Origin of the sequence: Corynebacterium sp. CCM 9204, assembly GCF_041357695.1 — a bacterium.
Taxonomy (GTDB): Bacteria; Actinomycetota; Actinomycetes; order Mycobacteriales; family Mycobacteriaceae; genus Corynebacterium.
Genome location: NZ_JAUERX010000003.1, coordinates 115,343 through 173,013, shown reverse-complemented (window position 1 = coordinate 173,013; position 57,671 = coordinate 115,343). Strand labels below are relative to the sequence as shown.

Here is a 57,671-nt window from a genome sequence, read left to right as displayed (position 1 = left end):
CTCCACTTCCCGGCCGCTGTGCGACCAAGAGTGCGGAGACACCGAGATCCCTTTGATGACCCGATAAATCCGGGAAACCAGAGGCACCAGGTGCCATGTTTGCCTCACCAGCGATTTACCCTTGGTTGACTCAATAACCGACAGTAGCCAGTCAAGTCGTCGCAAGCGTAAAAATCGTGTTGAAGCAACCCAAGCATTGAAACACAGCACCGGCCTGCTGGCAAGCCAACCCCCGGAAAGTGACAAACATGTAACGTATTGCACACAGGGCGGCGAGACTGCCAAACCCTCACCTAGTATCGACCTAGTGCACCGCCAACATGGTGCATCCCCAATCACCTGACTACATGAGGAGCATCTCAATGAGCGAGACCAAGTCCGACAGCAAGACCCCCGCCACCGTCGAAGACAACAGCCCCGAGTACAACTCCGCACTCGAGACCGAGCACGGCCGCACCCACATCGACGATGTTGTCGTCGCCAAGATCGCAGGCATGGCAGCCCGTGAGGTTTCCGGTGTCCACGCACTCGGGGGCGGTGCAGCCCGCGCCCTCGGCGCTCTGCGCGACATGGCCGGTTCCCGTGTTGACGTCCGCCAGGGTGTTTCCGTAGAGGTCGGTGAAACCCAGGCCGCCGCCGATGTCGCGATCGTCGCCGAGTACGGTGTTGCGATCCACGAGCTCGCCGACGCCATCCGTCGTAACATCATCAATGCCATCGAGCGTATGACCGGGCTTGAGGTCACCGAGGTCAACGTGACCGTACACGACGTCCACCTGGATCTCGATGACGACAAGAGCGATGACGACGAAGAGACCAAGGAGCTCGAAGCTCCCGAGGCCCAGACCGATCACGCTCCCCGCGTCAAGTAGGAATTCCGTGCAACCTGATCCCCTATCCCACGAGCAGGCCGAAGCACTTCGGGATGAGATTCTCTCGGTCCCCGGAGTCTCCGGCATGCACGGCGGGCAGTTCGGAGAGGTTGCGATGCTCTATCCGGGAGCACGGGTACGTGGGCTTCACCTGCTCACGCCCCGTGGCTGCCCGGATGAGGCACGGATGGAAATCCATCTCATCGTAGATCTGTCACAACTCCCGGACCTCGGCACACTCGCCGGGGAAGTTCGCACCATCGCAGAAAAGTACATCACCCAGCCGGTTGACGTCTTCTTCAGCGACGCTGAATGACCGGAAGCCCGCCTTCACTCCGTTCTCCACGCCTTCTTCCCACAACACTTCAACTCTGAAAGAGTGTCATGAAATCTCTTACCGTGACCGGACTAATCCTCGGCTTCGCTTTTGCTTTTGCCGTGATCTTCGGTGGCTTGGTCGGCTTCCTCTGGGCACTGCTGTTCGTTACCGTTGGTGGCATCATCGGCGCCCACTTTGAAGGAAAAATAGATCTCCGCGCAGTCATCAACGGCTCCGGCAACAGGGGGTAATCTCGTTGACGAAACGTTCTGGAAGGTCCCGCCCCTCCAAGCGCCGTTCACCCGGCTCCGAAGCTTCGGCCAACGAGGAAAAAACTTCTATCACGCCGGAGCCGACTGACGCTGAGACTGTAGAAGCCCGTCTCCGTGCCGAAGCCGAACGCCGGGCAGACGAAGCCCTCATCGAAATAGCCCGCGAAGACGCCAAGGTCGACGAAGACCGCCGCATTCTCCGGGAGAATGGAATCCTCGTCGACGGTGACAAGTCCGCTACGGGTTCCGGCGACGCCGCAGCACGCGAGGATACGACGTCGACATCTCCGGAAACGTTTTCGTCCGAAACACCGGCACCGAAGGAATCACCAGAGAACCCGGAGCTATCAGGTGATCAAGTAAGCCCTAACCCCTCCGCGCTCTCGACCCATCAGGAGCTCACCTCCGAACCCCGGGTGTCAAAGACCGAAGACCGTTCGATGACAGCGCGATCAGTCACCACGGATGACAGCCACACGGATCACCCGGAGAATCACGCTGGATCCAGTGAATCCAACACTTTTGATGACGAATCCGGAGACAACGACCTCTCCATCGCTCCTGATATCGAGGGCGGGGATGGCGACTCCGAAGATGCCGGCTCTTCTCCGGCAGGAGAATCCCCGGATTCCGAGGCCGAAACGTCTTCCCAGTCTTCCGACGATAATCACGGTTCCGAGACCAAGCGCGTCGCAGTCCCCGAACGCCTGGCCCCTCCCGATGAGCCTGAAGACGACAATCCGAGCCGCGGTTGGGTAAAGATCTCCGAGAAGACCGTCACCAAAATTGTGCGGCAGGCTGCGGCAAGCGTCCCCGGGACAACCGAGCATTCCGGAGGCCTCGACGTATTGGGGCGCGGATACCCTCGTTTCGATGTCGAGCTGGATAGTAACTCGGACGCTGTCTCCATTGATGCCTATGTCGCAGTCATCTGGCCGTCGCCCGTGACCCGCGTGGCCGAGACCGTACGGACAGCTATTTTTGACTGGATCCGTGATATGACCGATATCCCGGTCGTTCGAGTCAACGTCACCGTCGGTCCGATCGTCCCTGGTGGAGAGCGTGTCACCGAGGCCGAACTCATGTCTTTCGACACCACCCCTCCGCTCCGACCCGTTGTCGTGACCGCCAGGAACGCATCTCTCGATGAAGTTCGATGCAGCGGGGAGTACGAGAATCTCCGAGAAATCGTCGTTCAGACCGGGAATGGGGAGCTTGCTCCTATTCGGGTCTCAGAGTCTGATCACTGCGAACTTCGAGAGATTGAGGTTGCCCCCGGTGGTGACCTAGCACCGATCTCTGCGGCTGAACCAAAGGATCTGCGGACGATCTCTGTGACCGGTGAAGCCGCAACTTCGGTATTCTCTCCAACCGTCTCATCCGACACCGAGCTACGCCCCATAACAGTTCCCAAAGCTCAACCCCTGAAAGAAATCTCGTTACCCGCGCCCACTCCGCTACGGGAGATCTCCTCAACCGAACTCCCGACGTACACCGTTGCGGTTCCTCCTGCTCGACAGGTAATTTCCGTGCGCGTGCCCGATGCTCCAGAGCCTCGGTCAGTCGAATTGCCGCACCCCGCACCGTTACGGAAGGTCGAGACCCCGAAGGCGCGTCGGCTCCGACGCGTCCATGCTCCGGATACCCATCGTCTCGCCCAGATTCATGCCGAGGCACCCCGAGTAAGCCCCGTTAAACAACCGACACCGGCCCGGGTACGTCCAGTCAAGCGAAACCCACTTCAGGTGGACAAGAAACCACGTGTGGATAAAAGAGTGGATCGCGTTCGTAGCTCGGCTTCGGGAACTCCGCCAACCCCGAAACTCAAGGAACTTCGGCCGATCACAGTCAAACGCACCACCATCATCCCGGTGCATGTCGACCCTGCCAACGCAAAGGCGGTTTTGAGAGATGAGTGAAATCCAGACGGTTCGGGGACACCGGCCCGCAGCCAGTCCGGTCGCGCGGTATCTGGCGATCGTCCTCGGTGTACTGCTAATCGCAGCGGCTGCTGTCGCAGGTCGCGATCTCTACATTCGTTACACCGACATCGATTGGCAGCCATGGATCTCAACTGCCACTGACTGGATCGGTCATCTGACCTATCGGAACTGGATGCTTCCTGCTGGTATCGCAACCTTGATTCTCGGGTTGCTCCTGCTCTGGGCATCTCTGCGTCCGCGGACCAAGACCCACCGCGAACTGGATTCGGCCGTAGCGGTCTGGATGCGCCCCGTGGATGTGGCACGGATGTGTACAGCCAGCGCTCAGCGAATCCCCGGGGTCATGGCCGCTCACACTGTGGCCAAGAAGCGAAGCATCAACGTGACCGTTATCGGTAATCCACAGGACTCCGAACTCCGCGACAATCTGCAGCGTTCTCTCGAACCCTTGGTCAGTCTCGTCGGCGGTTCCCCCTCACTAAACGTGAGTGTCCAGAAGAAGGAGACCAACAAATGAGCCATGGACTGGCTTTCGTCGATCGACTGCTCGTGTTCATCATCGGCCTCCTTCTCACGCTCCTTGGGGCCTGGTCGATCGCACTGTTCTTCGATGTTGAACAAGCTGAACGCATCACCGCCTACGCCGACCAAGAAATGTGGCGTAATGCCGCAGACCAAGCATGGTATCTCTGGGCGCTCATCGTTACGGTGGCTGCCGGTATCATCATCGGCCTGTGGCTAATCATCGTGAATGTGCGGCGCCGGTCAGTATCGGTGGTGACGAGTGTTGCCTCGACCGACATGGGAGACATCAGCTTCCATCTCGGTAACCTCGCCGACGCGGTAGCGTTTTCAATCGACGCGGCTCCCGGGGTTTCCAGGGTACGACGACGGGTTGCAGTCGATCGTGGTCTCACCACCATGGAGTTCACCATCGACGCTGACCCCGATTGCAGCGTTCCGGGAATCTACAAAGCGGTTGAACAAGCGGAACGCGATCTTCGGGATGCGGTAAGGGATCGCGAGATCGCAACTTCTTACCGGATACACATCGAGCGCGTACCTCAGAACCACGACATCTGAACACCAGTATCCGGGCAAGAAATTCAATAATGGTGCCCCTTCTGCTCTCATCCTCTTCCCATCAACCGGTTCGGGAAAACAGAGCAGCAAGGGGTTTTTCCATGTCTAAAGTGCACCCGTCCTCCAAGAGCAACATCAAATAGGGTCTCGGAGCATCGGAATTCAGAACCGACAACGATCCATCCAATTTTTACTGAATACCATGCGAACACTGTATTTTAGACGAACCCTGTTCTTACCGATCCAACAATACTATCTTCGCCGTTGTGGGTTCTGGAGAAGGGAGCCTGTGCAGGCAGGCTCCGTTCTCACGAAGAATGGACGGAGCAACACCGGGAATACAGGACGGAAACAACATGCTCCAAACTCTATTTTAATGTCTGCTCCGAATGAGACCGTTTCAAGCACAGCTTCCTCCCTCACTGAACCATGTTTCTTCGCCGCCGACAAACTTTGGTTCAACAGCTTTTATTTGGGCCCGCATACGCGGTCCCACCGGGTCCAGGTATGATCACGGACCGACATTCCGTCCGCCGAGACGAGCCGACATAGGCTGTCCGGCATATTCCGACTTTTTGGTCCAAGGTTCCGGAAATGGACATCACGGGCTACGAAAGACTTCCTTCCGGACATCAACAAGCGCGCCTTCTTCCACCATCCCTGTGACGGCGGCCTCCTCGACAAGCTGTACGACCAAAACCCGCTACCCCCGGATACTGCTACTAAGCCACTGAGAGCCGTTCCGCCCCGAAAAACCGCCTAGCCAGTTTTCCTGAGACAAGCCCTGCACGGGACTCGACTCACAGCAAAGTGCACCCCACCCCACAATCAAGCCCACCGACTAAAATATATTTTCTCTCCCCTCTCCAACGCGAACGAAAAATCCTATAGAAGCACGCCTCTCCCCCGGGGAGAGTAGTTAACAAGCTTCCAAGCGTGCCTTTCCTCACGAGCCATCCCAAGGTAAAACCGGGGAAGAAACCGTACAGAAACGCGTTCCCGGGACCTGTACACAGCGAAACACCCCGTCCCAACACAAAAATGGAAACGGGGTGTTTCATGATCCGGGAACAGCGGGGAATTTACTCCCACGCACTCCCAAGATGGTTCAGATCATCAAATTACTTGGTGATCTTGGTGACGCGCCCTGCACCGACCGTACGGCCACCCTCGCGAATAGCGAAACGCAGGCCTTCGTCCATGGCGACCGGCTGAATCAGCGTGACAGACATGTCAACGTTGTCGCCGGGCATGACCATGTCCGTACCCTCCGGCAGCTTCACGACGCCGGTGACGTCGGTGGTCCGGAAGTAGAACTGCGGACGGTAGTTGTCGAAGAACGGGGTGTGGCGGCCGCCCTCATCCTTGGACAGGATGTAGACGGAACCCTCGAACTCGGTGTGCGGGGTGTAGGCGCCCGGCTTAGCCACAATCTGGCCGCGCTCGACGTCTTCACGCTTGATACCACGGAGAAGCAGAGCAGCGTTGTCGCCGGCCTCAGCGGAGTCCAGGAACTTATTGAACATCTCGATGGAGGTGACGGTCGTCTTGATGGACTTCTCGCGAATACCGAGAATCTCGGCCTCCTCGTTGACCTTCAACTGGCCACGCTCAACACGGCCGGTGACGACGGTGCCGCGACCGGTGATGGTGAAGATGTCCTCGATCGGCATCAGGAAGGGCTTGTCCGTCTCGCGCTCCGGATCCGGAACAGCGTCGTCGCAGGCCTGCATGAGCTCAACGATCTTCGCGGTCCACTCGGGGTCGCCCTCGAGGGCCTTCAGAGCGGAGATGTGGATGATCGGGGCATCCTCATCGAATTCCTGCTCAGCGAGAAGCTCACGAACTTCCATCTCAACGAGCTCGAGGATTTCCTCGTCGTCGACCATGTCACACTTGTTCAGTGCAACGAGGATGTAGGGAACGCCAACCTGGCGCGCGAGCAGAACGTGCTCACGGGTCTGGGGCATGGGGCCATCGGTGGCGGCGACAACGAGGATGGCACCGTCCATCTGAGCCGCACCGGTGATCATGTTCTTGATGTAGTCGGCGTGACCGGGGGCGTCAACGTGCGCGTAGTGGCGCTTCTCGGTCTGGTACTCGACGTGGGAGATGTTGATCGTGATGCCACGCTCCTTCTCCTCCGGCGCCTTATCGATGGCATCGAAGGCGAAGGCCTTGTTCAGATCCGGGTATGCCTCAGCCAGGACCTTGGTGATGGCTGCGGTGGTGGTGGTTTTACCGTGGTCGACGTGACCAATGGTACCGATGTTGACGTGCGGCTTTGTACGCTCGAATTTCGCCTTTGCCACTGTATGTCCTCCTGGACTTCGCGGTGGCTACGACTCTCGCAGCCACATAGGTGGTAGTGCCATACTGTCGGCAGCCCCACGTTTTTGAAAGGGGGCATACGAGTATGACTGGTTCATTTTTGTGCCAGTTACCTGATACTAGGTGCTCAACGCGCAGTTTTCAAACCACGGGTGAGGCCCGTACCTCGGGTAACGGCCGGCTCAACATCCGGTGCCCGGAAATTCAGCGGACCGTTACCCGCGACTGGAAGGTTATAGCGGATTCATCCCAGCGGAACAACTTTGTGTCGCTGGCTATCCGTACCCGGAAAGCTCCGGGCTGGGTGACCCTGTTTCTTCGCCAACGACGGCGTGGAAGAAACAGGGTCACACGGGCGTCGACTGGGGGACACCCGGGCGAACGGCACCTAGTTGGAGGTGCCGTTACGCTGCGCGATGATCTCCGTCGACACGCTGGCCGGAACCTCGGCGTAAGAGTCGAAGATCATCGAGTAGTTGGCGCGGCCCTGTGTCTTTGAGCGCAGATCGCCGACGTAACCGAACATCTCGGAGAGCGGTACCTTCGCCTTGACGACCTTCGCGCCGGCACGATCTTCCATGGCCTGAATCTGACCACGGCGGGAGTTGACGTCACCGATGACCTCACCCATGTACTCCTCGGGGGTGGTGACCTCGACGGCCATGACCGGCTCCAGGAGTACAGGCTTGGCCTTCGCGACCGCTTCCTTCAGCGCCTGCGAACCAGCAACCTTGAAGGCCATTTCAGAGGAGTCGACCTCATGGTACTGGCCGTCAAGTAGCGAGGCCTTGATGTTGACCAAGGGGAAACCTGCGAGGTAGCCATACTGCATGGCATCGCGGATACCGGCGTCGACAGAGGGAATGTACTCGCGCGGGACGCGACCACCGGTGACGGCATTCTCGAACTTGTAGGTGGCGGACTCGCCCTCTTCAAGATCCTCGGGATTCGGTGAGTACGGTTCAAGAGCGATAACGACCTTGGCGAACTGACCCGAACCACCGGTCTGCTTCTTGTGGGTGTACTCGAGCTTCTCGACGGGCTTGCGGATCGTCTCACGGTACGCGACCTGCGGAGCTCCGACGTTGGCCTCGACCTTGAATTCGCGGCGCATACGGTCGACGAGGACGTCGAGGTGGAGCTCGCCCATGCCGCCGATGACGGTCTGACCGGTCTCATCGTCGAGCTTGACGGTGAAGGTGGGATCCTCTTCCGCGAGCTTCTGGATGGCGGTACCGAGCTTCTCCTGGTCAGCCTTCGACTTCGGCTCGATGGCAACCTGCAGAACCGGATCCGGGAAGTCCATGGACTCCAGGATGATCTGATCATTGAGGTCACAGAGGGTGTCACCGGTGGTGGTGTCCTTCAGGCCGATGAACGCGTAGATATTACCTGCGCGGGCCTCATCAACCGGATTCTCCTTGTTGGCGTGCATCTGGAAGAGCTTGCCGATGCGCTCCTTGTTGCCCTTGGTCGAGTTCATGACCTGGGCACCCGGATCGACACGGCCAGAGTAAACGCGAACGAAGGTGAGCTTACCGAAGAAGGGGTGTGCGGCGATCTTGAAAGCCAGAGCGGAGAAGGGTTCGTCCACACTGGGCTTACGGGACATTTCGACGGCTTCGTCGCCAACCTTGTGCCCGTGAACCTCACCGATGTCCAGTGGAGTCGGGAGGTAATCGATGACGGCATCGAGTAGGGGCTGGATCCCCTTGTTCTTGTACGCGGAACCACACAGAACCGGGAAAACCTCGGAGTTGACGGTCATCTTACGGATGGCGGCCTTGATCTCGTCGATCGACAGACCCTCGCCCCCGAAGTACTTCTCCATGAGTTCTTCGTCAGACTCGGCGACAGCCTCAAGCAGCTTCTCGCGGTATTCCTCGGCGATCTCCTTGAGATCCTCCGGAATGTCCTCGTAGGTCGGTTCGGTTCCGATGTCGACCTTGCCGCGCCACGTGATGGCGCGCATGTTCAGGAGATCAACGACGCCGTCAAAATCGTCCTCAGCACCGATGGGTAGCTGAAGAACCAACGGCTTGGCACCGAGGCGCTCGATGATGGTCTTCACGGTGAAGTAGAAGTCGGCGCCCAGCTTGTCCATCTTGTTGACGAAGCAGATACGCGGAACTTCGTACTTGGCGGCCTGACGCCACACCTGCTCTGACTGCGGCTCAACGCCTTCTTTACCATCAAAAACAGCGACCGCGCCGTCGAGAACACGAAGAGAACGCTCGACCTCAACGGTGAAGTCGACGTGACCGGGTGTGTCAATGATGTTGATCTGGTTATTGTTCCAGAAACAGGTAACGGCGGCGGAGGTGATGGTGATGCCGCGTTCCTTCTCCTGCTCCATCCAGTCGGTGGTCGAGGCGCCGTCGTGGGTCTCGCCAACCTTCCGGTTGATGCCGGTGTAGAAGAGAATTCGCTCGGTAGCGGTGGTCTTGCCGGCATCGATGTGGGCCATGATGCCGATGTTGCGGACCTTATTCAGGTCGGTAAGCACTTCTTGTGCCACAGTGTTCCCCAAACTCGTTGGTTCTTGGTGATTACCCGGGCGTCTGCTCGGGCGATGTTGTCACCGGTGGATATGAATTCTTTGCCGTACCGCGCCACGGCCCGAAACCCGGGCCAGCCGCTCGTGGAGAGCTTAGGCACCTCAGATGAACCGAAGGTGAACGGCGCCGACCGTCTCGCGACCCGCGACTCATGTCCGAGAGCGGGCCGATAACGGACGACCGTGGATTAGCGCAATGACCCCGACACCGGACCAGGTCTGAATACACACTCCGGATACGCTGGGTATCCAATGAAACGTGCGTGACACGGTGTGTTCGGCGAGGGGGCCATGAGCTGATCTACTGCTGTTACCAGCGGTAATGGGCGAAGGCGCGGTTGGCCTCTGCCATCTTGTGGGTGTCCTCGCGACGCTTCACCGAGGCACCGAGGCCGTTGGCGGCATCCAGAATCTCGTTGGCGAGACGCTCGGTCATCGTCTTCTCACGGCGCTGGCGGGTGAAATTCACGAGCCACCGCAGCGCGAGGGTGTTGGCGCGGCCGGGGCGAACCTCGACGGGCACCTGGTACGTGGCGCCACCGACGCGCCGGGAGCGTACCTCAAGGTCAGGCTTTACGTTGCCGAGAGCCTTCTCCAGGGTGCCGACCGGGTCGGTGCCCGTCTTCTCGCGACAGGCCTCAAGCGCACCGTAGACGATTCGCTGTGCGGTGGACTTTTTACCGTCCAGGAGCACCTTGTTGACGAGCTGGGTGACGACCTCGGAGTTGTAGACCGGATCCTTGACTACTTCGCGCTTCGGCGCTGCAGACTTACGCATGTCTTACTTCTCCTTCTTCGCACCGTAGCGGGAACGGGCCTGCTTGCGGTCCTTGACGCCCTGGGTGTCCAGGGAACCACGTACGATCTTGTAACGGACACCGGGAAGGTCCTTCACACGGCCGCCGCGCACGAGCACCATGGAGTGCTCCTGCAGGTTGTGGCCCTCACCGGGGATGTAGGCGGAAACCTCGATGCCGGAGGTCAGTCGAACACGCGCGACCTTACGGAGCGCCGAGTTCGGCTTCTTCGGGGTGGTGGTGTACACACGGGTGCACACACCACGACGCTGGGGTGAACCCTTGAGCGCCGCAGTCTTCACCTTGGTGGTCTTGTCATGGCGGCCCTTTCGGACCAACTGCTGAATAGTGGGCATGAACCGTCTTTCTTGTCTGATCGGCTTCCTCGGTTCGATGACGCCGACCGAGTACTGTACGTTCCTTGCTTGTCGCCTGATCGCGCAAAACGTAATGAAAACACGCGAAACCCAGTCAGCCGCTCTCGCTGGCCTACCGGGGAAATTCAGGCTCCCACCATGGAGACGTGGGACTAACTAACTACCATACCTCACCAGCCACAGGAATCCAACCTCACCTCCAATACCACGGTATCGGCGGAATAGAGACACCGTTAAATCCAAGGCCCCCGGAAGGTGCGAAGCACCACCGGGGGCCTTGCCCACGGGGGAGAGCTGCTCTCCCCCGAAGGAAACGGTTTAGCTGTAGTCGTCCAACGGGACGGAAGCCCCGGTGAACTCACCGTAACCGTCGTCACCGTAGATCGAGTCGCCGTAGGTCGGGATCGCGTACGCCGCATTCCGCGCCGCCTCGGTCGGCTTGACCGAGATGTTGCGGTAGCGGGAGATGCCGGTACCGGCAGGGATCAGCTTACCGATGATCACGTTCTCCTTGAGCCCGATGAGCTTGTCAGAGCGCTTGTTGATCGCGGCGTCCGTGAGCACGCGGGTGGTCTCCTGGAAGGAGGCCGCCGACAACCACGATTCGGTTGCGAGCGAGGCCTTCGTGATACCCATGATCTCACTGCGTAGTGCGGCGACGTCGCCGCCCGCCGCCCGAGCCTCGGCGTTCGCGATCTTCGCTTCAGCAAGGTCAACGAGCGTACCGGGAAGGAACTCGGTGGAGCCGGATTCGATGACGGTGCCACGCCGCAGCATCTGGCGGATGATGATCTCGATGTGCTTGTCGTGGATTGCCACACCTTGAGCACGGTAGACAGCCTGCACCTCGTCGATGAGGTGCTGCTCAACGCCACGGCGTCCGAGGACCTCGAGGACGTCGTGCGGGTCCGCCGGACCACGAAGCAGTCGGTCGCCCACATCAACATGGTCGCCCTCCTGTAGGGTGCGGTCGATGTGCGAACCTGGCGAGAACTCCATCGGGGCGTTGATCATCGCGAGCCCCTGTCGTTTAGACAGTTTCTCGTAAATGACCTCGTCCGAGCCGTCATCCGGGGTGATCGTCAACGTCCAGAAGTTACCTTCGTCCTCGAGATGAACGGTTCCGGCGACGGACGCGATCGGCGCCTTATTCTTCGGAACGCGGGCCTCGAAAAGCTCCTGGACACGCGGCAGACCACCGGTAATGTCACCACCGACACCACCCTGGTGGAACGTACGCATGGTGAGCTGGGTACCGGGCTCGCCGATCGACTGCGCGGCGACGATGCCGACGGCTTCTCCGATGTCGACCTGCTTGCCGGACGCCATCGAACGGCCGTAGCACTTAGCACAGACGCCGGTGGGGGTCTGGCAGGTCAGAACGCTGCGGAGTTTAACCTCGGCGACACCTGCCTCGACGAGTGCGTCGATCTCCAATTCACCGAGGTCTGAACCTGCGGCGAGAATGACCTCTCCAGAGGAGTTCGTGGCATCCGCTGCGAGAACCCGGCCGGTGACCGAGGTTTCGACGAGCTGGTGACGCCGATGTCCGCTCACGTTGCCCTGTGCATCGGTGACCTCGACGGACACCGGAGCCTTGATGCCCTGTCGGGTCGCGCAGTCCTCCTCGCGGACGATAACGTCCTGTGCGACGTCGACGAGACGACGGGTGAGGTAACCGGAGTCGGCGGTACGCAGCGCGGTGTCGGCCAGGCCCTTACGGGAACCGTGGGAGTTGTTGAAGTACTCCAGAACGGACAGGCCCTCACGGAAGGAGGTCTTGATCGGACGGGTGATGTAGTCACCCTTCGAGTTCACGACCATGCCCTTCATACCCGCCAGGGTCCAGATCTGACGCATGTTACCGGCGGCACCGGACTTCACGATCATGGGGATCGGGTTGTCGTCGGGGTACATGTCCTCGACGGCCTTACCGACCGTGTCCGTGGCATCCTTCCAGAGTTCGACCAGACGGTCGTAGCGCTCACGTTCGGTGAGTGCGCCCTGGACCCAATACTTGCGCTCGACCTCTCGTGCCTCAGCTTCGTAACGGTCGAGGATCTCCGCCTTGTTCGGAAGGACGAGCACGTCGGACATGGTGATCGTGACGCCGGACCGGGTGGCCCAGTAGAAACCGGCGTCTTTCATCTTGTCCATCGTCTGCGCGACGGTGATCATCGGGTAACGGGAGGCGAGGTCGTTGATGACGTCACCGAGCATGATCTTGTCGGTGCCGCCGCCCTTACGGACCATGACGCCTTCCAGATACGGGTAGTTCCACGGCAGCAGATCGTTGAACATGATCCGGCCGAGAGTGGTGTGCGCCATCCAGACGTCACCGCGGTTCCAACCGTCGGGGAACTGCTCCGCTTCGATGTCCGCCGGCGGGCGAAGGTGGGAGATCCGAACCTTGATCGGGGCCTGTAGACCGAGGACGCCCCGGTCGTAGGCCATGATCGCCTCAGCGAAGGAGCTGTAGACACCACGTTCCGGGCCATTCCCGGTCGCGGCTTCGTAGGCACCCTGACCACCCAGTTCATCGATGTTCTTCTGCAGGGTGAGGAAGTACAGACCGGTAACCATGTCCAGTCGGGGCATGGCCAACGGCTTACCGGACGCCGGGGAGAGGATGTTGTTCGAGGCAAGCATGAGAATACGAGCTTCGGCCTGTGCCTCTGCGGACAGTGGCAGGTGGACGGCCATCTGGTCACCATCGAAGTCGGCGTTAAATGCCTCACACGCGAGCGGGTGGAGCTGAATGGCTTTACCCTCGACGAGCACGGGCTCGAAGGCCTGGATACCCAGGCGGTGCAGGGTGGGAGCACGGTTCAACATCACGGGATGCTCAGAGATGGCTTCCTCGAGCACATCCCAGACCTCGGGACGCTGACGCTCGACCATGCGCTTCGCGGACTTGATGTTTTGCGCGAACTCACGCTCAACGAGCCGCTTCATGACGAAAGGCTTGAACAGCTCCAGCGCCATCAGCTTCGGCAGGCCGCACTCGTGCAGACGGAGCTGCGGACCGACGATGATCACGGAACGACCGGAGTAGTCGACGCGCTTACCAAGCAGGTTCTGACGGAAACGACCCTGCTTGCCCTTGAGGAGATCGGACAACGACTTCAGCGGGCGGTTGCCCGGCCCGGTAACGGGTCGTCCGCGGCGACCGTTGTCGAACAGTGCGTCGACGGACTCCTGCAGCATCCGCTTCTCGTTGTTGACGATAATCTCGGGTGCACCGAGATCGATCATGCGCTTGAGGCGGTTGTTGCGGTTGATCACGCGACGGTAGAGGTCGTTCAGGTCGGACGTGGCGAACCGACCACCGTCGAGCTGGACCATCGGGCGCAGCTCCGGCGGGATGACCGGGATGCTGTCCAGGACCATGCCCGCCGGGTCGTTACCGGAGCGTTGGAACGCAGCGACGACCTTGAGTCGCTTGAGCGCCCGGGCCTTCTTCTGGCCCTTACCCTCGTTGATGATGGTGCGCAGTTCCTCGGCCTCAGCGTCGAGGTCAAAGTTTCGGATCAAGGTCTGGATAGCTTCCGCACCCATACCACCCGTGAAGTAGTCCTCGTAACGGTCGACGAGCTCCGAGTAGATCGTCTCGTCGACGATCATCTGCTTAGGTGCGAGCTTGACGAAGGTGTTCCAGATCTCATCCAGTCGGGCGATCTCGCGCTCTGCACGCTCCCGGATGTGCTGCATCTCCTTGTCCGCGGCATTCTGTACCTTGCGGCGTGCATCAGCCTTCGCTCCGGCGGCCTCGAGCTCCGCGAGATCCTCTTCAAGCTTCTGGGCGCGGTCTGCGATATCGGACTCGGCGTCAGCCTCGACGTCCTTCTTCTCCAGGAGCATCTCCGCTTCCAGAGTGGACAGGTCGTTGTGGCGAGCCTCGTCGTCGACGGAGGTGATGATGTTGGCGGCGAAGTAGATGATGCGCTCAAGGTTCTTGGGCGCGAGATCCAGCAGATAGCCGAGACGCGACGGGACACCCTTGAAGTACCAGATGTGGGTGACCGGGGCCGCCAGCTCAATATGGCCCATGCGCTCACGACGTACCTTGGACTTGGTGACCTCGACGCCACAGCGCTCGCAGATGATGCCCTTGTAACGGACACGCTTGTACTTGCCGCAGGCGCACTCCCAGTCGCGGGTGGGTCCGAAGATCCGCTCGCAGAACAGGCCGTCCTTCTCGGGCTTCAGGGTTCGGTAGTTGATGGTCTCCGGCTTTTTGACCTCGCCCTTGGACCAGCGGCGAATGTCATCGGCCGTCGCAAGGCCGATGCGGAGTTCGTCGAAGAAGTTGACGTCAAGCACGTAACTCCCTTTCCCCCCGTCTTTCCGGGGGTGTTGTGTGAAGAAAAGAATATCGGTGATTAGCTGCCCGTCCGCAGGCCACCGTTCCCTCGCGGGTTCGGTGGCCTGCGGTCAGACCGTCGTGCGGTGTCCGTTCGCTGTCAGGCCACGTCGTCGGTTCGCTCGTCGCGGGACAGGTTGATGCCCAGTGAGGCACCTGCCTGGTCGAACTCGTCATCGTCCGTGGTACCCAGCTCCATCGGGGTGCCGTCAGCCGAGAGGACCTCGACGTTAAGGCACAACGACTGGAGCTCCTTGAGGAGAACCTTGAACGACTCCGGGATACCCGGATCGGGGATGTTCTCGCCCTTGACGATCGCCTCGTAGACCTTGACGCGGCCCACGACATCATCGGACTTGATGGTCAGGAGTTCCTGAAGAGTGTAGGCGGCACCGTATGCCTGCATCGCCCACACCTCCATCTCACCGAAACGCTGTCCACCGAACTGGGCCTTACCACCGAGCGGCTGCTGGGTGATCATGGAGTACGGGCCGGTGGAACGGGCGTGAATCTTCTCGTCGACGAGGTGGTGCAGCTTCAGCATGTACATGTAGCCGACCGACACGGGGTACGGGAAGGGCTCACCTGAACGACCGTCGAAGAGCTGAGCCTTGCCGTTGCCGTCGACCAGGGTCTGACCGTCACGGTTCGGACGGGAGTTCGCGAGCAGGCCCGCGAGTTCCTCGTTGGAGGCACCGTCGAACACCGGTGTGGCGGTAAGGGACTCCGGCGGGACATCGTAGAGCGAATCCGGCAGCGTCTTGATGAGTTCGGCGTTCTTGGCGTCCTCCGGATCGACGTGCCAACCGGCGGCCGCGAGCCAGCCGAGGTGAACCTCGAGAACCTGGCCGATGTTCATACGACGCGGAACACCATGGGTGTTCAGAATGATGTCGACCGGCGTGCCGTCAGGCAGGAAGGGCATGTCCTCGGCGGGAAGGATCTTACCGACAACACCCTTGTTTCCGTGGCGTCCCGCGAGCTTGTCGCCGTCCTGGATCTTGCGCTTCTGTGCGACGTAGACACGGATCATCTCGTTGACTCCGGGCGGGAGGTCATCGTCGTCCTCGCGAGCGAAGCGGCGCACGCCGATGACCTTGCCGGTCTCACCGTGCGGAACCTTCATCGAGGTATCGCGGACTTCACGGGCCTTCTCCCCGAAGATCGCACGCAGCAAACGCTCTTCCGGGGTCAGCTCAGTCTCACCCTTCGGGGTGACCTTACCGACGAGGATGTCTCCGTCGCGGACGTCGGCGCCGATGCGCACGATGCCACGATCGTCGAGATCCTTGAGGACATCCTCGGAAACGTTCGGGATCTCACGCGTGATCTCCTCGGCACCGAGCTTGGTGTCGCGGGCGTCGATCTCGTGTTCCTCGATGTGGATGGAGGTGAGAACGTCCTCCTCCACCAGACGCTGGTTGAGGATGATCGCATCCTCGTAATTGTGACCTTCCCAGGGCATGAACGCGACGAGCAGGTTCCGCCCCAGGGCCATCTCGCCCTTGTGGGTACCGGGACCGTCGGCGAGAACCTGTCCGGCTTCGACCCGGTCCCCCATGTCCACCAGAGGCTTCTGGTTGTAGCAGGTGCCCTGGTTCGTTCGCTGGAACTTACGCAGCATGTAGGTGTCACGGATACCGTCGTCGCCCATGATGGTGATGAAGTCTGCGGCGATGTTCTCCACGACACCGGACTTCGCGGAGATGATGAGGTCACCGGCATCGTAGGCTGCGCGCAGTTCCATACCGGTGCCGACGTACGGCGACTCGGCGCGGACCAGCGGCACGGCCTGCTTCTGCATGTTCGCACCCATCAGGGCGCGGTTGGCGTCGTCATGCTCGAGGAACGGAATCATCGCGGTACCGACGGAGACCATCTGACGCGGGGAAACGTCCATGTAATCGATGCGTTCGCGCTCGACAACCTCGTTGTCCCCGCCCTTCATACGCACGACCACCTGTTCTTCGGTGATCAGTCCGTCCTCGTCGTACGGGGTGTTCGCCTGGGCGACGATGTGTCGGTCCTCCTCATCCGCTGTGAGGTAGTCGATGTCATCGGTCAGACGTCCGTCGACAACCTTGCGGTAGGGGGTCTCGATGAAGCCGAAGGGGTTGACCCGAGCATACGAGGAGAGTGAGCCAATCAGGCCGATGTTTGGGCCCTCAGGGGTCTCAATCGGGCACATGCGCCCGTAGTGCGACGGGTGCACGTCGCGAACCTCGATGCCGGCGCGTTCACGCGACAGGCCACCGGGACCGAGCGCCGAGAGGCGACGCTTGTGGGTCAGCCCGGACAGAGAGTTGTTCTGGTCCATGAACTGTGAGAGCTGCGAGGTTCCGAAGAACTCGCGGATCGAGGCGGAGACCGGCCGCACGTTGATCAGTGAGGTCGGGGTGATCGACTCGGCATCCTGGGTGGTCATCCGCTCACGGACGACACGCTCCATCCGTGACAGACCGACACGGACCTGGTTCTGGATGAGTTCACCGACGGTACGTAGACGACGGTTACCGAAATGGTCGATGTCATCGGTCTCCACCGGGATCATCTGACCGTCCGGGGCTTTCATCGAGGTCTCGCCCGCGTGCAGCCGGACGAGATACTCGATGGTGGTGGCAATATCCTCTTCGGTCAGCGTGAGGTTGCCCTCATTGTCGCCACCGAGCCCCAGTTTGCGGTTGACCTTGTACCGGCCGACCTTCGCCAGGTCATAACGCTTCGCCTTGAAGAACGAATTGTCCAGGAGGGACTGCGCGAGGTCACGCGTGGGCTGCTCACCCGGACGCTGCTTGCGGTAGATCTCCAGGAGTGCCTCGTCGGTGTTCGAGACACCATCAGCCTCCAGGGTCGACATCATGATCTCCGAGAAGCCGAAGCGCTCCACAATCTGCTCGGTCGTCCAACCGAGTGCCTTCAGCAGTACGGTGACCGGCTGACGACGCTTCCGGTCGATGCGGACACCAACGGTATCGCGCTTGTCGACGTCGAACTCAAGCCAGGCACCACGGGAAGGAATGACCTTCACGGCATGCAACGGCCGCTCGGTCGACTTGTCGATGGTCTGGTCGAAGTAGACACCGGGAGAACGCACCAACTGACTGACGACGACACGCTCGGTGCCGTTGACGATGAAGGTGCCCCTGTCGGTCATCATCGGGAAATCACCGATGAAGACCGTCTGGGACTTGATCTCTCCGGTTTCGTTGTTGACGAACTCCGCTGTGACATACAGCGGAGCCGAATAGTTGATGTCCTTGTCCTTGCATTCGTCAATCGAGTTCTTGAACTCGTCGAAACGGGGCTTCGACAGCGACAGGGACATATTTCCGGAGTAATCCTGAATCGGGGACAGTTCCTCGAGGATGTCCTCCAGTCCACTGCTCACTCGGGTACCCTCGGGCATTGCGGCCTGGGTACGTTCACGCCACTCGGGCGTTCCGATGAGCCACGCGAAAGATTCAAGCTGCAGATCGAGAAGTCCAGGCACCTCGATCGGCTCGGTGATCTTCGCGAACGAATAACGCTGCGGAGCTCCGGGGATTTCGGTCACTGACTTGGTCTGGCGGGAGACTGCCAAGATGCGTCCTTCCAGCACCTCACGCGGTGGGCACACCCACGACGATGGTGGGCCCGTTCCGCTAGAATTTTTAGCATTTGGTCTGCTGTGGAACCATTCATCCCCGGATAGCACTGAATGACCTTGTCAAACCGGGTTTTTGAACCCGATTGGTCAAGGTCGGACAGCATAACCGGAGAGATATTCCAGCGCAACGACCTAGCCTATACCAATACCCACAGCTTGTAAAGCGCCAGTTTCCGGTGATAAGCGGACGGGACCCCGGAGAAAGGGTTTCCGACGAACTCGCCGAGCCGGGCGAAGAGGGAGGTGCAGGCGCCACCCTAACAGATACGGCCCCGCTTCGATGCACAGCGTCCCCGGAAATTAGCTCCGTTACCCGGAAACACCCTCACGGTGTTCCACCGGCCCCCTCGGCCGACGCCAACCGAAGAACGCGCCGAGTAGCCCGACGAGCATCAGGAAGCCTCCGAGAACGAGGAGAATCCTGGTGAACGTGCGCTGGCCCGAGCCGTCGGGAATTCTCGCCGCCTCCGCGAGAAGACCGTCGACTGACTCCTGAGTGCCGGCACCATCGAACCGGAGAACCGGTTTCCGGACCTCCCCATCGCGAGTTCCGTAATAGCTGTCAAGTTTCTCCCGAATATCGACGATCAGGCCCGTCTCCGTATCGACGTACCAGTCGCGCTCCGCGGAATAGAAGAGGTAGCCGGGTTCCGTACCACCGTCTTCCGTATCAAAGGTAGTGGTGTTGAAGAAGTCCGCATAGCGAGTGGCCAAATTCGTGGGTTCAATCGTTTGCCGATAGATGTTGACCATGCGGTCGCCCAATACAACAGAATCGATGTACACCGCCGGTGCACTGCCCCGCAGCGAGCCATCGAAAACCTCATAGGTCGTTTTTCCCGGATTGACAGGGAACTTCGCCCATAGACCCGTCACCGGGACTTCCGATGGAGGCAAGCCGAGCTGCGAGGTCATCGTCGCAGGACCGACGGCTTCACCTGTCCTGCGGTCCATGACGAAACTCCACACCGATGCCTCGACCAGACGCTCGATATCATCCACGTCCGCCTCGCGCATCATCGTCGACCCGATCCGGACGGTCACAGTTTCCGCATCGGCGGGATCGACGAGTTCGACGTGATGCTGCCGGATCACCGGCCCGGGCACGATCTCACCGGGACCGGGATTCACCGTTGTTTCCGCGGTGTCGTCCCGAACTGTCAGGGTCGTATCTTCCAGCGACAGGGGAAGCCTGCCGTCGTCGTGAAAGAAATGCGGTGACACAAGTCCCCAGGTGAGGAGAGCTGATCCAAACCCGAGGAGCAACACCGAGAAAATACGCGACTTCGCAAGCATGCCCCCGATGCTACCTCCGATGCGGGCCGCGCTACGCACCCGGTCCATCTGCTCGCCGCTCTCCGGTGGGACTGGAAAAGGCGAACGGTCCCTACCCTACTCCTTGACGGGAGTGGTAGGGACCGTTCAAGTTGTCACCGCCAGAGGACGGGAACAGAAGTGGAACCCAGAGGATTACTTCAGGGAGACCTTTGCACCAGCGCCTTCGAGCTTCGCCTTGGCGGCCTCGGCATCGTCCTTGGACGCGCCTTCGATGATGGCCTTCGGAGCGGACTCAACGAGCTCCTTGGCCTCCTTCAGACCCAGGCCGGAAACGATCTCGCGGACAGCCTTGATGACGCCGATCTTCTTGGCACCGGCGTCCTCGAGCACGACGTCGAACTCGTCCTTCTCTTCTTCAGCGGCGGCCGGAGCGGCCCCACCGGCGGCAACAGCAGCGACCGGAGCGGCGGCGGTGACGTCGAAGGTGTCCTCGAAGAGCTTCACGAACTCGGAGAGCTCGATGAGGGTCATTTCCTTGAAAGCCTCGATGAGCTCGTCATTGGTGAACTTAGCCATGGTGGCAGTCCTTTCAGTTGGTGGCCCGGACGAACCGGACCGAAAAGTTTGTGCGGTGGTATAACTCTGTGCGTTTCATGCCGTGTGGCGGAAACGACTTATTCTTCGCCCTGCTTCTTTTCCTGGAGCGCAGCACTGAGGCGTGCGATCTGGGAAGCCGGTGCGTTGAACAGGCCTGCGGCCTTTGCCAAGCTGCCCTGCATGGCGCCAGCCAGCTTCGCGAGGGTGGTCTCGCGATTGTCCAGCTCGGCGATGGCTTCAACCTGAGCTGCGCTCAGGAATTCGCCGTCCATGTAGCCACCCTTGACCACGAACGCCTTGTTGTCCTTGCCGAAGTCCTTCATCGCCTTGGCTGCGTCAACAGCCTCGCCTTCGATGAAGGCGATTGCGGTGGGACCGGTCAGGACATCATCAAGACCTTCAACGCCGGCTTCTTTCGCAGCCAGCTTGATCATGGTGTTCTTGGCGACGGAGTACGTGACGTCCGAGCCGAGAGCCTTACGCAGTTGCGTGGTCTGAGCCACGGACAGTCCGCGGTACTCGGTGAGCACGACGGCATTGGTGGACTCAAAACGCTGCTTGAGTTCAGCCACTGCGGCGACGTTCTTTGCGTTAGCCATTACTTCGCCTCCTTCCTCATGTGTGTATGTCATCTGATCCGCCGGGGCCTTCTCCGCTGCACCGTCCACAATGCGGCCGGAACACGACAAAGCCCCGTGCAAGAGCACGGGGCACATACCTGGTAGGAGGTAAGTGGCTCCAAGTGTCTCCTGCGTGGGCCGATCCGCAACATGGCGGACTCCTTCGATCCTCTGAGGGATGACCGACGGTCTTCGGTGAAACTTGAGCTCGGCGCAACACGATACGCGCCGTTCAAACTTCAACTGGTTATTGTAATCTTTGCTATCGCTACCGTCAAATCCCGTACCGAATCCAAGCGAGAGTCCCTCCCCACAGCCGGTTCCGGGGCACCACGAGGTGCGTCGCGCCCCTCTCCATAAGACGAACCCCCTCGCCCTCACATATTGGAGGGCCAGGGGGTTCATCCGGAAGGAACCGGGAAAACCGTTCCCGTTTTAAACCTGCGGCTCGTCGAGATAATTCTTGACGACGGTGTTATCCACCGGGATTCCGGGTCCGTTGGTCGAGGAGATCGTGACCTTCTTCAGATACGTTCCCTTCGAGGATGCGGGCTTGAGACGCAGCAGCTCATCGATGAGCGCACCGTAGTTCTCAGCCAGTTTTTCAGCGTCAAAGGAAGCCTTGCCCAGCACAGCATGCAGGTTCGAGGCCTTATCAACGCGGAAGGAGATCTTTCCGCCCTTGATCTCGGTGACAGCCTTCGCGACATCCATCGTCACGGTTCCGGTCTTCGGGTTCGGCATGAGACCACGGGGGCCGAGGACGCGGGCAACGCGGCCAACCTTCGCCATCTGATCCGGGGTGGCGATCGCGGCGTCGAAGTCAGTCCACCCGCCCTGGATCTTCTCGATCAGCTCATCAGTCCCAACCATGTCGGCACCGGCCTCTTCAGCCTGGGTTGCCTTCTCGCCTGCAGCGAAGACGACGACACGGACGGTCTTACCAGTTCCGTTCGGCAGGGAGACGGTACCGCGCACCAACTGGTCGGCCTTGCGGGGATCAACACCGAGACGTACCGCGACATCGATGGTGGCGTCGAAGTTGTCGGAGGAGGTCTCCTTGACCAGACGAGTAGCCTCAATCGGTGCGTAGATACGGCCCTTGTCGATCTTTTCGGCCTTGGCGCGGTACGCCTTGGACTGCTTGCTCATTGTGATTCCTTAGTTTTCTGGTGGTGAAAAGTGGTTGGAAACTGTGGTCCGGGCCGAAGCGGGCCCTTCCACCGGCTCCACGCACCGCAGCGGGTACACGGAGCGCAGATTGAGGGATCAGCCCTCAACCTCGATGCCCATGGAGCGGGCAGTGCCGGCGATGATCTTCGCTGCAGCGTCGATGTCGTTGGCGTTGAGATCTTCCTTCTTGGTCTCGGCGATCTCCTTGATCTGAGCCATGGTGACCTTGCCGACCTTCTGGGTGTGCGGAACACCGGAGCCCTTCTGCAGACCAGCCGCCTTCAGGAGCAGCTTCGCTGCCGGAGGCGTCTTCAGCTTGAACTCGAAGGAGCGGTCCTCGAAGACTGTGATCTCGACGGGGATGACGTTTCCGCGCTGCTGCTCGGTCGCGGCATTGTAGGCCTTGCAGAATTCCATGATGTTGACACCATGGGCACCCAGGGCGGGACCAACCGGAGGAGCAGGGTTGGCCTGGCCCGCCTGGATCTGCAGTTTGATCAGGCCGGTGACTTTTTTCTTCTTCTTCGGGGGCATCGTAATACCTCTTCCTTGTTACCGACGGCGGTGGCCGATGTCCATGGGTGGGCGATCCCGGAGTTATTCATCCGGTGCCGCACAACCACTGTCGTCGTCCGGATGCCGGGCCCCACCCGCAGTTCCGACTGCGTTGAAGGCGTAACCCGGCCACCGGGGATTGATGTGTGTGGATGTCGACGAACCGAACCGGAGTGTGAGAGCCCCGGCCCGATTCAAAATGTTTCTGCGCGTATCCGCAGGCATACACTCTCGCGGTGTTTTCTTTCTTCACCGGTTTGCGAAATACGCATACACGCGGCTAATCAGAATACTCCAGTTTCCCGAAACACACAAGCCCGCCCGCCACAGTAAATCTGTGCCGGGCGGGCTCAGACAGTCCCAGTGCTATGCCCCTAGCTGATCTTCTCGACCTGATCGAAGGTCAGGTCGACCGGAGTCTCACGTCCGAAGATAGAGACAAGAGCCTTGAGCTTGCCGCCTTCAGCATCAATCTCCGAAATTGTCGCCGAGACGGAGGCGAGGGCTCCGGTCAGGATGGTAACGGCTTCACCGACCTGGAAGTCCACCTCGATCTGCTTTGCGACGGACGGGGACGGCTGCGCGACGAGCTTCTCACCCGAAGTATCAACGGCACCATCCGCACCTTCCACAGGTGTGGTCTCCTGCGGCATCAGGAACTTGGCAACATCGCGATGCTTGACCGGTGTCGCGTTGCCTTCGTTCCCCACGAAGCTGGTAACCCCGGGGGTATCCCGCACAACGGACCAGGAACGGTCGTTGATGTCCATGCGAACGAGAACATAGCCGGGAAGGAGTTTACGCTTGACGGGTTTACGCTTGCCGTCGCGGATCTCGATGACCTCTTCGATCGGAACAACCACGTCGTAGATCGAATCCTCGACCTCCAAGGTCTGGGCACGCATGTCCAGGTTTGTCTTCACTTTGTTCTCGTAGCCGGAGTAGCACTGGATGATGTACCACTGACCCGGGAGCTTCTTCAGCTCACGGAGGAACTTCCGCAGCCGTGCCTTGTACTCTGCGAGGGCCGTGTCCTCATCACTCTGCTCTGCCGGGGCTGCACTTGCATCGCCCAGGGCGGCCGCGGCGGAAGCAACGTCCGTAGGCTCCGCCATAGCCGTCTCCGGTTCAGATTCACCGGCGGCATCCTCAGCAGTGACATCACCCAGGGTCGGCCCTTCCGAGTCCTCCACCATCTGCAGGTCGGCTTCCTGCACCGGCTGCTCAGGAATGGTGCTCTCGTCGGTGCTCTGTCCGACGTTCTCGGTCGTGGTGTTGTCGTCGCTCATCTGGGTGTACTCCATTGGGTGCTTGTTGGGGTGGGGCGCGGAGAGGGGAGCCGACCCCGGTCGGGTTTCGTGGTCATATTCTACGCTGCCCACCTCATGAAATATCCCGCCGGACCACGGCGGGCCTGGCGGGATACTGCGTACTTTTTGTTCTCACACGGAATTCTAGTTGGCGGTGAGCGCCTTCTCAACTCCGAGACCAGCCAGGAAATCCACTCCGGACACCAATGCGGTCAGCGTGATGAGGAAAATGAGCACGATGACCGTGTAAATAACCATCTGCTTGGTGGTCGGCCAGATGACCTTGCGCATCTCCTGGACAACCTCGGGAAGGAAAGTGCCAATGCGTGACCCCAGCCCCGCCTTGTCATCCTTGTCCCCTGCGGTAGAGGTAGAGTCCTTGGCTCGCTTCGCCGCGTAGGCATCGCTACCTGTGGTGGACACCCCCGCAATCTGGCGCTTACCGGCCGGACGCGCCGAACCTGTTGGCTGCGGCTTATTCTCGTCGGTCACGGTACGGTGCTCCTTGATTCTGCGTGTGCATAGAAGTTTTTGCAGGGGCGACAGGACTTGAACCTGCAACCTGCGGTTTTGGAGACCGCTGCTCTGCCAGTTGAGCTACGCCCCTTCATACACTGCATTCAGCAGTACGCGACTACCCTACCAGATACGCAATGGGCCGATAAAGCACCACCACTGCAGTGGGGCAAACGCGGGAATATCAGACAAACAAATACCGTCCCGACACTTCTCAGCGCCCGGACGGTGGAATGATATCCCAGTAGCGATGGCGAGAATTGAACTCGCGACACAACGATTATGAGTCGTTTGCTCTACCACTGAGCTACACCGCCATGTGGCTTCCCCACTACCGTGACCGTAGGTGATCCCAGCGGGAAAAACAACAGAGCCCCCTGACAGAATCGAACTGTCGACCTTTTCCTTACCATGGAAACGCTCTGCCGACTGAGCTAAGGGGGCACAGCCTCTGGAACCGTGTACGCCAAGCGCCCGTTCCGTTGAAGCCTCACAAAGATTAACCCGACTACCTAGAGCTACACAAATCACCAGCTCAATACACATTTTAAGGGGACATTCCCGTTCTCTCGACCACATCCGGGCGGCCACTTCATTCCCCAACCCAGTCCTGGAAACAAACGCAAAGCCCGTCCCCGACTGGAACTTCACTTGGAAGAACAAGCCGAGGACGGGCCTCTACTGCGGTGCCAGGTGATGGATTCGAACCAACGTAGGCTAAGCCGACGGATTTACAGTCCGCTCCCTTTGGCCGCTCGGGCAACCTGGCGTACATCGCTTTCGCGGTGCACTGCACACTCTACTACGGCATCGGCGGTTGTGCGCAAGTCCGCACGTCACACTACTTTTTCAGGGTTTCCGAATAATCATCCGACGCGGCTGACCGTGAATCTCGTGAGATTCCGAAGCGCCGTCGTGGTGTCGTTCTGCGGTAGTTTGCGTAGTTCTGCCTCCGCAAGGTCAACATAGTGACGAACATCAGCCAGTGCTTTCTCCCTGCCGGTGGAGCGGTGTAGCAGATCAAGGACACGAGACACCTCATCATCGTCAGTGACCGGACCGGTGAGTTTCTCACGGAGCTCCGCACCAACGGGACTGTCCTCCTCCATGGCATAGAGCACCGGAAGTGTGAATACTCCCTCCTTTAGATCCGTTCCCGGGGTCTTCCCCGATTGGGCAGAATCCGAGTAGATGTCAATGATGTCGTCGACGATCTGGAAAACCATGCCGATGGCATAGCCGAAACGCTGCAGTGCTGTGATCTGATCAGGAGTGGCCCCACCGTGTAACCCTCCCAGGTACCCAGCGGAGGCGATGAGGACACCTGTCTTCTCCCGGATCACGGCACGATAGTGCTCGACGGGGTCACCGTCGCCGGCACCGATAGTCTCCCGCATCTGTCCGGTAACCAATTCTCCGAAGGTTTCGGCGAAGTGGGCTACGGTATCGACTCCCAGTTGAGCCATGATCCGGGAGGCCCGTGCCAGGAGGTAATCACCGGCGAGAATCGCCATCGAATTCCCCCAACGGGAGTTCGCCGAATCCACTCCCCTGCGTTTTTCAGCCTCGTCCATGACATCGTCGTGGTAGAGGGTTGCCAGGTGGGTCATTTCCACCACCGCTGCGGCTCTGACCACGTCAGGACTGCCCGGGTTCACCCCGTATCTGGAGGCAAGGAGCGCAAACATGGGGCGGAAACGCTTCCCTCCCGCTGCAGCCAGGTAACGAACCTTGTCGGTGACGAAATCCTCACCGACGGTGAGTTCGTCGCCGAGGAGTTCCTCGACCTCGCGCATACCGGTGGAGATGGCTTCATTGAGTTGCTCATCACCCAGGTTCACGGACGTCCCAGGGGAGGACATCTTATCGTGGTCACCTGACCCGTGTGACACGGTGCGGCCGTTGCTCATGCGTCGTTGCCCTCGTTGTCTTCTCGCGGCGGGCTGGACCGGCCGCCGGATTGGAGTGGTGTGCTGGGCCGTTTCCGGTTCCCGTACATCAACGCCGTCCAGCGCGGATGTACGGGTGGTGTCACGTTCCCGCGCGACGACCACCGCGGGCCCGGATCAGACCCGGAATCAACCGTAGTCGACGCAGGCGTTCCCGGGACACTCCGGGGTAAAAACCTGGTGCCTACAACGGGTGCGACAATGGTGCGGTGAATATTTCCGAATCAGTCGACGTCCTAGTCGTAGGAGCGGGTCCTGCGGGCTCTGCTGCCGCGATCCACGCCGCTGGCCGCGGGTTTGAGGTGATGCTGGTTGACGCCGCACGTTTCCCTCGTGACAAGACGTGCGGCGACGGATTGACTCCACGTGCGATGCATCAACTCCAGCTTCTCGGTTTTGGTCCGGAGATCGCCCACGGATACCGCTCACGCGGCTTGAAGTTGCACGGTTTCGGCGGCGATGTGACAGCACCGTGGCCATCATCACCGTTCGGAGTCGAAGGCTCCGCAATGCGACGCACAGAACTCGACGCGCTACTCCTGGATTCGGCACGCGCCACTGAGGGTGTCACCGTGTACGAGGAATCCCCCGCAGTCGACGTGACGCTCGGCGGAGGCAGGGTGGAATCGGTAACCCTGTCAACAGCGAGTGGAGAGCATGTGGTCCGCTGCGGCACGGTACTCGTCGCAGACGGTGTGCGCTCCACCTTCGGCAAGCTGCTAGGACGGGTCTGGCACCGGGGTGAGGTGTACGGGGTGGCTGCCCGCGCCTACTGCAGCACCCCGTTCTCCGACGAGGAGTGGATTCACTCTCACCTGGAGCTTCGCGATCCCGACGGGATGGTGCAACCCGGCTATGGGTGGATTTTTCCGCTGTCTGACGGTCATGTGAACATCGGGTGCGGCGCATTATCGACGAACTCCCGCCCGGCAAAGGTGAACACGAAAAAACTGCTCGCCCACTACGCCACTCTCCAGCGGGCCACCTGGGGGCTCGGGCCGGTGACCGATGTAGCGGGAGCCTTGTTGCCGATGGGAGGCGCTGTGAGCGGGGTCGCTGGCCCCAACTGGATGCTCATCGGTGATGCCGCGGCCTGCGTCAATCCTCTGAATGGAGAGGGCATCGACTACGGTCTGGAGACCGCACATCTCGCGGTCGACCTGATCAACCCGCGGCGGGATCTGACGGTGGTGTGGCCCCGGGTGCTCCGAGAGAACTACGGGGAGGCCTTCCTGCTCGCCCGGACCGCAGCCCGACTGCTCACCTACCCGCGACTGCTCCCGATGGTCGGGCCCCTCGGTTTCCGGGGGCCGCAGGCAGGTCCACTGATGCGCGCCACAGCACGACTGATGGGCAACCTCGTCACTGACGAGGACCGTGACGCGGTGGCCCGGGCGTGGCGTCTCGCCACGGGTGGCCTGTACCGGATGCAGGGCACGAACACGGTTCTCTGGAGCTGACCCCCTAGCTCGGTTTCACAGCGGAATGAAGGGCCGTGATGCCTCCGGTCAAGTTTTGCCAGCCAACCTCGGTCCACCCGGCGGCAGCGATCTCACGGGCCAGTTGTTCCTGATCCGGCCAGGCGCGGATGGATTCCGCTAGGTACTCGTAGGCCGACGGATCTGAGGAGATGAGACGGGCAAGAGCCGGCAGTGCCCGCATCAGGTATTCCTTGTAGACCTGCGCGAACACGGGAATAACGGGAGTGGAGAACTCGGCGACGGTCAGCCGTCCCCCGGGCCGGGTCACGCGGGCCATCTCCCGGAGGCCGGCGCGAGTGTCGGCGAAGTTACGGAGACCGAAACTGATGGTCACCGCGTCGAAGGAGGCATCTGCGAAAGGCAGGGCGAGGCCGTCCCCGGCGACCTTGGACACGGCACGATGAGCACCTGCCGCGAGCATTCCGGTGGAAAAGTCACAGGCCACACACCATGCCCCGGAGCGGGCGAGTTCGACGGTGGACACAGCGGTACCTGCGGCGAGGTCCAGGACCCGTTCCCCGGGGCGCAGATCGAGGCGCTGCCGGGTACGCCGACGCCAGTGGCGGTCACGTCCGAGGGAGAGCACCGTGTTCGTGATGTCGTACTTGGCACCGACAGCGTCGAACATCCGCGCGACCTCGTCGGGATTCTTGTCCAGGGATGCCTTAACCACGTGGCCCAGGCTACGCGACGACTAACGCCACCGTGCCCACGCCCCGGGCCGTACCCCACCGGGGTGTTCCGTCCGACACTGGTCAGCGAGAACCGCCGAATAGTGTCCGCGCAGTTCACCGCAGACACCTTCCCAGGTCCGGGCGGCGACCCGGTCGAGCGCCGCCGCCGACATGACCTCCCGCTCCGCCAGGACCCGGTCCACCGCAGCAGGAAGATCCACGCTGAACGTCGCGACGTCCAGAAGCTCCCCCGTCTCACCCGGGGTGATGAGATCGATCGGCCCACCGGCACGAGGCCCGATCGTCGGCACACCGGAGGCCTGCGCCTCCTGAATCGTCTGGCAAAACGTCTCGAACTCACCGGGATGGACGAACACATCGAAGCTGGCGTACGCCCTTCCCAGGTCCTCTCCCCCGAGGGCCCCGGTGAACACGGCACCCGGTAATGCATCCCGCAGGACGCCGTACTCGGGGCCGTCGCCGACGATCACGAGCTGGAGATCATCCCTGCCAACCAGGGAGACGAGCCGCTCGACGCCCTTCTCCGCCGCCAACCGACCGACATAGCCGACGATGCGCCGCTCACCGCCCGGGTCCCAGGAGCGACGCAGTCGCTCACTGCGGTGGGCCGGATTGAACCGCACGGTGTCCACACCCCGCGCCCAACGGTGGACATCGGTGATCCCGTGAGCCCTCAGAGCCTTGATCGCGGGAGTGGCGGGGGCAAGGGTGCGGGCGCAGGAGTTGTGGATCAATCGGGTCCATTCCCACGCAGCAGCCGACAGTGCCGCCAGGTGGTATTTCTCCGCGAAACCAACAACGTCGGTCTGATAGACGGCGACAGCCGGAACCCTGAGCTGGCGGGCCACGAATGCTCCCGCAGCCCCGAGAACGAACGGGCTGGCGAGATGCACCACATCGGGTCGAAAGGCGCGCAATGCATGGTTGACAGCCGGGACGGGGACACCGACGGGGAGAGAGTTGATCAGCGGAATCATCACGGTGGGCACCCGCACCACCGGGAACCCCGCGTAGGAGACCACCTCCTCTTCGAAATCACGCGCACCCGGCGCAATGACGAGAGCGTCATCCCCGTGGCGGTGCAGGTGTTCGAGCACCCGGAGTACTGAATTAGTAACACCGTTGACGTTGGGGAGGAAGGATTCGGCGACAATGGCTACACGCATGTTCCCGATGATGGGTGTGCAGTTGGGCGCCGGGGTCACGGGCGGGTGACGGGAGGATGACGATGTCCGGAATTATCGGTGTCGCAGGATCTGCCGGTAGTGGTCCATGAGTTCCGCGCAGACTTTGTCCCAGGTTTGACCCGACACCCGCGCCTGGGCCGCCGCCGACATGACCTCCCGCTCCGCCAGGACCCGGTCCACCGCAGCAGGAAGATCCACGCTGAACGTCGCGACGTCCAGAAGCTCCCCCGTCTCACCCGGGGTGATGAGATCGATCGGCCCACCGGCACGGGGCCCGATCGTCGGTACACCGGAGGCCTGCGCCTCCTGAATCGTCTGGCAAAACGTCTCGAACTCACCGGGATGGACGAACACATCGAAGCTGGCCATCGCACGGGCGAGCATGTCCCCATGAAGCGCCCCGGTGAACACCGCGCCCGGCAGAATGGACCCGAGCCGGTCACGTTCGGGGCCGTCGCCGACGATCACGAGCTGGAGATCATCCCTGCCAACCAGGGAGACGAGCCGCTCGACGCCCTTCTCCGCCGCCAACCGACCGACATAGCCGACGATGCGCCGCTCACCGCCCGGGTCCCAGGAGCGACGCAGTCGCTCACTGCGGTGGGCCGGATTGAACCGCACGGTGTCCACACCCCGCGCCCAACGGTGGACATCGGTGATCCCGTGGGACGTTAACGCCTCGATTGCCGCTGTCGAGGGTGCGAGCGTCCGGGAACAGGAATTGTGGATCATGCGGGTGACCCGCCAGGAAGCGAAAATGAGCAGCCGGAGGTGGTAACGAAGAGCGAACCCTGCAACGTCTGTCTGATAAACGGCGAGCGCCGGAATCCCCAGGTTGCGGGCGGCGAGCGCCCCCGCAGCACCCAGCACGTACGGACTGGCCAGGTGAATGACATCGGGCCGGAACTCCCGTAGCGCCCTGAGCACGAGTGGTACCGGGACACCGACGGGGAGAGAGTTGATCAGCGGAATCATCACGGTGGGCACCCGCACCACCGGGAACCCCGCGTAGGAGACCACCTCCTCTTCGAAATCACGCGCACCCGGCGCAATGACGAGGGCCTGGTGTCCCTGCCCCGCGAGATGCTCGAGAATCCGCAGGACAGAGTTGCTGACACCGTTGACGTTGGGGAGGAAGGACTCAGCGACGACGGCGATCCGGAGTCGCTGTTCAGTCACCGTCCGGTCTCTCCTCCCGGCTGGTCCGTCGGCGATCGAGCATCGCTATGAGCCACCAGGCTGTGGCAGCGATGAGGCTGGCTGCAGTCGCGGTGAGTAGTGCCGGGGGGATCGCCCGCCGGAAGTCCCTCCCGGAGACCTTCACCAGGTCAGGGTTTCCTCGGTCGTAGTCCACCCAGATCCCGGTTCCGGTTGCCAGGTCGCTCGGGTAAAGCACACCTCCCCGGGGAGCCCGGAGGAGCCCGTTCTCGTCCCGGTATTCGACAGTTGTCCGCCACCATCCCGCGTCAGTGACCGTCGCGTACGCCTGTCCCCGATCAGCGGATATCGCCCGGTCGTTCAGCCAGGGGCCGATGATCATCGCTGACACCATCAGCATGGCCGAGAGCCAGAACAGGATTACCAGTTGGTGCAGGCGACGGCGTATTCGGTCGCGGGGCACGCGGCGCAGTGCCGTCCGGGGGTTGACCCGGTTCGACCTCGCGGTCACCGACCCACCACTCTGCTCACCAGTGCCGCATGCAGATCCCGGCGGGTGGCGCGGGTGGTCCGGGCCTCGATGATCAGCGGCGGATGCGGGAGTTCGATGGACTCATCCAGTGCGCCGATGAGGTCAGCGGTGTTCTCCGCCTTGCGGTGCTCCCAACCGTAAGCTGCCGCAAGCTCCGAGAGATCGACGCCGTGTGGGGTGCCGAACACCCGCTCGAAGCTACCCCGTAGCCCGGGTTCTCCGGATTCGAGGGTCTCGAAGATTCCGCAGCCGTCATCATTGGCGACGACTATCGTCAGGTTGTTCGGTACGGGGTCCCCGTCACTGATGAACAGGCCCCCGGCATCATGCAGAAAAGTCACGTCCCCGAGCAGGGCGACGGTGCGCGGGGCACGCGGCGAGATTCTGTCACGGGCCTGCGCGGCCAGGGCGACGCCGACCGCCTGGGAAACGCTGCCGTCGATGCCGGCGGTTCCGCGCGGGGCGTGGGTGGCGACACCGTCGAACGGCAACCCCACGAGCGCGATGTCGCGGACGGGGTTCGACGACCCGACGAACAGGGTGTCACCAACCGCAAGGCCGTCGGCGACCGCCGCAGCGACGTGCAATCCGGTGAAACCGAATTCCTCACCGTCAAGAATCTCGCGGACCGCGTCCGCAGCCTGTTCCCCCGCGACCTCACAGAGCTTCAACCACTGCTTCGTCGGCTCCCCGTCGACACGCACCCGACTGACGACCCGCGTCGCGGTGCCCGCGGGATCGGTGTACCCGTCGGACCGGGTGAGCACGGTGACCTCGATACCGGGATCCGATATCAACGCCAGGACATCGCGGTGGAGTGTGGGATGCCCGATGACGACGATCTGTTCCGGTCGGGTGTGCAGAACGTGCCCTTCTGCGGAGACCTGTTCCCTGGTGAAGACACCTGCGGCCGCAGGATGCACGGGCCGGTCGGGGGCTGGGGCGGTCGGTTCAGCGATGGTGGGGACCCCGGCGAGTTCCTCCACCGGCCAGGCTCCGTCACCGGCGATCACGAGGGTGGGGCGGGTCAGGTCGAGGTGCGCGGTGCCCCAGTCCCGGTGAGGTCGACGTCGCGGGGGCACACCGACCGGAAGCTCCGCCGGAGCGGGAAGCTCGTCATCCACGAGCGGCACATCGAACGCGACATTCAGGTGCACCCGGCCATAAGCGAGAGCACGACGGGTGACGGCCGCGGCCTGCCCTGCATCGGATCCCGCCTCCACGAAAGCACAGTCTGCGAAACGACCGAAGATCCCCTGCTGATCGATGGTCTGCGACGCGCCGGTGCCAACGAGCCGGGAAGGCCGGTCAGCGGCCAGGATGACGAGCGGTAGATCACTGTGGTGTGCCTCCACCATCGCGGGCAGACAGTTGGCGACGGCGGTACCTGATGTGACAATCACGGCGGCGGGCCGATGGTCCACCCGTGCCATGCCGAGAGCGAGAAACGCCGCGGAACGCTCATCAAGCCGCACATGGAGCGTCAGCTCCGGGCGGGCCGCCGCAGCCAGGGCCAGCGGAGCACTGCGTGACCCGGGACAGACGACGACGTTCCGGATTCCTGCGGCGACGAGTTCCGCAATGATCGCGGCGGCGGTTGCGGTGGCGGGGACAGTCATGTTCTGCAGAGTCTAACCGGGTCACCCGGGATGACCTTTCACACACCGACCTGTCGCTTCAGACACTCCAGGGACTCCCGCAGATGGGCATGCCAGAAGTCGACGGTTGCGGTGTCCGCCTCGAGACCCGCGAGCCGGTCCAGGTCCGGTTGAACGGCGGCGCAGGAGATGTGACCATCCACGATGCTCCGCCCCGCCGCAGCAGCGTCGACAACGTCTTCAATGAAGAATCCACCGGTTCCCAGCCCAGCCGGGGCGGGTGGGACGTCGATCTCGTCGTCATCCGTATGTCCGGGCAGGGCGGCCACCGCGGCGAGACCGGCATTCACCCCCACCGCAGTGTCCAGGGCGCTGGCGACGGTGACCGAGACCCCGTGGTCGGCGATCTTCTCCGCGATGTCGAGCAGCCGACGCACTCCGCCGAGTGGGGCGACCTTCACCACCGCGACATCCAGTGCCCGGGCCTCCAGAACGGCGAACGGGTCTCCGGCACGCCGTATCGATTCATCGGCCGCGACCCGGCAGAAAATCCCGGAACGGACCAGGCGCCGGCGCAGTTCCGCCAGTTCCGCGGTGGTGGCGCAGGGCTGCTCGAAATAGTCGAGTGGACCGAAGGCGCGGGCCGCGTCGAGCGCGCGGTCCACGGTGAAGCCACGGTTCGCGTCGACCCTGACCAGTGCATGCGGGACCGTTTCCCGGACGGCGGCGATGCGGGCGACATCGTCATCGAGGGTCTGTCCCGGCTCCGCGACCTTCACCTTGACTGTGCGGCAGCCCGGGAATCGGGCGAGAATCTCCGGGACCTCCCCCGGTTCCACGGCGGGGACCGTCGCATTGATCTCGATGCTGTCCCGTTGCGGGGCCGGCGCCCCGAGGTACGCCATCTCGAGGGCTGCCGCCAGCCAGGCTGCGGCCTCGTCCGGCCCGTAGTCACGGAACGGGGCGAACTCCCCCCAGCCGACGGGTCCCTCAATCAGCAGCGCCTCCCGGCTCGTTATGCCCCGGAACCGCACCCGCATCGGCAGTGCGACGGTGTGTGACCGGCCGATGAGTTCATCGGCGTCGAGGATCGCGATCAGTTCGACGAGGTGGGGGTCCAGGGGGGCGTGGGTGAACGGCATGGTCCCCAGGATACGAAACGCTACCGTTGTCCCCATGGACACACCGGACTACAGCACCGACAACCCCTTCGACCCGACGCAGTGGCGCGAGGTCCCGGGATTCGATCTCACCGACATCACCTACCACCGGCATATCGGCGCAGGTCGGGCGAACGGCATCGTGCGCATCGCCTTCGACCGGCCCGAGGTCCGCAACGCGTTCCGACCGCACACCGTCGATGAGCTCTACCGGGCGCTCGATCACGCCCGCCGCACCCCCGATGTGGGGTGCATCCTGCTGACGGGCAACGGCCCCAGCGTGAAGGACGGTGGCTGGGCGTTCTGTTCAGGTGGGGACCAACGCATCCGTGGCCGCTCCGGATACCGGTACGCCGACGGTGAAACCGCCGACACCGTCGACACGGAGCGGGAGAAGGTCGAGGGCGGGCGCCTGCACATCTTGGAGGTCCAGCGCCTGATCCGCACGATGCCCAAGGTGGTCATCGCTGTGGTCAACGGGTGGGCCGCAGGAGGCGGCCATTCGCTGCACGTCGTCTGCGACCTGACCATCGCCTCGCGCCAGGAGGCACGGTTCAAGCAGACCGACGCGGACGTCGGGTCCTTCGACGCCGGCTACGGCTCGGCGTACCTGGCGAAGCAGGTGGGCCAGAAGTACGCGCGCGAGATCTTCTTCCTCGGGCGGACGTACGACGCGGAACGGATGCAGCAGATGGGGGCGGTGAATGAGGTTGCGGACCACGGGAAGCTGGAGAACGTTGCCGTGGAGTGGGCTCGGGCCATCAACGGCAAGTCACCCACGGCGCAGCGGATGCTGAAGTTCGCGTTCAACCTCACCGACGACGGGTTGATGGGACAGCAGGTGTTCGCCGGTGAGGCGACACGCCTGGCGTACATGACCGATGAGGCTGTCGAGGGCCGGGACAGTTTCCTGGAAAAGCGGGAACCGGACTGGTCGGCGTTCCCGTACTACTACTAAACAGCTCCCACAGGACCGGGCGGGGAGCCCCTGCGCCGGTCCATCGGCCCCGCCGGTGACCCATACCACGGCAGAATTCACCTAAAATTCATCTTTCCGTCTCCGGAACGCCACAATGACCACACTCCGTCATTCACACAGGAACAGGCACACCCCAAAAAGAGGTTAACGCTGGTGAAACGATGGATGAGCAAAATCCATCGAAAGGGAAAACTACAATTGAACACCCCCGTTTGGGTGACGTGACCGAACCGGTTCATCACTGCACTTCCGATCATCTGTTTTCCCACTCCTGAAGGAGAGGGTCCTGCGGCATACTTCTGTGATGTGACCGAACTGATCATCCTGCTCATCGTGGTTGCCACGGCCCTGGCGTTCGACTTCACCAACGGCTTCCACGACACCGGCAACGCCATGGCCACATCCATCGCGACCGGAGCTTTACGACCCAAGGTGGCGGTAACACTCTCCGCCGTACTCAACCTGGTCGGGGCGTTTCTCTCCGTGGAAGTCGCCACAACCGTGGCCAAGGGCGTCGTCGATCTCGATCAATTCGACCTCGCGGACCCGAGTCAGGCGCATCAACTGCTCCTCGTCGTCTTCGCCGGGCTGATCGGCGGCATCGTATGGAACCTTCTGACCTGGCTTCTCGGAATCCCATCATCATCCTCACACGCACTCTTCGGTGGCCTGATCGGCGCCGCTGTCGCCTCCTTGGGCATGCAGGGGGTCGCCTGGAACGGCGTCGTCGCCAAGGTTGTCGTTCCCGCCCTCTGCGCACCCGTTGTCGCGGGACTGGTCGCCACCGTCGGAACCTCGCTGGTGTACCGGTTCACTCGTCCGGTCCCCGAAAAAGAGAAAAACCGCTACTTCCGGTGGGGCCAAATCGGTTCCGCCTCCCTCGTCTCCCTGGCCCACGGCACGAATGACGCACAAAAGACGATGGGCGTCATCTTTCTTGCCCTCGTCGCCACGGGAAGTCTCGGCACGGACGCCAACATCCCGTTCTGGGTGAAATTCACCTGCGCCATCGCGATCGCACTCGGCACCTACATGGGGGGCTGGCGGGTGATCAGAACGCTCGGCAAGGGCCTCGTGGAGATCGACTCACCCCAGGGAATGGCTGCAGAGACCTCTTCCGCGGCCATCATCCTAACCTCCTCGCACTTCGGTATGGCACTGTCCACGACTCACGTCGCCACCGGCTCGATCATGGGTTCGGGACTGGGGCGGAAGGGCGCGGAGGTCCGTTGGAGCGTCGCCGGGCGCATGGCCATGGCCTGGATGATCACGCTCCCCGCAGCCGCACTCGTCGGTGGCCTCACATGGCTGCTCGCACACGCCGTGGGACTTATCACCAATGATCTGGTCGGGGTCATCCTCGCCTTCACCATCTTGATCGCCCTAGCCACCCTGATCTGGGCGCGTTCCCGCCGGGCACCCGTACATTCCGGAAACGTCAACGCCGCCTGGGATTCCCACACAAACCGCGTGGCACCCCCGGAACCGACCACCGACAACGGCGAGCCACTCCTGCCGACAGACACCCTCGAACCCCAGAACAGTGAACATGCCGGGAGGATCAACTCATGAGTATCACCACCCTGATCTCCGACCTGCTCCAGGTCATTCTCGCAGGTCTCGTCCTCGGCGCCGGCCTCCCGGCACTGTTCGCGGTGGGTGTCCGGCTGGCCTCACCCTCCGCAGTGGACACCATCGGCGGTACCCGGCCCGTTCCCGTATGGAGGAAAGGACTCGCCGGTCTGTGCTTCGCCGTGATCATCGCCTCGATCGTCCTCGGGATACTGTGGATCACCAAGGGCGTCTTCCACGACACCTTCGGCGTTGACATCTTCGGCACCGAGGCACACTGAGACACCAGAAAGCCCCGAGCCCCGTCAAGCTCCCCTGATTTTCAGCGACTCCGGCCCCGCAAGCATTAACCGCGTGCGGGGCCGGAGTCGTTTCAACACGCCATCCAGCAGGTCAGAGTTGCGAGCACACCATCAAATGACTAATCTGATCAATCATTGATATTAACCAACTAATTATTCGCCCCATCATAGTCGATCATCCACTACCGGATCCGGGGCGTTGACCGCGGAACTCTCCGCACCACAGAAAGGAAGCCGACACCATGTCACTGTTACGCGTGTCCGCCACGAGCCCGTTCCGTAGCGCCGTCGGCCGGATCCTCGACTGGCTGCGCCCCACCCCCACCCCCATCCCCGCACCGTTGACCGTTCTCACCGAATCCATCCATATCCGCGATCTGCTCCACGAGGATGACGACCTGTTCGTCTGGTACCTCATCGATGCCGGAATGACCCCCGCCAACAGGGAAGACATCGAACTCGCGTGGGTGATCCTCCACGGTCTACGCCCCACCGAAGAAACACTGTCTTACCTCCGGGATTCCGTTCTGGAACCACTCGGCCTGAATGCTTCTTAAGAAATACTTACCCCGGACGTAGACTCTCATCCCATGAGCACCCGCATTCTGCGCCCGCTTCCGGTACCACCGGACGATCCCGCAGCCATCCTCCCGGATCTCGCAGAGGCGATCGCCGGGAACGTCACCTGGCTTCCACTTCCCGGTGGTCACAGCCGGGCGGATCGGGAACGTGCGGAACTACTGATCAGCTCCCAACGTCCCGGTGACCCCGTCGATCCGGGGGTCGCACTGGTCGTCGCGACATCAGGGTCGACGGGCACCCCGAAGGGCGCACTCCTCACTCCCACCAATCTCGTCACTGCTGCGGATGCCACACATTCCGCATTGTCCGGGGAAGGCTACTGGCTCCTGGCGATGCCCGGACACCACATCGCGGGCCTACAGGTTCTCGTCCGCTCACTCGTCGCCGGTACGGAGCCATCCTGCCTCGACGTGTCCCGCGGATTCGATGTCACCGCCTTCACACACCTGGCCCAGAACTTGGCAAACGATGCCACTGCCCACAAGGCACCCGTCTACACCGCTCTCGTTCCCCTGCAACTCGCCAAGGCCCTGGATACGCTCAACGGTATCGAGGCACTACGGCGTTTCGATGCAGTCCTCGTCGGCGGCGGGTACCTTCCACGCCACCTGCGGGAGTCCTGCGACCGTTTGAGAATCCGGGTTATTCCCACCTACGGCTCTTCAGAGACCACCGGAGGCTGCGTGTACGATGGCCGCCCGATCCCCGGAGCACGCATCAAGGTCCACGACGGCCGTATCCTGATCGGCGGGACGATGGTGGCGGCCGGTTACCGGACGCCACCCCCGAGAGACGACCCCTTCGCGATTCCGGGCTGGTTCGCCACCTCGGATCGGGGCGAACTCGTCGATGGGGTGCTGCACGTCACAGGAAGGATGGATGACCTCATAGATTCAGGGGGACTCAAGTTACACCCCGGAATCGTCGAACGCGCCATGCTCGACATCAACGGGGTGGATCAGGCCTGTGTCACCGGTATCCCGCACCCCAGGCTCGGGCAGGCCATCGTTGCCGCCTACACAGGTTCCCTCGACCCCTGGGAGGTCATTGAGGGGCTCGATGACCTCCCACGGTGGCAGTTACCGAAGGAGATCCGGCATTTGCGCAACATGCCGGTCACCGGCCCCGGGAAACCTGACCGCGCCGCCGTAGAGAGACTGTTCACCGGTCCCACCCGGTGATCCAGATTTTCTGATTCCCCCTCCGGCCTGTCCGTCAGCCAAGATGGTGTCATGGCTGATTCCACCACAACTCGTTCCCCGAGCCTCGCCGACTGGTTGGGGGGAGCACGCCCACGCACCTGGCCCAATGCCTTCGCTCCGGTCATCATCGGCTCGGGCGCGGCCGCAGACGCGAACGGGTTCGTCGCCTGGAAGGCCGTGGCTGCGGCCACCGTCGCACTGGCGTTGATCATTGGGGTCAACTACGCCAACGATTATTCCGACGGGATCCGGGGTACCGACGACGACCGATCCGGCCCACTCCGCCTGACCGGATCGAGGCTCGCCCGCCCGGAACACGTCCGTACCGCCGCCTTCGCCGCCTTCGGGGTGGCCGGTGCGTGCGGACTTGCCCTCGCCGCAACGAGCGCCTGGTGGCTGGTTCTGCTCGGTGCCCTCTGCATCGCCGCAGCCTGGTTCTACACCGGCGGATCCAGGCCCTACGGGTACCGGGGGCTCGGTGAAGTCGCGGTATTCGTGTTCTTCGGCCTCGTCGCGGTGCTGGGGACTCAGTTCACTCAGTCGGGTCATATCACCTGGGTGGGATTCGCAGGGGCTGTCGCGGTGGGTTGCTTCTCCGCCGCCGTGAACCTCGTAAACAACCTCCGAGACATCCCCACGGACGAAGCCAGTGGAAAGATCACGCTCGCGGTACGGCTCGGCGAACGGCACACACGCACACTATGGGTCGTACTGGCCGCCGTACCGTATCTCATGACCCTCATCCTCTCGACCGGGCATCCGCCCGCCCTGGCCGCCCTCATCGCACTACCCGTGTCATTGGCTGCGGCGAAACCCGTCATCCGGGGCGAGACGGGCGCGGAGCTCATTCCAGTGCTCGGAGCCACGGGCAATACGATGCTCATGTGGTCCGCCGTAACTGCGGTGGCGCTGGGCTTCGGCTGACGGCCAGCGAGCGGATGTCCACGCCTCGCCGTTTCCACTACCAGGCCGTCACAGCGCCCCTAGCGGTCCGCGATCTGGGCCTTCACCCACTCCTTGTGTGCACGCCGTTGTGCGTTCCAATCGGCGAGATTCCGGGTAACACGGATCCGGAGTGAACGGAACACGAACATCGACAACGGGAAGGCCACGAGCAGCGCCAGCAGGGATGAGATAACGAGGGGTACCGGTGCCCCGACGAGGATCGCCAACCCCTGAATCACCACGGTCAGAAGGAGAAACAGGCCCAGGCGGGCGAGGCCGTAGAGCACCATGTCGCGTCGGACACGACCACGCAGATCCTGATCGAGTTCCGGGGCATCATTGACGGGGTTTTCACTCACAACCATCGACACTACTAAACCGCACCCCACGGTCCGTATTGTTGTTGGGGTAACTCCGTCGGAAGGAATCCCCGTGGGACGCTTGATACTGTTGCTGCTCATCATCGTCGTGATCGTGCTGGTGTGGAAGGCTTTCGGTCCGGGTAGCTGGCGGACCCACCGTACGGTACCCGCACAGCCACAGATCAAAGGCCCGGACGATGACGACGAGTTTCTCTGGAATCTCAAGAAGCAACGCTTCAAGGAACGCCGTGCAGCGGAGCAGGCTGCCCGCGAGGAGAACGAGCGCATCCGCCGCGCGCGATCGAAGTACAACGATGAGCCGGATCAGGATGACGGTGGCGACAGGGGCGAATCACACGGGCCAACAGACCCCGACACCACGAAGCAGTGACTTTAGCCACTCTTTGGGGACATATCCCCGAAGCGTGGAACGGAGCTTCCCCCGACATCCGGGACAAACAATCAAATCCAATACAAGCAGCACACCCCCGGTTTCGGGGAATCTCCAGAACAAGAATCCGACACGCCCCCGATCGAGGGAGTGTCACCATCACAGGATCGACACAACAAATCACCCGGGAGACGATCGGATAAAAACCTGGCAACCAGCGGTTATTAGGCTACCCACAGTTGCGCTATATTGGTCAGCATGCCCACCATGAACCAGATCACCGACCTTGCGGGTCAACCGGTGGACCCCCACCAGAACGCCCCCACAATAGGAGGTATCACAGTTGGTGAAAGTCCGGAATTATCCCCGGATGATGGAGTGATCAGGGCACTCCCTCCGGAACTCAGCGAACGCGCCAGCGAGCTGTTCAAGGCCCTGGGAGATCCGACGAGGCTCAAGCTTCTCTATCTCATTGCGGAGAGCCAGACGAATGAGATCTGCTCGCACGAACTCTCCGAGGCCCTCGAAGTTTCCGCGCCGACGATCACACACCACATGAAGAAACTGGCTGCTGCCCGGCTCGTCCACCGGGAACAACGCGGGAAGTGGGCGTACTACACCGTTAACCCTGACGAGTTCGACCGCGTCCACGCCCTGATCCACGAACTTTGATCGGCCTCGACCACAGGATCTGCGGAGTGGTTCACCGCCCCCGGTGCAGCGTCTGCAGCAGATAGTCACCGTACCCGGATTTCCGCAGCTTTTCCGCCCGTTCCGCGAGTTCCACGTCACTCAGGTACCCCATCCGCCAGGCGACCTCCTCGGGACATCCGATCTTCAGCCCCTGCCGCTGTTCAATGGTGCGCACGAAATCACCGGCAGCCATGAGCAGGTCAACCGTCCCGGTATCGAGCCACGCCGTGCCCCGGGGCAGCACCTGGACCTGCAGACGCCCCTGCTCCAGGTATGCGGAGTTGATGTCGGTGATCTCCAACTCACCCCGTGCACTCGGTGTCAGACCACGGGCGATGTCGACCACCTCGTTGTCGTAGAAATAGAGGCCTGGGACCGCATAATGGGACTTCGGTTCGGCCGGTTTCTCCTCCAATGCAAGCGCACGACCGGAATCATCGAACTCGACCACCCCGTAGGCGGAGGGATCCGCCACCCAGTACGCGAAAATCGCGCCTCCCTCCGGCCGTGTGAACCGGCGGAGTTGGGTACCCAGCCCCGCACCGTAGAAGATGTTGTCCCCGAGAATCAGCGCTACCGAGTCATCACCGATATGCTCCGCCCCCAGGATGAACGCTTCAGCCAATCCATTCGGTTCGGACTGCGTGATAAAGCTCAACCGGATCCCGAACTGGCTACCGTCGCCGAGTAACCGCTCGAACTGGGGCAGGTCGGCGGGTGTCGTGATGATCAGGATGTCATCGATACCCGCGAGCATCAGCGTCGACAGCGGATAGTAGATCATCGGTTTGTCATAGACAGGAACGAGCTGCTTGCTCACCCCGAGTGTGATCGGGTGCAGGCGCGACCCGGTGCCACCGGCGAGGATGATGCCCTTCACAGTCCGGCGTCCTCATTTGCCAGCGCCCAGCCGTTCTTCAGCTCGGACTCGAATGCGAGGCAATCACCGAGATCCGGGAGAATCCCGGCGGCACGAGCAGCGGCCAGCGAGAGGGCGGCCGCATCCTTGTCGGACACGATCCGCTCCCCTTCAGCCACCGGCCACCCGATCCCGAGTTCCGGATCGAAGGGATCGATACCGTGCTCGGCATCCGGGTTGTATCCGGAGGAGGTCAGGTACACGACGGTCGCTTCGGTGATGGCGGCGAACCCGTGGGCGAACCCCACGGGGATATAGAGGCAGCGCCGATTCTCGTCGTCGAGTTCGACGGCCACGTGTCGGCCGAAGGTGTCCGATCCGACCCGGATATCCACCACCACGTCGAGGACCCGTCCGTGTACACAGGTCACCCACTTCGCCTGACCAGGCGGAACGTCCGCGAAATGCAGTCCCCGCACCACACCAGGCCGGGAGACACTCAGGTTCGCCTGCTGCAGATCGAGCGGGTACCCGGTGTGTTCCTCGAATCGGGCGGCGGAAAACCACTCATGGAAACTCCCCCGCGCATCAGGGAAAACTCGGGGATCATCGACGAGAATCTCGGGCAGGTCCGGGTGCGGTTGAGGCATGCCACCAGTCTATCCGCGCGCACGGGCGCTAGCCGATGACCGCCTCGGTTTCCGCGTAGTTCGCCTCCGCGGCGGCGCGCGCCTCCCGCCACCACTCGGGGTTGTCCCGGTACCAGTCGACGGTCTGTTCAAGCCCGGCCCGGAAATCGGTGTAGCGGGGTTTCCACCCCAGAGCAGTCGTCGAGGCAGCGTCGATCGCGTAACGACGATCATGCCCCGGACGGTCGGTCACATGCACGAAGTCATCGCGGTCACGACCGAAGATCTCCAGTAGATCCCCCACAACCTCGCGGTTCGACCGCTCCCCGTCCGCACCGATGAGATAGGTCCGCCCGACCTCTCCTCGCTCGATGACCGCCCAGACAGCATCATTGTGATCGTCGACGTGGATCCAGTCCCGGACATTGTCGCCCGTCCCGTAGAGCCGAGGTGTTCCGCCCTCCAGCAGTGTGGTGATCTGCCGGGGAATAAACTTCTCCGGGTGCTGCCTCGGCCCGTAGTTGTTGGAGCAGTTGCTGATCGTCGCCCTAAGCCCCGCGGAGCGGACGTAAGCGCGGACGAAGTGATCACTCGCTGCCTTCGACGCCGAGTACGGGCTCGATGGATTGTAGGGGGTTTCCGGAGTAAACCGGGCCGGGTCGTCCAGCGCCAGATCCCCGAACACCTCGTCGGTGGAGATGTGGTGGAACCGTACCCCGTGTCGGGCCGCAGCCTCCACGAGCGTGACGGTGCCCTCCACATTGGTACGGACGAAGGCGAAGGGGTCACGCAGCGAGTTGTCGTTGTGGCTTTCGGCGGCGAAATGCACCACCAGATCCGTTTCCGCGACGAGGTCATCGACAAGGTCCGCCGCGCGGATGTCCTCCTTCAACAGCGCGAACCGCGCGGGATCCAGTCCAGTGAGATTCGCGGGATTGGCGGCATAGGTCATCGCGTCCAGGACAGTGACACTGGCATCGGGGCGCTTGTCCAGGGTACTGCGAACAAAATTCGAGCCGATGAAACCGGCTCCACCGGTGACGAGGATTCTCATGCAGCCGATTCTACGGGGCGGAATCCCCCGCACGGCCTGCTCAGTGACCTGCCGCCACGAACCCCGCCATGATGAGAAGCAGGAGCCCACCGACCGCCTGTATCCACACCAATCCGTTCTTCGCCCCCGTCAACCAACCTCGCACCCGGGCCGCGGTCTCCACCCACGCGGCGTCGATAAGCACCCCGACGACCATGGGTACCAGACTCAGGATGATCAGTCCGGGCAGCGGATCCGCCCCCACCGGAAGATAGCCGGGGACGATCGTCCCGAACATGATGATCCCCTTCGGATTCGACGCACCGACGAACAGACCCGAGACGAACGCCGCCTTCACTCCGGTATCCCCGTCCGCGACCTCCGGGATGTCGAGGCTTACGGTGTCCCGGTGCAGCCGCCACGCGGAACGCAGGTAGACGATACCCAGACCACCGAGCACCACCACGGCCAACCACCGCAGAATGGTCAGGAAGCCCGTTGCCGTCGCGGCAATCGTTCCCACCGCCATCAGAACGATGACACCCGTGAACGCGATACCGAGACAGTTACCCGCCACCCCCGCCATCGCGGGACGTCGCCCCACCGCGAGTGCCTGCCCCACGAGAAACAGGACGCTGGGCCCCGGAACTGCGATGAGAACACCGGAGATCAGGCCCAGGGCAAGGACAGCGGAAAGCACGGTGGATCACTCCGGAGTGAGGTAGGACGTCTGATTGATTACGCGAGAACCCTACAGCACCGGCGCCACAGAGGCTCACGGGCACCCGGTTGTCGACACCTGCCCTATGTTTCTCCGGTCTCGATGATTTTTCGTGGAATCCCACCCCTGGGGCTCCACGCCGGAGCCCCACCTCCGGTCAGACACACAGAAGACCCTCCCCGCAAACGGGGAGGGTCCATGCACCCGGTGGGAGAGTCAGTTGGGGAGACCCGCATAGGAGTGCAGGCCGGTGGTCACCAGATTGATGAAGAACAGGTTGAACACCATCGCCGTGAGACCCGCGATGTTGATCCAGGGCGCCGCCTTGCGCCAGCTCGGTGTCGAGCGGGCGTGGAGGTACGCGGCGTAGAGAATCCAGGTGACGAAGGACATCGTCTCCTTGGGATCCCACCCCCAGAAACGGCCCCACGCGGATTCCGCCCAGAGGGCACCGAGGATCACGCCGAGACCGAAAACAGGCACCGCCCAGGCTGCGGTACGGTAGGCGATCCGGTCCAGCGTGTCGGCACCCGGAAGCGGCCGGAGTATTTCTCCGATCCTGCCGCGCTCCTCGCCCTTCGGCTGGACCTGGCGAAAGAGGTAGAGCAGCGACGCCACCCCGGAAAGCATGCAGATTCCGGCGCCGAAGGAGACGATCGAGACATGGATCGGCAGCCAGAACGACCGGAGTGCAGGGACCACCGGCGCAGAGGCGACATGCAATTTCGTGCCACCGTAGAACATGAGGATGAGCACCGGCACGAGAAGCCATGGCCACATGGCGCGTAGGTCTTTCCGCTGGATGACGACTGCTGCGATGGCCATGGTGAGGAAGGTGACCAGTGAAATGTACTCGTAGAGGTTGCCCCAGGGGAACCGACCGGCGGACAGGCCACGCAGTACAATCGATGCCCCCTGCAGGATGAGGCCGAGCCACAGCAACGACTGCACCATGCCCCCGAGCTTCTCGACACTACGCGCCGATGTCCGTCCAGTCTCCGCCTTTTGAGAGGACGCGGAGATGGTTCCATTCCCGGGTACACCGACGAGTTCCCGCTCACGGATACCTGTCATCGTGGTGGACGACACCTGGTTGGACCGGCGAATGTAGTAGACGAGTGCGAGAACGAGTCCGAGGACATAGATCGCGAACGCGGTCCGGTATGACAGATCGGAGAAATATGCCAGATTGCTGTTGACGGGCATCAAGTCCAACTCTCGGTTACGGGGTTCTCGCCGGGCCAAGGGGCCACGGATGTTCAAAAGGCCAGCTTACGCTACCTCATCGGGGTGATTCCACCCGGCAATTCAGGTCGGGTCCTGCTCATCTTCCCCCTCATCGAGATCCTCCGGCAGACCCAGAAGACGACGGTGGAAACGTCCGTGTTCCTCGCCCCATCCGGCACTGTCCGTGCGGGATAACCCCGCCGTCTCAACGAAGGTAATACCTTCCTCAGTGGCACGCACCCGGACCCAAATACGTCGACGCTTCACCGCGAGAGAGAGGATGAGCCCTCCGAGCATCGCGACGGCGCTGACGAGAACCCACCGTTGGGTGGGGTCATGACTGATCTGTAAGTTAACAAACTCGTGCGCGCCATCGAACGTCACCTTCGTGCCATCGTCCAGAGTCACCGATTCGCCCCGCAGAAGATTGACGCGTTCAATCTTCTGCAGAGCACCGTTGTGAATCTGGCCGGAATCGAGACTGAAGATGCTCTGCCCGCGTCCCGCGTCGAGACCTGTGTCACCACGGTAGATGTCGATAGCCACCGCCGGATCCCGCATAGCCGGGAACGCTGAACTCAACAGCTCATTGTTTTCCCCGGTGAACTCCGCAGTAGGGGCGAACAACCCCTGGATACCAATCTGGTTCTGCCGCCGCTCGAACAGATCCGGATACATGCCAGCCGGCGGATCGAACCGCATCGCCCCAGAAGACAGAAAGTAGGTGAGATCGTCGGGACGGAACTGCACGGTCTGCGAGCGGGACTCACCGTTGGGCCAGGTGACCGTGATCTGTGGGGCGAATCCATGTCCCTGGAGATAGATCCGGTCACCCTCGATCCTCAGCGGATGGTTCACCTTAAGGGTATACGGGTGCCACGCTGAGGGATCGGTGAAGATGTCGTCGCCCTTCGCCCACCGGACATTGGAGGTAAACATCTCAGCTTGCCCGTTCGGCAGATAATCCGCGGTGAAATCCTCGACCTCGACGCAGAATGGTGAGAGGTCGGTGCCATCGACCAGAGTCCCCCACCTGTAGGAGTCGTAGTTCGCGAAAGCCGTGTTACAGAACTGCGGGTTCTCTCCATCAGCGACGACGATCACCTGTCCCTCGTAATACACCAATCTGCCGAGACCGATCGTGAAGAGAATGCCCACCAGACCCAGGTGAAACACGAGATTGCCGAACTCACGCGCGTACCCGCGTTCCGCCGACAACGAGCGTGCCCCAGCACGATCCTCATCCGCGGTATATTCCGCAACACGCCACCCCCCAAGCAGACCACGAGCCTCCGCGAGAACCTCATCCGGGGTTTTCGGCACCTCACCGGAATCGTGCAACGGTAGCCGTGAGAGATTACGCGGGGTACGTACCGGCCGACTGCGCATGGACCGGTAGTGCTCGAAAGAACGGGGAAGGATACAGCCGATCAGGGAGATGAACAGCAGGACATAGATCGCGGTGTACCAACTAGAACTGAACACATCGAACAGTTCGAGCCGATCATAGATCTGCGCGACCCTGCCATTCGCCGCGATATAGTCCATGACCGTCTGTTCGTTGAGCTGCCGTTGCGGCAGAAGGGCTCCCGGAATCGCACCGAGGGCGAGGAGGAAAAGCAACGCGAGGGCGGTGCGCATGCTGGTGAGCCAGCGCCATGCCTTCAGCGGATACCTGGAGAGGGTGGTCAACATCGTCGGGGTCTTCGTCCTCCAACAGGAAACAGGGGCCGGGGTGGCTGCGCCCCGGATTGAGTCATCGACGTGTCAATCTACCAGCCGTCACACCCGGAACCTCATTCGCGAATCTGAAGGGCGGCTCCGCCATCGGTTGTGTCGTCCGGCTCCACGGAACGCCGTATTTCCCGCCGTGTCGACGTGTTCCCCTAGATCAGCACCCCACCGTATTCCACGGTCCACTGTCGAACCCAGTTGATGAAGTGTGCCCACTGTCCGCTCACCAGAGCGAGACCGACGAGTATGAGAGTCACTCCCCCAATGATCTGGATGGCCCGGGAGTGCTTCCGTAACCAGCCGACCCCACGCATCGCGGATGCCGAGCCAAGGGCCACGAGAAGGAACGGAAGCCCCAGACCGAGACAGTAGAAGATGATCAGCACGACTCCTCTGGCCGCCGTCATTCCCTCGGTTCCTGCCGAAACGGAGATGATCGCAGCGAGCGTCGGACCGAGACACGGGGTCCACCCGAGAGCGAACACACCACCCAGTAGTGGGGCCCCCACCCAGGTTGACCACTGACGCGGATGGAGACGGTGCTCGGACTGTAGTGGCCGGATGAAACCGAGGAACGCGATACCCATGACGACGGTGACCACACCCCCGACACGTTGCAGCAGTTCAGCATTCAGGGTGAGTGCCTGTATCGCCCCGAACACGGTAGCCGTGGCCAGGACGAAGATCACGGTGAATCCGAGGACGAAGAGGAGGGCCGCGCCCGCGACGCGCCACCGCCCGCGCTTCGCGACGCGGGGCCCGGTGTCCGACGAGTACTCCATCTCACCACCGACCACCCCGGCGAGATAGGACATGTAGCCGGGGACGAGCGGAATCACACAGGGGCTGGCGAAGGACACCAATCCGGCGAGCGCCGCAGCGAGCAGACCGAGTAACAGCGGACCGGAAACGGCGGCTTCGGCAAACCGGGACCCGAATCCGGAATCGGCGAGCAGGATGAAGTCGCCCGTCACCGCGATTCCTCCAAGAGGGGTTCGGTGACAGCGAGGATGTCGTCGGCGGTGATCTCCCGGAGAAACACCGCTGCCGGGCGGTGCTGCCGGTCGAGGACGATGGTGGTGGGTACCACTGATGCGGGCACTCCGCCGAGAGCCGCCGCAGTCTTGAACGGCGGGTCATAGATAGAAGGGTAGGTCAGCCCGTTATCCTCCATGAAGTCTCGGGAAATCTCCGGAGTATAGTCCCGGACGTTGATACCGAGAACCGTGCCACCGCGGCCCTCGATGGTTTCCTGCACGAGCTGGAGGTCATCGGACTCCGTCCTGCACGGGCCGCACCACTGACCCCAGGCGTTGAGTACCACGACCTGCCCCTCATAGTCCGCCAGGTCAATGGTTTTCCCCGGTTCCTGGAGAGACTCACCGGAAAACGGGGTGACGGGTCGTCGTTCATCTTCCGGATAGGTGATCTCACGCGCACCACCGGGCGACGCGAACTGGAATGTCGCCGCCTTCTGAGCTGGGGTGTCTCCATCACCGGACGATGAGCATCCGGCGAGCAGGATCGCCACGGCAGCTAGAACGGCAGGGACAGAACGGGGGTGGCGGTGCATCACTAGATCTCCTGCGCGGGTTCCGTGTAGTAGATGTCGCTGATTTCGTCCCCCTGAAATACGAGGGAAGTGACGGAGGCGAGGTTGCACTGACGGGAGAGATGAGCGAGCGGTAGCCCCTGTACGGTGCGCTGGACGCAGACAACGGGCAGTTGATGGCTGATCAGAATCGCCTCGTGTCCCTCCGCGTCACGACGAGCCCGTTCAACAGCCCCCATCATGCGCTCGGCGATCTCGGTGTAGGGCTCTCCCCAGCTCGGTGCCCAGGGACGGGCCAGCAACGGCCAACGGGTCGGATTCCACAGTTGGGACCGCCAGCCTTTCGTACGCAGTCCCTCGAACCGGTTCCCCGCCTCGAGCAGCGCATCATCGGTGTCGATGTCGCAGCCGGTGATCCCGGAGATTGGCTCTGCAGTCTCCTGAGCCCGTTGCATCGGCGATGCACGCAACACGGTGACATCGTGCCCCGCGAAACTCGCCGCCGTGCATGCGGCCTGACTCCGGCCCCGACTCGAGAGCCGGTATCCGGGGATCCTTCCGTAAAGGATGCGTTCGGGATTGAATACTTCGCCGTGCCGGACGAGATGGACAATCGTGGTGCTCATGGGGCGCTTTCGGTCGTGGTGTGGAGGCTTGGACTGGGTCAGGCTTTAGCCGCGGCCGCGGCCTTCGCCGCTGGAACGAGGGCGGCCTCTATGCGGGCGAAGTCATCGTCCGTGAGCGCAGATGAGACGAACCAGGTCTCGAACACCGACGGGGAGACGAACACCCCGTTGTCCAGCAGCGCGTGGAAGAACGGTGGGAAGCGGAAGGTATCGGCCGCCTGCATGTCCGCGAAATTCCGGCCCTCTCCATCAGCGAAACGGACGGAGAGCATGTTCGAGGCACGCTGAATGTGGTGCGCCACCCCCTCGCGGGTCAGTGCCTCGGACACGAGGGCGTCGAGCCGGTCGGCGTTGGCGTTCACCGTGTTGTAGACCTCCGGGGTCGCCAGCCGCAGTGACGCCATCCCCGCGGCCACGGCGACGGGGTTCCCGGAGAGTGTGCCCGCCTGGTAGACGGATCCGCCGGGAGCGAGGTGTTCCATGATGTCGCCCCGCCCACCGAAAGCAGCCGCGGGCAGGCCTCCGGAGATGACCTTTCCGAAGGTCGTGAGATCCCCGGCGACCCCGTCGACGCCGTACCAACCGGAGTAGGAGGTACGGAACCCGGTCATCACTTCATCGATGATCAGGAGCGCACCGTTGTCGTGGGCGATCTCCTTCAGTGCCGCGTTAAAACCGGGCACCGGGGCGACGGTACCCATATTTCCGGCGGCAGCTTCGGTGATGATGCAGGCGATCTCACCGTCGTTCTCGGCGAAGGCGGCACGCACGGCGTCAAGGTCGTTGTAGGGCACGACGATCGTGTCCTGAGCGGTCGCCCCGGTGACTCCGGGCGAGTCCGGGAGGGAGTACGTGGCAACCCCGGAGCCTGCGGAGACCAGCAGCGCGTCGACGTGTCCGTGGTAGCAGCCGGCGAACTTCAGCACCTTCGCCCTCCCGGTGTATCCGCGCGCCAGGCGGACGGCCGACATGGTGGCCTCGGTGCCGGAGTTGACCAACCGAACCTCATCGACACTGGTGCGCTCGACGACGAGCTCGGCGAGTTCGACCTCGGTGGTGGTGGGGGCGCCGTAGCTCAGGCCCCGCGTGGCGGCATCCTGCACGGCGGCGACGATCTCCGGGTGCGCGTGCCCCATGAGCATCGGACCCCAGGAACAGAACAGGTCGACGTAGTCGTTACCGTCAACGTCCGTGAGATGACTGCCCTTCGCCGAAGCAATGAAACGGCTCTGCCCGCCGACCGAACCGAAGGCCCGGACCGGCGAGTTTACTCCACCCGGGGTGAGTGCACGGGCGCGCTCGAACCAGCGTGCAGAGCCGTCGGTGTTCTGGGACGTCGGAAAGCGTGAAGTCATGGGGCCATTGTAGGCGGTGCCGACGCGGGTACCACGTCCTGTGCGGCACCTCGGGCGGCAGCACGCCATTCCGTACCGGAGAACTTGGTTCTTGGCGCCCAACGCCATGAGCGGTAGCACCATCGGTAACATGACCGGTTCCACTGCCCACCTTCGTGTGGGAGCCCAGGGCCGGTCCTTGTTTTTCACCGATCCCGGTGACGATGTGCCCGTGAGCACACGAGCTAACTGGCTTCGACGAGTCTCCGCGCCGCTGCCCGGGCTCCGGCGATGATCGCCGGGACACCCACACCGTCGACCCAGGCCCCGGACACCGCAACGGTCGGAATTTCGTCGAGCGCCGCTCGCACGGTGGCGACGGTGGCGAGATGGGTGTCGGAGAACCGGGGTAGCCCACCCCACCAGTACTGGGTGTAGATCTCGGAGAGACCAGCAGCGCGCCCGTCGAATCCGGTGATTTTCTGCAGGTCGTCGAGGGCGTGATCGACGAGTTCGTCCTCATCGATCTTCAGCATGGAATCGTCACCGAAGGTGCCGAAGGAGGCGCGCACGAAGGCCCCTCCCCGTTCACCGATGTGCGGCCACTTCTTCGACGAGAAGGTGAACGCCTTGGCGTGCATGCCGGGTTCGTCGGCGGCGATGAGCACCCCGGAATGGTCCGGTAGTCCGTCTGCGGAATCGAAACGCATGCCGACGACGACGGATGAGGACAGTTTCACATCCCGTGCTGCGGTCGCGGCGGCCGGGGCGACCCCACGCAGGAGGACGGCGGCAGTGGGAGCGGGCACGGCGACGAGAACCCGGTCGTAGACCGTGTCACCGGCGCCGGTGACACGGTATTTCCCCGAATCAGGCACAATCCCGGAGACAAAGGTGTCCAGGTGGATGTCCGCCCCGGACTGTTCCGCGAGTTCCTCGTAGAGTTCCTCGTACCCGCCACGGAACGCACCGAACACGGGAGTCTTTTCCGGGGTGAGTTTCTCCTTCGGGGTGAGGGTCTTGCGGGCCTGTTTCTTCTCGTCGAGGTTCTTCAGGGCCCGACTCAGGGTGACGGACTCCCCTGCCTCGGCGAGGGCGTCGAGTTCCGCGGCGAGCTGCGGAACCGTGGCGCGCAGACCGAGTTCATCCGCGGGGCAGGAATACACGCCGCCGAGCAGTGCCGAAACAACGTGATCGACGACGTCATTCCCGAAGCGCTCACGCACCAAGCTGCCGACGCTCGTGTCTCCCCCGACCGTCCAGTCGATGCCCGGCGCGTCCCCCTCGGCGTCGATACGCGCCCGGGTGTCCTCTCCGATGAGGTCCCCGAGGGCTGCCGAGACCGAAGGAATTCCCATCACGGTGTCGTGCGGGAGTGGGTGCAGCCGCCCGCCGGAGTAGATCATCGAGGTGTGCGGCCCGGGGTGCACGATGCGGTCAGCGAGTCCGAGTTCGGTGAAGAAATCGGTGGCGTCCGCGCGGAATGCGAGGTATGCCTCTGCACCCATGTCCGTCGGGCCCGCATCAAAAGCAACGGTGTGCAGTTTGCCGCCGATGCGATCGGTGGCCTCGAACACGTCAATGTGTGCGTCCGGGGCGAGGGTACGGATCTCGCGGGCGGCGGTGAGGCCGGCGAGACCGGCCCCGATGATGGCGTACGAGGTGCTCACGGGTTAAACAGTGCTCCTGTGGGAAGAGTGCGTGATAGCGGACGGGCGTGGTCCCCGACCAAGCCTAGTACCCCGACACGCACCGGTTCCCGCGGGTCCAGGTGGGGAATGTAAGTTCTACCCGGCGTGGATCGCGGCAACGGCGGCGGTGATCGCCTCGGGGTTGGTGTCGGGAAGCACACCGTGGCCGAGATTGAAGATGTGGCCGGTAGCGTCGCCCGCGGCGATCGCGGCGGCAGCCTCCCCGCGGATGCGGGCGATCTCCTGTTCGACGACCGTCTCTCCGGCAAACAGGAGAGCGGGGTCGAGGTTGCCCTGGAGAACCTTCGGTCCGCTGGTGGCACGGACCCGGCGGGCCGCCTTGTCGAGGGGCACGCGCCAGTCCACGCCCATGACCTCACTGCCGGCCTCCGCCATGGAGCCGAGAAGCTCGCCGGTGGTCACACCAAAGTGGATGCGCGGGATCTCGCCAGCGATGCTCGCCAGTATTTCGGTGGAGTACGGCAGCACATGGTCGCGGTAGTCGCGTTCGGTGAGGAATCCTGCCCAGGAGTCGAACAACTGCATGGCGTCGATTCCCGCGGTGACCTGGGTGCGGAGGAAGGCGGTGACGGTGGGGACGATGCGGCGCATGAGCGCGTGCCAGGTGTCAGGGTCGGCGTGCATCATCGACTTGGTCACCTGGTGGTTCTTGCTGGGCCCGCCCTCGACGAGATAGCTGGCTAGGGTGAACGGGGCGCCGACGAACCCGATCAGTGCCTGGGTGTCGGTCAGCTCGTCAAGAATGAGATCGATGCCGGCGGCGACGGGTTCGATCTCGTGATCGAGGATCGGGAGGGCGTCAACGTCGGCTCGGCTGCGGATCGGGGAGGCAACCACGGGGCCACGACCGGGGACGATCTCGACGTCGACACCGGCCGCTTTGAGAGGGACGACGATATCGGAGAAGAGGATCGCCGCATCCACGTCGTGCCTGCGGACGGGTTGCATGGTGATCTCGGCGAGCAAGTCAGGCATGAAACAGGAATCCAGCATCGCGATACCCTCGCGGACCTTCCGGTACTCCGGGAGGGAGCGCCCGGCCTGCCGCATGAACCACACCGGCGGGCGGGAAGGGGTCCGGCCTGCTGCGGCGTCAAGGAGGGGAGCGTTGTCGAGCGAGCGGCGGGCCGCCGGTGTGGATGCTGTCATGACTCCCATCCTGCCTGACACCCAGACCGTAAAGCCAGATCACCGGCGCGACGGAGCGAGACCTCTCTCACACTCCTCCTCTGAAGCACACCTTCACGTCCTGTGGAGAGTTTAAATAGTGACGTCACCTTTCTTTCCCCCAACAGAGGACACAGGCATGAGCGACCATCATCCGACAACACTGACTGACGCTGAGATCTTCGCGGCGCACGAGGGCGGCAAGATCGGAACCTCGTCCCGCAGACCCTTGGACAGCGTCCACGACCTGTCCATCGCCTACACTCCTGGCGTCGCGCGGGTGTGCGAGGCGATCCGGGAGGACCCCGCACTCGCACACGACTACACCTGGGCGGGCCGCAACGTCGCGGTGATCTCCGACGGGAGCGCCGTCCTGGGGTTAGGCGACATCGGGGCGAAGGCAGCACTGCCTGTCATGGAGGGCAAAGCTCAACTGTTCGGCCGTTTCGCCGGCCTCAACGCTATTCCGGTGGTCTTGGACACCACCGACGTCGATGAACTGTTCAGGACGATCGTGGCACTGGCTCCGTCATTCGGGGCAATCAACCTGGAAGACATCTCCGCGCCCCGGTGCTTCGAGTTGGAACGGCGACTTATCGATGCCCTCGACATTCCGGTCATGCATGACGACCAGCACGGTACAGCCATCGTGATCACCGCGGCACTGCGCAACGCGTGCACTCTCCTGCACCGGAAGCTCGGTGACCTGAAGGTCGTGATCTCGGGCGCGGGTGCAGCCGGGGTCGCGTGCGCGAAGATGCTCGTCCACGCCGGGGTACGGGACGTCGTGATGCTCGACTCGCGGGGCATCATCCACCCGGACCGTACACCCCTGAATTCCGTGAAGCAGGAACTCGCGCGTATCACCAACCCGCGCCGCGTCATGGGTGGTGTTGCCGAGGCTCTCGCCGGTGCGGACACATTCATCGGATTGTCCAGGGGGCACATTCGCGAGGAGGAACTGAAACTCATGGCCTCGGATCCGATTCTGTTCTCCCTGGCGAACCCGGATCCGGAAATCGCCCCGGATCTGGCCCGCCGCTACGGGGCTGTTGTGGCGACCGGGCGGAGTGACCTTCCGAATCAGATCAACAACGTGCTCGCTTTCCCCGGTATCTTCCAGGGCGCTCTGGCGGCCCGGGCGACCGCCATCACCCCGGCGATGAAACTCGCGGCGTCACGGGCAATCGCGGCGATCGCGGCAGAGAACCTCGATGCGGACTACATCGTCCCTTCGCCTCTCGACGCCCGCGTGGCACCAGCGGTGAGTACCGCGGTACAGGCCGCTGCGTTGGTGGAGAACTGATTCCAGGGCGCTCGGCCCGTCGTCGGGTCCGGTCAGAATTTCCGGACCCGCTGCGAGCGGTACTCGATGATCAGGGACGAGGCGACCATGAGCACGGTCGCCGCCATCGGAGGCAGAACACCTGCCGCTGCCGCAGCCATCGCGATACCGTTGTAGGCCCAGGCGAGGATGATGTTCCGGTCCGCGAGCGCCGAAACTCGCCGGGATAGGACGATCATCTCGGGAACCGTCTCGACATCGTCACGCAACAGCACGACATCCGCTTCCTCATGGTCAAGGTCATCTGCAGATCCCATCAGGACACCGATGTCCGCGACGCGGAGACAGCCTAGGACGGATGAGTCACCGATCATCGCGACGGTCTCACCACGGGCGTGTACGCTCCGCACCGCGATGTCCTTCTTGCCGGGGGAGATACCCGCGAGAACCTTCGAGATGCCGAGGTTGTCGGCGAAACGCCGGGCGACAGGATAGGTGTCACGGGTGAGCATCACCGTCTCCAGGCCAAGGTTCTCCAGCTCCGCGATCGCATCGATCGCGTCCTCCTTGACCTTGTCATAGAGGGTTATCACTCCACGGGCTTTTCCCTTCCAGCTCACAACGAGCGGGGTACCGCCGGAAACCGAGGCCGTCGCGAGACGACCATCGAGTTCCGAGAGGTCACGCGGACGCCAGAGCATCGCTTCAACGGTGCGAATCTCCAGATTTCCGTCAGAGTCCGGCAGCGGAATATCGACCTGCCCGGAGAAATTTCCGCCCTCCGTGATCCGGACGTGGTTGACCTCGATCCAGTGCGGGATCTCATCACCACCAGCGCCGGAATCACGAGCCTCCCGTGCCGCCCGGACGAGGGCCTTGGAGACGGGATGATCGCTCTCCATGGCGAGGGCACCGGCGACGCGGAGCACGAGCTCCGGATTCTCACCGGCCTCCGTGGTGATGGTCTCCAATCCCATTTCGCCCTTCGCCAGGGTTCCCACCCGGTTGAAGATGACGGTGGTGACTTCGTCGAGTTCCCGCATGGTTTCCGCATTGCGCATCAATACCCCACGTCGCGCGGAGGTCTCGATTCCGAGGCGCATCGCGATCGGTGTCGATAACGCCAGCCCCACCGGCCCGACACAGGCGAGAATGGCAAGGCCCGTGGCGAACGCTGCATTCAGGTTTCCGCTGATCAACCACCACAGCACGAAGTCGAGGGTAGCCAGACTGAGGGCCCACGGTACGAGAAGGGACGCCGAACGGGTGGCCAACTGGGCAGACCTGTTCTGGTACTGCGACGCCTCAGCGATCCACCTGTGCATGCTGGCCAACCGGGTACGGGAGCCGGTGCGCTGCACACGGATCTTCAGGGGCGCTCCGAGATTCACGCCACCCGCGTAGACGTCACTGTTGACCTTGACGTCGAGGGTCTGCCTGCCGCCACCGATGAGACCGGGAACGATCGTCGACGCGCCACCGATGACCTTCCCATCGGAGGGGATGACCTCTCCGGCTGGAACAATGATGTCGTCTCCGACGCGGATCTCCTGCAGAGGGATCTTCTTCTTCACCGGTTTACCGCTGCGTGTGTTCTTCCGTACGACAGTCACCTCGGACACCGCGGACTCGATGTCCTGTCCCTCCTCGTCGAGAAGAGAGTTCCGGCCCGACCGGGTGGCGAGGCGACCCACGAGGAGTAGAACGGTCGATCCGCAGGCCACATCGAGAAAGAGTTCCCCGGAGGAGAAGATCGAGTGGTTCACGGCGAGCCATTCAGGTGCGGAGGTCCACCCCACGTCGCCGGCCTTCGTGAAGGTCAGTATCATCACCGACCACAGATATGCGGAGAGGATCGCTGCGGAACTCGCTGCATCGAGAGCCGACATGCCTCGCCGGAGGCCCCCGACCATCGCGCGGTGGAACGGCCACGCACCCCAGAGGACAACAGGGGTCGCGAGCGCGAGGCAGGTCCACTGCCAGTAGTCGAACTGCAGATCCCGTACATAGTTCATCACGAGAACCGGAATGGCCAGCAGCAGGCTGATCAGGAATCGGAGGGGGGTGATCAACGCACGGGCGGTGAACAGGACATCGGTCGGTTCCGCTTCGCGGGGAAGAGTGCGCACATCGGAGCGCAGCCTCCCTCTGTCCCGACACGCCTGCTCCTCCTCCCGGGAGTGTCTCTGTCCCGGACGCCGCCCCAGTCCCCGGATCGACAGCCCCGACCGTGAGTGCCGGTGCTGGGCCAACCGTTTACGACGGTTGGCGATCTCAAGACGCTCCGCACGCCGCCGCAGGGATGAACGGGTCAGGTACGCCTTGACCCCGACCTCCGCGAGCTTTTCGATGAGATCTTCGGGGTTGACGTCGTCGGGGACCGTGACCCACGCCG

50 protein-coding genes and 4 tRNA genes (1 of these 54 cut by a window edge) are annotated in these 57,671 nt (G+C 62.4%); 16 read left to right on the top strand and 38 right to left on the bottom strand.

All coding sequences use genetic code 11. The features are described 5' to 3' along the window. Positions 1-362: 362 nt before the first annotated feature. The 6 genes from QWU43_RS07230 (at position 363) to QWU43_RS07205 (ending at position 4,489) form a co-directional block, all read left to right on the top strand. Positions 363-872 (top strand): Asp23/Gls24 family envelope stress response protein, encoded by a 510-nt coding sequence (locus QWU43_RS07230; protein WP_370914567.1) that lies wholly within the window; start codon positions 363-365, stop codon positions 870-872. A 7-nt stretch (positions 873-879) separates the two neighbouring features. Next, positions 880-1,188: a hypothetical protein gene (locus QWU43_RS07225; RefSeq protein ID WP_370914568.1), complete on the top strand. Its 309-nt coding sequence runs from the start codon at positions 880-882 to the stop codon at positions 1,186-1,188. 68 nt (positions 1,189-1,256) lie between these two features. Next, a complete protein-coding gene (locus QWU43_RS07220; protein WP_370917484.1) occupies positions 1,257-1,442 on the top strand; it encodes a hypothetical protein in 186 nt (61 codons plus the stop codon). A 5-nt stretch (positions 1,443-1,447) separates the two neighbouring features. After that, positions 1,448-3,382, top strand: a complete 1,935-nt coding sequence (locus tag QWU43_RS07215) for an Asp23/Gls24 family envelope stress response protein (protein WP_370917483.1) — start codon at positions 1,448-1,450, stop codon at positions 3,380-3,382. After that, positions 3,375-3,923 (top strand): DUF6286 domain-containing protein, encoded by a 549-nt coding sequence (locus QWU43_RS07210; RefSeq protein ID WP_370917482.1) that lies wholly within the window; start codon positions 3,375-3,377, stop codon positions 3,921-3,923. Before QWU43_RS07215 ends, QWU43_RS07210 begins: the two co-directional genes overlap by 8 nt. Further along, positions 3,920-4,489 carry an alkaline shock response membrane anchor protein AmaP gene (locus QWU43_RS07205; RefSeq protein ID WP_370917481.1) on the top strand — a complete coding sequence of 190 codons (570 nt, stop codon included), beginning with the start codon at positions 3,920-3,922 and terminating at the stop codon, positions 4,487-4,489. Before QWU43_RS07210 ends, QWU43_RS07205 begins: the two co-directional genes overlap by 4 nt. 1,121 nt (positions 4,490-5,610) lie before the next feature. Here the strand turns inward: QWU43_RS07205 and tuf are convergent. The 18 genes from tuf to QWU43_RS07115 all read right to left on the bottom strand — a co-directional run bounded on the left by tuf (position 5,611) and on the right by QWU43_RS07115 (position 26,519). Beyond that, positions 5,611-6,801: an elongation factor Tu gene (tuf, locus tag QWU43_RS07200; protein ID WP_370914573.1), complete on the bottom strand. Its 1,191-nt coding sequence runs from the start codon at positions 6,799-6,801 to the stop codon at positions 5,611-5,613. 407 nt (positions 6,802-7,208) lie between these two features. Continuing rightward, entirely contained in the window at positions 7,209-9,338 is a 2,130-nt protein-coding gene (fusA, locus tag QWU43_RS07195; RefSeq protein ID WP_370914574.1) for an elongation factor G, read from the bottom strand. Positions 9,339-9,687: 349 nt separating this feature from the next. After that, positions 9,688-10,155 carry a 30S ribosomal protein S7 gene (gene rpsG, locus QWU43_RS07190; protein WP_370914575.1) on the bottom strand — a complete coding sequence of 156 codons (468 nt, stop codon included), beginning with the start codon at positions 10,153-10,155 and terminating at the stop codon, positions 9,688-9,690. A 3-nt stretch (positions 10,156-10,158) separates the two neighbouring features. Next, entirely contained in the window at positions 10,159-10,530 is a 372-nt protein-coding gene (gene rpsL, locus QWU43_RS07185) for a 30S ribosomal protein S12 (protein WP_198734971.1), read from the bottom strand. Positions 10,531-10,869: 339 nt separating this feature from the next. Then, a complete protein-coding gene (locus QWU43_RS07180; RefSeq protein ID WP_370917480.1) occupies positions 10,870-14,874 on the bottom strand; it encodes a DNA-directed RNA polymerase subunit beta' in 4,005 nt (1,334 codons plus the stop codon). A 140-nt stretch (positions 14,875-15,014) separates the two neighbouring features. After that, positions 15,015-18,512, bottom strand: a complete 3,498-nt coding sequence (locus QWU43_RS07175; RefSeq protein ID WP_370914902.1) for a DNA-directed RNA polymerase subunit beta — start codon at positions 18,510-18,512, stop codon at positions 15,015-15,017. A gap of 357 nt (positions 18,513-18,869) precedes the next feature. Beyond that, entirely contained in the window at positions 18,870-19,856 is a 987-nt protein-coding gene (locus tag QWU43_RS07170) for a DUF3068 domain-containing protein (protein ID WP_370914577.1), read from the bottom strand. 174 nt (positions 19,857-20,030) lie between these two features. Then, on the bottom strand, positions 20,031-20,414 hold the full coding sequence (rplL, locus tag QWU43_RS07165; protein ID WP_370914578.1) for a 50S ribosomal protein L7/L12: 384 nt from the start codon (positions 20,412-20,414) through the stop codon (positions 20,031-20,033). A gap of 98 nt (positions 20,415-20,512) precedes the next feature. Then, entirely contained in the window at positions 20,513-21,034 is a 522-nt protein-coding gene (rplJ, locus tag QWU43_RS07160; RefSeq protein ID WP_370914579.1) for a 50S ribosomal protein L10, read from the bottom strand. A 456-nt stretch (positions 21,035-21,490) separates the two neighbouring features. Then, the gene (rplA, locus tag QWU43_RS07155; protein WP_370914580.1) at positions 21,491-22,207 is read right to left on the bottom strand and encodes a 50S ribosomal protein L1; all 717 of its coding nucleotides are present in this window, start codon (positions 22,205-22,207) and stop codon (positions 21,491-21,493) included. Positions 22,208-22,324: 117 nt separating this feature from the next. Further along, the gene (gene rplK / locus QWU43_RS07150) at positions 22,325-22,762 is read right to left on the bottom strand and encodes a 50S ribosomal protein L11 (RefSeq protein WP_200253960.1); all 438 of its coding nucleotides are present in this window, start codon (positions 22,760-22,762) and stop codon (positions 22,325-22,327) included. A 395-nt stretch (positions 22,763-23,157) separates the two neighbouring features. Continuing rightward, positions 23,158-24,072 carry a transcription termination/antitermination protein NusG gene (nusG, locus tag QWU43_RS07145; protein WP_370914581.1) on the bottom strand — a complete coding sequence of 305 codons (915 nt, stop codon included), beginning with the start codon at positions 24,070-24,072 and terminating at the stop codon, positions 23,158-23,160. A 165-nt stretch (positions 24,073-24,237) separates the two neighbouring features. Next, positions 24,238-24,585 (bottom strand): preprotein translocase subunit SecE, encoded by a 348-nt coding sequence (gene secE / locus QWU43_RS07140; RefSeq protein WP_370917479.1) that lies wholly within the window; start codon positions 24,583-24,585, stop codon positions 24,238-24,240. A 42-nt stretch (positions 24,586-24,627) separates the two neighbouring features. Next, positions 24,628-24,700, bottom strand: a tRNA-Trp gene (locus tag QWU43_RS07135). Positions 24,701-24,854: 154 nt separating this feature from the next. Next, positions 24,855-24,926, bottom strand: a tRNA-Met gene (locus QWU43_RS07130). Between the two features lie 54 nt (positions 24,927-24,980). Then, a tRNA-Thr gene (locus tag QWU43_RS07125) sits at positions 24,981-25,053 on the bottom strand. A 243-nt stretch (positions 25,054-25,296) separates the two neighbouring features. Further along, positions 25,297-25,378, bottom strand: a tRNA-Tyr gene (locus QWU43_RS07120). A 97-nt stretch (positions 25,379-25,475) separates the two neighbouring features. Further along, positions 25,476-26,519 (bottom strand): polyprenyl synthetase family protein, encoded by a 1,044-nt coding sequence (locus QWU43_RS07115; protein ID WP_370917478.1) that lies wholly within the window; start codon positions 26,517-26,519, stop codon positions 25,476-25,478. Positions 26,520-26,773: 254 nt separating this feature from the next. Between QWU43_RS07115 and QWU43_RS07110 the strand changes: the two genes are divergently transcribed. After that, complete coding sequence (locus QWU43_RS07110) at positions 26,774-28,018, top strand: geranylgeranyl reductase family protein (RefSeq protein WP_370914903.1); 1,245 nt, start codon at positions 26,774-26,776, stop codon at positions 28,016-28,018. Positions 28,019-28,022: 4 nt separating this feature from the next. Here the strand turns inward: QWU43_RS07110 and QWU43_RS07105 are convergent, their stop codons facing one another. From QWU43_RS07105 to QWU43_RS07080, 6 genes are all read right to left on the bottom strand, one after another. Then, positions 28,023-28,712: a demethylmenaquinone methyltransferase gene (locus tag QWU43_RS07105; RefSeq protein ID WP_370914584.1), complete on the bottom strand. Its 690-nt coding sequence runs from the start codon at positions 28,710-28,712 to the stop codon at positions 28,023-28,025. A gap of 21 nt (positions 28,713-28,733) precedes the next feature. Further along, the gene (locus QWU43_RS07100; protein ID WP_370917477.1) at positions 28,734-29,900 is read right to left on the bottom strand and encodes a glycosyltransferase family 4 protein; all 1,167 of its coding nucleotides are present in this window, start codon (positions 29,898-29,900) and stop codon (positions 28,734-28,736) included. 72 nt (positions 29,901-29,972) lie between these two features. Next, on the bottom strand, positions 29,973-31,100 hold the full coding sequence (locus QWU43_RS07095; RefSeq protein ID WP_370917476.1) for a glycosyltransferase family 4 protein: 1,128 nt from the start codon (positions 31,098-31,100) through the stop codon (positions 29,973-29,975). Beyond that, complete coding sequence (locus QWU43_RS07090) at positions 31,093-31,590, bottom strand: DUF3592 domain-containing protein (RefSeq protein ID WP_370917475.1); 498 nt, start codon at positions 31,588-31,590, stop codon at positions 31,093-31,095. Before QWU43_RS07090 ends, QWU43_RS07095 begins: the two co-directional genes overlap by 8 nt. Further along, positions 31,587-33,230: a 2-succinyl-5-enolpyruvyl-6-hydroxy-3-cyclohexene-1-carboxylic-acid synthase gene (gene menD / locus QWU43_RS07085; protein ID WP_370917474.1), complete on the bottom strand. Its 1,644-nt coding sequence runs from the start codon at positions 33,228-33,230 to the stop codon at positions 31,587-31,589. Before menD ends, QWU43_RS07090 begins: the two co-directional genes overlap by 4 nt. A 38-nt stretch (positions 33,231-33,268) precedes the next feature. Beyond that, positions 33,269-34,306 (bottom strand): o-succinylbenzoate synthase, encoded by a 1,038-nt coding sequence (locus QWU43_RS07080; protein WP_370917632.1) that lies wholly within the window; start codon positions 34,304-34,306, stop codon positions 33,269-33,271. A gap of 79 nt (positions 34,307-34,385) precedes the next feature. On the opposite strand from QWU43_RS07080, the gene QWU43_RS07075 reads away from it, so the two are divergent. From QWU43_RS07075 to QWU43_RS07050, 6 genes are all read left to right on the top strand, one after another. Beyond that, positions 34,386-35,327, top strand: coding sequence for a 1,4-dihydroxy-2-naphthoyl-CoA synthase (locus QWU43_RS07075; RefSeq protein WP_370914589.1), 942 nt, complete (start codon positions 34,386-34,388; stop codon positions 35,325-35,327). Positions 35,328-35,654: 327 nt separating this feature from the next. Further along, entirely contained in the window at positions 35,655-36,920 is a 1,266-nt protein-coding gene (locus QWU43_RS07070; protein WP_370917473.1) for an anion permease, read from the top strand. Beyond that, positions 36,917-37,201, top strand: a complete 285-nt coding sequence (locus tag QWU43_RS07065) for a hypothetical protein (RefSeq protein ID WP_370914591.1) — start codon at positions 36,917-36,919, stop codon at positions 37,199-37,201. The genes QWU43_RS07070 and QWU43_RS07065 overlap by 4 nt, the downstream gene beginning before the upstream one ends. Positions 37,202-37,464: 263 nt before the next feature. Further along, positions 37,465-37,779 (top strand): hypothetical protein, encoded by a 315-nt coding sequence (locus QWU43_RS07060; protein WP_370914592.1) that lies wholly within the window; start codon positions 37,465-37,467, stop codon positions 37,777-37,779. A 33-nt stretch (positions 37,780-37,812) separates the two neighbouring features. After that, on the top strand, positions 37,813-38,985 hold the full coding sequence (menE, locus tag QWU43_RS07055; protein WP_370914593.1) for an o-succinylbenzoate--CoA ligase: 1,173 nt from the start codon (positions 37,813-37,815) through the stop codon (positions 38,983-38,985). A 51-nt stretch (positions 38,986-39,036) separates the two neighbouring features. Further along, a complete protein-coding gene (locus tag QWU43_RS07050) occupies positions 39,037-39,930 on the top strand; it encodes a 1,4-dihydroxy-2-naphthoate polyprenyltransferase (RefSeq protein ID WP_370917472.1) in 894 nt (297 codons plus the stop codon). Between the two features lie 59 nt (positions 39,931-39,989). Here QWU43_RS07050 and QWU43_RS07045 read toward each other — a convergent pair whose 3' ends face one another. Further along, positions 39,990-40,316 carry a DUF4229 domain-containing protein gene (locus QWU43_RS07045; RefSeq protein ID WP_370917471.1) on the bottom strand — a complete coding sequence of 109 codons (327 nt, stop codon included), beginning with the start codon at positions 40,314-40,316 and terminating at the stop codon, positions 39,990-39,992. Between the two features lie 67 nt (positions 40,317-40,383). Between QWU43_RS07045 and QWU43_RS07040 the strand changes: the two genes are divergently transcribed. After that, positions 40,384-40,704: a hypothetical protein gene (locus tag QWU43_RS07040; RefSeq protein WP_370914596.1), complete on the top strand. Its 321-nt coding sequence runs from the start codon at positions 40,384-40,386 to the stop codon at positions 40,702-40,704. Positions 40,705-40,962: 258 nt separating this feature from the next. Next, complete coding sequence (locus QWU43_RS07035) at positions 40,963-41,376, top strand: ArsR/SmtB family transcription factor (RefSeq protein WP_370914597.1); 414 nt, start codon at positions 40,963-40,965, stop codon at positions 41,374-41,376. A 31-nt stretch (positions 41,377-41,407) separates the two neighbouring features. On the opposite strand, the gene rfbA is transcribed toward QWU43_RS07035, so the two are convergent. From rfbA to hemE, 12 genes are all read right to left on the bottom strand, one after another. Beyond that, positions 41,408-42,277, bottom strand: a complete 870-nt coding sequence (rfbA, locus tag QWU43_RS07030) for a glucose-1-phosphate thymidylyltransferase RfbA (RefSeq protein WP_370914598.1) — start codon at positions 42,275-42,277, stop codon at positions 41,408-41,410. Further along, positions 42,274-42,906: a dTDP-4-dehydrorhamnose 3,5-epimerase gene (gene rfbC / locus QWU43_RS07025; RefSeq protein WP_370914599.1), complete on the bottom strand. Its 633-nt coding sequence runs from the start codon at positions 42,904-42,906 to the stop codon at positions 42,274-42,276. Before rfbC ends, rfbA begins: the two co-directional genes overlap by 4 nt. 28 nt (positions 42,907-42,934) lie before the next feature. Then, entirely contained in the window at positions 42,935-43,939 is a 1,005-nt protein-coding gene (rfbB, locus tag QWU43_RS07020) for a dTDP-glucose 4,6-dehydratase (RefSeq protein ID WP_370917470.1), read from the bottom strand. A gap of 40 nt (positions 43,940-43,979) precedes the next feature. Next, entirely contained in the window at positions 43,980-44,618 is a 639-nt protein-coding gene (locus QWU43_RS07015) for a LysE family translocator (RefSeq protein ID WP_370914601.1), read from the bottom strand. 237 nt (positions 44,619-44,855) lie between these two features. Beyond that, on the bottom strand, positions 44,856-45,845 hold the full coding sequence (gene ccsB / locus QWU43_RS07010; RefSeq protein WP_370914602.1) for a c-type cytochrome biogenesis protein CcsB: 990 nt from the start codon (positions 45,843-45,845) through the stop codon (positions 44,856-44,858). 102 nt (positions 45,846-45,947) lie between these two features. Then, positions 45,948-47,561, bottom strand: coding sequence for a cytochrome c biogenesis protein ResB (locus tag QWU43_RS07005; protein WP_370914603.1), 1,614 nt, complete (start codon positions 47,559-47,561; stop codon positions 45,948-45,950). A 191-nt stretch (positions 47,562-47,752) separates the two neighbouring features. After that, positions 47,753-48,559, bottom strand: coding sequence for a cytochrome c biogenesis CcdA family protein (locus QWU43_RS07000; RefSeq protein ID WP_370917631.1), 807 nt, complete (start codon positions 48,557-48,559; stop codon positions 47,753-47,755). Positions 48,560-48,570: 11 nt separating this feature from the next. Beyond that, entirely contained in the window at positions 48,571-49,173 is a 603-nt protein-coding gene (locus QWU43_RS06995) for a redoxin domain-containing protein (RefSeq protein ID WP_370914604.1), read from the bottom strand. Positions 49,174-49,175: 2 nt separating this feature from the next. Further along, on the bottom strand, positions 49,176-49,778 hold the full coding sequence (locus tag QWU43_RS06990; RefSeq protein ID WP_370914605.1) for a histidine phosphatase family protein: 603 nt from the start codon (positions 49,776-49,778) through the stop codon (positions 49,176-49,178). A gap of 38 nt (positions 49,779-49,816) precedes the next feature. After that, complete coding sequence (gene hemL, locus QWU43_RS06985) at positions 49,817-51,133, bottom strand: glutamate-1-semialdehyde 2,1-aminomutase (RefSeq protein ID WP_370917469.1); 1,317 nt, start codon at positions 51,131-51,133, stop codon at positions 49,817-49,819. Positions 51,134-51,357: 224 nt separating this feature from the next. Continuing rightward, a complete protein-coding gene (locus QWU43_RS06980) occupies positions 51,358-52,782 on the bottom strand; it encodes a protoporphyrinogen oxidase (protein WP_370917468.1) in 1,425 nt (474 codons plus the stop codon). Between the two features lie 117 nt (positions 52,783-52,899). Beyond that, entirely contained in the window at positions 52,900-53,973 is a 1,074-nt protein-coding gene (gene hemE / locus QWU43_RS06975; protein WP_370914608.1) for a uroporphyrinogen decarboxylase, read from the bottom strand. A 157-nt stretch (positions 53,974-54,130) separates the two neighbouring features. Between hemE and QWU43_RS06970 the strand changes: the two genes are divergently transcribed. After that, positions 54,131-55,297 carry an NADP-dependent malic enzyme gene (locus QWU43_RS06970; RefSeq protein WP_370917467.1) on the top strand — a complete coding sequence of 389 codons (1,167 nt, stop codon included), beginning with the start codon at positions 54,131-54,133 and terminating at the stop codon, positions 55,295-55,297. Between the two features lie 32 nt (positions 55,298-55,329). On the opposite strand, the gene QWU43_RS06965 is transcribed toward QWU43_RS06970, so the two are convergent. Then, on the bottom strand, positions 55,330-57,671 hold the 3' portion of the coding sequence (locus QWU43_RS06965) for a heavy metal translocating P-type ATPase (protein ID WP_370917630.1). Its footprint extends 250 nt past the window's final position; only the last 2,342 of its 2,592 coding nucleotides appear in the window; its start codon lies off the right edge, out of view; its stop codon occupies positions 55,330-55,332.

Coding starts and splice junctions, on each gene's coding strand:
- QWU43_RS07170 (WP_370914577.1), bottom strand. CDS start 19,856: ATGCTTGCGAAGTCGCGTATTTTCTCGGTGTTGCTCCTCGGGTTTGGA.
- QWU43_RS07065 (WP_370914591.1), top strand. CDS start 36,917: ATGAGTATCACCACCCTGATCTCCGACCTGCTCCAGGTCATTCTCGCA.
- rplA (WP_370914580.1), bottom strand. CDS start 22,207: ATGAGCAAGCAGTCCAAGGCGTACCGCGCCAAGGCCGAAAAGATCGAC.
- QWU43_RS06995 (WP_370914604.1), bottom strand. CDS start 49,173: ATGCACCGCCACCCCCGTTCTGTCCCTGCCGTTCTAGCTGCCGTGGCG.
- rplK (WP_200253960.1), bottom strand. CDS start 22,762: ATGCCCCCGAAGAAGAAGAAAAAAGTCACCGGCCTGATCAAACTGCAG.
- QWU43_RS07100 (WP_370917477.1), bottom strand. CDS start 29,900: ATGCGTGTAGCCATTGTCGCCGAATCCTTCCTCCCCAACGTCAACGGT.
- hemL (WP_370917469.1), bottom strand. CDS start 51,133: ATGACTTCACGCTTTCCGACGTCCCAGAACACCGACGGCTCTGCACGC.
- QWU43_RS06990 (WP_370914605.1), bottom strand. CDS start 49,778: ATGAGCACCACGATTGTCCATCTCGTCCGGCACGGCGAAGTATTCAAT.
- QWU43_RS07060 (WP_370914592.1), top strand. CDS start 37,465: ATGTCACTGTTACGCGTGTCCGCCACGAGCCCGTTCCGTAGCGCCGTC.
- QWU43_RS07205 (WP_370917481.1), top strand. CDS start 3,920: ATGAGCCATGGACTGGCTTTCGTCGATCGACTGCTCGTGTTCATCATC.
- rplL (WP_370914578.1), bottom strand. CDS start 20,414: ATGGCTAAGTTCACCAATGACGAGCTCATCGAGGCTTTCAAGGAAATG.
- QWU43_RS07115 (WP_370917478.1), bottom strand. CDS start 26,519: ATGAGCAACGGCCGCACCGTGTCACACGGGTCAGGTGACCACGATAAG.
- menD (WP_370917474.1), bottom strand. CDS start 33,230: ATGACTGTCCCCGCCACCGCAACCGCCGCCGCGATCATTGCGGAACTC.
- menE (WP_370914593.1), top strand. CDS start 37,813: ATGAGCACCCGCATTCTGCGCCCGCTTCCGGTACCACCGGACGATCCC.
- rpsG (WP_370914575.1), bottom strand. CDS start 10,155: ATGCGTAAGTCTGCAGCGCCGAAGCGCGAAGTAGTCAAGGATCCGGTC.
- QWU43_RS07210 (WP_370917482.1), top strand. CDS start 3,375: ATGAGTGAAATCCAGACGGTTCGGGGACACCGGCCCGCAGCCAGTCCG.
- QWU43_RS07035 (WP_370914597.1), top strand. CDS start 40,963: ATGCCCACCATGAACCAGATCACCGACCTTGCGGGTCAACCGGTGGAC.
- QWU43_RS06970 (WP_370917467.1), top strand. CDS start 54,131: ATGAGCGACCATCATCCGACAACACTGACTGACGCTGAGATCTTCGCG.
- QWU43_RS07045 (WP_370917471.1), bottom strand. CDS start 40,316: ATGGTTGTGAGTGAAAACCCCGTCAATGATGCCCCGGAACTCGATCAG.
- ccsB (WP_370914602.1), bottom strand. CDS start 45,845: ATGCCCGTCAACAGCAATCTGGCATATTTCTCCGATCTGTCATACCGG.
- QWU43_RS07005 (WP_370914603.1), bottom strand. CDS start 47,561: ATGTTGACCACCCTCTCCAGGTATCCGCTGAAGGCATGGCGCTGGCTC.
- rpsL (WP_198734971.1), bottom strand. CDS start 10,530: ATGCCCACTATTCAGCAGTTGGTCCGAAAGGGCCGCCATGACAAGACC.
- rplJ (WP_370914579.1), bottom strand. CDS start 21,034: ATGGCTAACGCAAAGAACGTCGCCGCAGTGGCTGAACTCAAGCAGCGT.
- QWU43_RS07050 (WP_370917472.1), top strand. CDS start 39,037: ATGGCTGATTCCACCACAACTCGTTCCCCGAGCCTCGCCGACTGGTTG.
- QWU43_RS07220 (WP_370917484.1), top strand. CDS start 1,257: ATGAAATCTCTTACCGTGACCGGACTAATCCTCGGCTTCGCTTTTGCT.
- rfbC (WP_370914599.1), bottom strand. CDS start 42,906: ATGCCTCAACCGCACCCGGACCTGCCCGAGATTCTCGTCGATGATCCC.
- QWU43_RS07230 (WP_370914567.1), top strand. CDS start 363: ATGAGCGAGACCAAGTCCGACAGCAAGACCCCCGCCACCGTCGAAGAC.
- rfbB (WP_370917470.1), bottom strand. CDS start 43,939: ATGAGAATCCTCGTCACCGGTGGAGCCGGTTTCATCGGCTCGAATTTT.
- nusG (WP_370914581.1), bottom strand. CDS start 24,072: ATGAGCGACGACAACACCACGACCGAGAACGTCGGACAGAGCACCGAC.
- hemE (WP_370914608.1), bottom strand. CDS start 53,973: ATGACAGCATCCACACCGGCGGCCCGCCGCTCGCTCGACAACGCTCCC.
- QWU43_RS07075 (WP_370914589.1), top strand. CDS start 34,386: ATGGACACACCGGACTACAGCACCGACAACCCCTTCGACCCGACGCAG.